Here is a 57,671-nt window from a genome sequence, read left to right as displayed (position 1 = left end):
TGGGCCTGGGTTGGACCACAGTTTGTTCGCTATTTTATTGGCTTCGATTCCACAATTTATTCGTGGGGTATATCTGTCGGTTTACCAAGAACTGCAAAAAGAGTACATCGTAGCGCTCAAACTCGATGGGGCCAATCACTACCGTATTATTCGGTATGGGGTATTCCCCAATATCATTGAAACACTGGTTAACTTACTTACTCGCGCGATCTCATCAGCTATAATTGATATAAGTGCATTAGGATTTTTGGGCTTAGGTGCACAGCGTCCCCTTTCTGAGTGGGGCACGATGTTATCAGGTGCAACCGATCTGGTATTTATTGCACCTTGGACTGTCGTACTACCTGGATTAGCTATTTTAGTGACGATCTTCATTGTTAATATCGTTGGCGAAAGTTTAAGACAATCTGTGATTGCAGGAATTGATTAATGGCACTACTCGATATTCGAAATCTCACCATTGAAATCATCACACCGCAAGGTACTTTAAAAGCGGTTGATAAATTTAATCTAACCCTGAGTGATGGTGAAATACGTGGACTGGTAGGTGAATCAGGTTCCGGAAAAAGTCTTGTTGCAAAAGCAATTATGGGCATTACCAAAGATAACTGGCGTGTTCGAGCAGACCGCTTACGGCTCGGTGATATTGATTTACTTAATTTAACCTCAGTACAACGCCGTAGGGTCATGGGTAAAGAAATAGGCATGATCTTTCAAGATGCAGCCGCACATTTAGACCCATCAGAAAAAGCGGGTCATCAGCTTGCAGAGGCCATTCCGTGTGATCAATTTATCGGCCATTTTTGGCAGCGCTTTAACTGGCGTAAAAAACAAGCCATTGCCCTACTGCATAAAGTCGGTGTAAAAGATCATAAAAAGGTGATGAATAGCTACCCTTTTGAGCTCTCTGAAGGGCTTTGTCAAAAAGTGATGATAGCGATGGCCATTGCGAAAAAACCTCGCCTATTGATTGCTGATGAGCCGACAACAGCAATGGAGCCTAAAACGCAGAATCAAATTTTACGTTTACTCGATAAACTAAATAAGTTATCCCACACCACGATTCTTCTTATTAGCCACGATTTAGAAACAGTGAGTTTATTAGCAGATAATATAACCGTGATGTACTGTGGACAGATGGTTGAAAGTGGCACGATAGAGCAAGTGTTTAATCATACCCACCATCCTTATACTGCGGCATTATTACGGGCTAATCCCGATTTTAGCCAAGTGCCACATAAAGGACGGTTAAATACCTTGGCTGGGCAGGTTCCGCTCTTACATCATTTGCCCATTGGTTGCCGACTGGGGCCTCGCTGTCCTAACGCCCAAAAAAACTGCGTTATCACACCACCAATGCAAAAAATAAAAGGCCATATGTTTAGTTGCCACTTTCCGTTAAATGCAGATGAATTAAAAGGTAAGAAATGTCAGAAAAAATAATCGACATCGCTGCGACAACGCGCGTGCAGCCTTTATTTCGTGTAGAAAAATTGGGCAAGACTTTTATCAATCCAACTGGATTTTTTAAACGCCAAGAAGTCGTTGCGGTCCATGATATTTCATTTAGTTTAAATCGATCAGAAACACTCGCGATCATTGGTGAAACAGGTTCGGGTAAGTCAACTCTGGCACGATTACTTGCCGGTGTTATAAAACCGACAACGGGTAATATGTATATTGATGGCTGTAAACTCGATGACAGTAATACTGATTTACGTTGTCGTTCGATCAGAATGGTGTTTCAAGATCCTGAAACGTCACTCAATCCCCGTACGAGTGTAGGCCAAATTTTGGATGCACCATTGCAATTAAATACCGATATGTCCGTAACCAAACGGGCAGAGAAGATCACCGAAACATTACGTTTGGTTGGCTTGTTACCTGAATATGCGACCTTCTATCCCCCGATGTTATCAAGTGGACAAAAACAACGCATTGCACTGGCCAGAGCCCTTATTTTAAATCCAAAAATTATTATTGCTGATGATACACTATCAACACTGGATATTTCATTGCGCTCACAGATGATTAACTTGATGTTAGATCTACAAAAAACAATTGGTATCTCCTATATCGTTGTTACCCATAATATGGGCTTAGTAAAGCATATAAGTGATAAACTGATTGTTATGCATCAAGGGGAATGTATCGAGCAAGGTCGTACCGAACAGCTATTTTCTCAACCAACAGCGGCATTGTGCGGACAAATATTATCGAATCAATATGCGATGAAAAAACACCGTCGATGATTGTTATTACGCTAAATCATGCTCACCGCTAATCGTTATTAATTTTACTTGTAGCGACTAACCTCACTCTTATCTAGCGCCGCTTTTATGTTTTCCACAGCATCTACGCGTAAGAAAAAACGCCATTTTTGACGTGGCACACGCTGCTTCATCATATTTTCGCTCACCATTAAATATTCAGTCGTTGCCGTATTCGTCGTCACAGTCACTTTTTTACGGGAAATGTCAAAATCAGCGGGCACATGACTACCAGCTTTAAACATACCGAATTCGGTAAAAACTAATCGTTCGGGCTTGGCGTATATTTCATCGGTCGAGACCCATTCACCTAAGATCGGGTTCTCTGTTGGTAACAAAGACCACCCTCCAGCAAGCGAGAGGGTAATAATCATAATAAAGATAAGAATGTATTTGATCATAACCACCACTTCTAATAACAAAAAGTCTCGATGCAATATAAAATCACATCGAGACCCTTTCAAATTACTTAGTGAATGCTCTGGAAGGAACTAAATAAATCACGCTAGTTATGTTTACTCTGCGGCGTCTACTACAGGGTAAGAGACATCAGCAGCTTTGATCAGCGTTTGTATCAACATATCATAGTCTGCTTGAGCATTAATATTTTTTAGTGTATCCGCTAAACGAGCCGCTTCTTCAGCAGTGATTTTAGCATCACGAACAGACGAGAATTTAAGCAATGTCACATCGCCGTTAAGTGATGTTTCAGTTGTGATACTTGCTTGCTCTGTCGCCGGCTTTGGCATTGAGAATAACTTTCTCAATACTTTAAAGTCTGCTTTTGAATAATCAAAGCGACTTAACCATTCTGGTGCAGTAAAGCTTGCATCAACACTTGCTAGTTCAGCAACAACACTTTCACCCGCATTAATTTTCGCTGATACAGAGGTCATGAAGCTTAACGCTTTTTGCTCTGCTTTGGTTGCTGTTAAGCGTGCAACGATTTCATCATTAACCTCTGCTAATGCTTTCGTCGTTTGTGGTTTGTATTCATTAATACGAACCACAATACTTTGCTCATCAGATATGTTAATGATTTCAGAGTTTAGCGCTTCGGCAATAAAGTCTTGATCGAACAATATGGCCGCAACTCTTGGATCATTCAAGGGTGCAGGGATCGCATTCGCATAAAATAGCTCTGTAGACACAATTGTTAAACCTGTTTCTTCCGATGCAACATCCAGTGAATCAGGTACTTCAAATGCTTGCTCTGCTAATGTTTCAGCTAACTCATCAAAATGGAAAACGGCTTGTTCATTCTTCAAACGTGTTTCAATTGTGGTTTTAACGTCTGCAAATGCTTGTACTTTACCCGGTTCAACCGCTAATAGTTTAATAATATGGAAACCAAAATCACTGCGTACTAGTTCAGTCGTTACGTCACCGTTATTGTTCAGTGCGAATGCAGCCGCTTCGAATGCCGGATCCATAATATCTTTTTCTAACCAATCCAGTTCACCGCCATTTTCGCCGCTAAACGTATCATCAGATGATGATTTCGCTAATTCAGCAAAATCTGCGCCGGATTGAATTTGTGCCAATAAGCCTTGTGCTTTTTCTTGTGCAGCAGATTCATCATCATTGAATGCAACAAGGATATGCGCCACTTTACGCTTATCTTCTTGAGCATAAGATGATAAGTGTTCGTTATAGTAATGTTCAGCCGCATCCGCGTCTAATTCAATACCTGCACTGATGTTCTTCATATCAACTAAGATATAGTCCACAGACGCTTGTTGCGGCGTTTGAAAGAAAGCTTTGCTGTCTTCATAGTAGCTATTAACTTCAGCATCCGTTACCACAATATCAGCTGCAAATTTATTTGCTGGGACGATAAGTTGGCTTAGTTCACGTTGTTGATTTTGTAATGCCGCCAATTGCTTCACTTCATTTGGTAAACTAAATTCAGAGTTTACTAATGCATCCGTCAATTGTTGTTGGGCAAAATCAACGCGTAGACGTTCAACAAATTGTGCTGGTGTCATGCTATTTTGGCGTAACAAACTGATGTAACGCTCATCATTAAAAACACCATCCGTTTGAAATTCTTGCATTGCAAAAATATAACCGCGGATCTTCTCATCACCAATGCTTAACGCTAAATCATTTGTCATTTTCTGTAATAAATTTTGCGAAATTAACGTATTTAATGACTGTTGACGTACTTGATTTTGAAATTCTGGTTGTTCCCAACGCACGGCAAATGATTCACCTTGTTGAGCCTCTAAGCGAGAACGATCAGTTCTAACTTGATTTTCAAGTGCTTGTCTTGAAATATCGACGCCATTCACTGTCGCAGCGGATTGATAACCACCACCACCTAGATAACTACTTACACCAGCAAGGGCAAACGTAACGATCACTGCGCCTAAAATAATCTTAGCACCCGGTCCTTGTGAACCTTCGCGAAACTTTTCTAACATAATTGTATTCTCTAAACTGCAATACAGTAAATAACAATAAAAACGCACCTCATGGTGCGCCCTTACTCAAAAATTAAAACCAATAGCTTAAGACTTCAATGCATCTTTTAATAATTTTCCGGCTTTAAATGCTGGAAGCTTAGATGCTGCTATTTGGATTTCTGCGCCGGTTTGTGGATTACGGCCAGTACGTGCCGCACGATCTCGTACACTAAAAGTACCAAAACCCACTAACGTAACAGACTCTTCTGTTACGAGTGTTTCTGTTATAGATTCAATCATTGCATCAATAGCACGGCCAGCAGCGGCTTTAGAAATATCAGCTTTAGCGGCAACACAATCTATCAGTTGAGCTTTATTCACTTTCTTCCCCTAATCTTGGTTATTTATATAAATAATCGAACATAAACAGGACTAACTTCAATTGCGTTTATAACAAGATTAGAGTGACTATTCAAGTCTGGGTAGACACTCTAATCTAAAGCAATCACACTATTTTGTTACTACTTCAAAACCAGCGGGACTATTCTCTAGCGCAAGCTCTAGTACTTCCTCAATCCAACGAACAGGATGAATCTCAAGATCACCAATTACATTGGCAGGGATCTCTTCTAAATCACGTTCATTGTCTTTTGGAATCAAGACACACTTAATCCCACCACGATGTGCAGCGAGTAGTTTCTCTTTCAAGCCGCCAATGGGTAATACTTCACCTCTTAACGTGATCTCACCGGTCATTGCAACGTTGGCACGGACAGGATTACCCGTTAAGCTAGACACCAGCGCTGTGCACATAGCAATACCCGCACTTGGACCATCTTTTGGTGTCGCCCCTTCAGGCACATGCACATGAATGTCACGTTTTTCATAAAAGTCGCCATTGATACGTAACTTATCCGCTCGAGAGCGAACAACCGTCATCGCCGCTTGAATAGATTCTTGCATCACTTCACCTAATGATCCGGTGTAGTTCAGCTTGCCTTTACCTGGAACAGATGTAGTTTCGATAGTCAATAACTCACCACCAACTTCTGTCCACGCCAGACCTGTTACTTGACCGACACGACTTTCACCTTCAGCTTTACCAAAATCAAAGACTTGTACACCTAAATATTCAGATAAATTATCTTGATTGATCGTCACTGACTTAAGTGATTTGTTCAGCAATATTTGCTTCACTGCTTTACGGCATAGTTTTGAAATTTCACGCTCAAGTGAACGCACGCCCGCTTCGCGAGTGTAATAACGGATAATGCCCATTATCGCGCTATCGTCAATGCTAATTTCTTTTTGTTTTAAACCATTACGCTCAATTTGCTTGTCCAGTAAATGCCGTTTAGCAATATTGAGTTTTTCATCTTCGGTATAACCCGATAAACGGATCACTTCCATACGGTCGAGTAGTGGACCTGGAATGTTCATCGAATTAGATGTCGCAACAAACATCACATCAGACAGATCGTAATCAACCTCTAGATAGTGATCATTAAACGTTGTATTTTGTTCTGGATCTAAAACTTCCAATAATGCCGATGCCGGATCACCACGCATATCCGACGCCATCTTGTCGATTTCATCTAACAAGAAGAGTGGATTACGCACTTCAACTTTCGCCATTTTCTGGATGATTTTACCTGGCATAGAGCCAATATAAGTACGGCGATGTCCACGAATTTCCGCTTCATCACGTACGCCACCCAGTGCCATACGCACATATTTACGTCCTGTTGCTTTCGCAATAGACTGACCTAACGAGGTTTTACCCACACCAGGAGGACCAACAAGACAAAGGATTGGACCTTTAAGTTTATTCACTCGGCTTTGCACCGCTAGATATTCTAGAATACGTTCTTTTACTTTATCCAAACCATAATGGTCTGCATCCAGTACTTCTAGAGCCTTCGCAATGTCTTTTTTAACTTTTGAACGTTTCTTCCAAGGAACTGAAATCATCCAATCGATATAACTACGCACTACAGTGGCTTCTGCAGACATAGGTGACATCATTTTTAATTTATTTAACTCAGCGATGGTCTTATTTTTCGGTTCAGCAGGCATGTGTGCTTGCTCAATCTTTTCAGCCAATTGTTCAAATTCATCAACACCATCTTCAGACTCGCCAAGCTCTTTTTGAATCGCTTTCATTTGCTCATTCAAATAGTATTCGCGCTGGCTTTTTTCCATCTGTTTTTTAACACGTGTACGAATTTTCTTTTCTACGTGTAAGAGGTCGATTTCAGATTCCATTTGTGCCATTAGGAACTCAAGACGTTCTGCAACGTTACTCAGTTCTAACACCACTTGCTTGTCTTCTAATTTTAATGGCATATGGGCAGCCATTGTATCTGCAAGACGCGCAGCTTCGTCGATCGCCGCTACTGAGGTTAAAACTTCAGCTGGGATCTTTTTATTTAGTTTTATATAACCTTCAAACTGGCCAATTGCCGATCGAATGAGTACATCTTCTTCTTCATCAGATACTGATTCAGAAATAATATATTCAATCTCTGCTTGAAAATAATCATTGCTATCACTCAAGCTATTTAATTTTGCTCTTTGTGTGCCTTCGACCAATACTTTGACCGTGCCATCAGGCAATTTCAACATTTGTAAAATATTAGCGACTGTACCCACGCTATGTAGATCGTCAACTTGGGGATCATCTTGAGCTGCATCTTTTTGTGCAACTAAAAATATTTGTTTATCTGTATCCATTGCGGCTTCAAGACAACGAATTGACTTTTCTCGGCCAATAAACAAAGGGATTACCATGTGGGGATAAACCACAACATCACGCAATGGCAATACAGGTATATCTACACGTTCCGTACGCTCAAAACTCATCTTGTCCTCACTTATAAAACTGGACTAAGGGCTAATATTGAATATATAGGGATTATTACTCAACAATCAATGCTAAGTGCTTAAAATATCAAAAATAATATAAAAAAAGGGGCATTGCGCCCCTTTTTACTATTAAATGTTTAAAAATCTAACACTAGTCTGCTGATACAGCCTTGTTCTCAGTATTTTCATAAATCAAAATTGGTGTTGATTCAGCATTAATTACCGATTCATCAATCACAACTTTACTCACATTATCAACTGAAGGTAGATCATACATAGTATCCAGTAAGATGGCTTCTACAATTGAACGTAAACCACGTGCGCCGGTATTTCGAGACATCGCTTTTTTTGCAATTGCAGTAAGTGCATCTTCACGGAACTCTAAGTCAACACCTTCTAAATCGAATAGTGCTGAATACTGTTTAGTCAGTGCATTTTTCGGTTCTGTTAAGATCTGAATTAATGCAGTTTCATCAAGTTCTGTTAATGTCGCTGTCACAGGTAAACGACCGATAAACTCAGGGATAAGACCGAATTTAACCAAATCTTGAGGCTCAACTTTAGCGAAGACTTCAGATAAAGTGGCTTTTTCAGCTTCACCTTTAACTTCCGCTGTAAAACCAATACCACTGTTAGTGTTAGTACGCATTTCAATCACTTTGTCCAAGCCAGAAAATGCACCACCACAGATAAATAAGATCTTAGATGTGTCTACTTGTAAAAACTCTTGTTGAGGATGCTTACGACCACCTTGAGGCGGTACTGAAGCAATCGTTCCTTCAATCAGTTTTAATAATGCTTGTTGAACACCTTCACCCGATACGTCTCGAGTAATAGATGGATTATCAGATTTACGCGAAATTTTATCAATTTCATCAATATAGACAATACCACGTTGGGCTTTTTCTACATCATAATCGCATTTTTGCAATAATTTCTGAATAATATTTTCAACATCTTCACCAACATAACCCGCTTCAGTTAATGTTGTTGCATCTGCCATAGTAAAAGGTACATCAAGAATACGTGCTAGTGTTTCAGCTAATAATGTTTTACCACTACCCGTTGGACCAATTAGCAGGATATTACTCTTACCTAATTCTACACCATTTGATGTATCACTATTGCGTAAACGCTTGTAGTGATTGTATACCGCAACAGCTAACACTTTCTTAGCATGGTCTTGACCAATGACGTAATCATCAAGCTTGCCACGAATTTGATGCGGAGTCGGTAATGCATCACCTTCACGTTTTGGTGTAATTTCTTTAATCTCTTCACGAATAATATCGTTACAAAGATCAACACATTCATCACAAATGTAGACAGATGGGCCAGCAATTAACTTACGTACTTCATGTTGGCTTTTGCCACAAAAAGAACAATAAAGTAATTTACCGTTATCCCCATTTTTTGTTTCTGTCATTCGATAACCTCATATTACAGGTGAAAGCCCAGTGCTTAATCTTATTATGGCTAAAAGACAATCGTCCTGTCAAAAATTACTTAATCACGTTTTGTTATTACTGTATCGATAAGACCGTAATCCATCGCTTCAGCTGACGTCATAAAATTATCACGATCGGTGTCTCTAGCAAGACGGTCATACTCTTGACCAGTGTGCTCAGCTAATATTTCATTTAATTTACGCTTAGTTTTAATAATTTCATTCGCGTGAATTTCAATATCAGATGCTTGACCTTGATAACCACCTAAAGGTTGGTGGATCATAATCTTAGCATTAGGCAGTGCGTGACGCTTACCTTTTTCGCCACCAGCAAGAAGGAATGCTCCCATGCTCGCGGCCATGCCCATACAAATAGTAGACACATTAGGCTTGATAAACTGCATGGTGTCATAAATTGACATGCCAGCACTAACAGAACCACCTGGTGAATTGATATAAAGGAAAATATCTTTATCTGGGTTTTCTGATTCTAAGAAAAGTAACTGTGCAACCACAAGATTAGCCATATGGTCTTCAACCTGGCCAGTCAAAAAGATTACACGGTCTTTTAAGAGTCGAGAATAAATGTCATAAGAACGTTCGCCTTTAGCTGTTTGTTCAACAACCATAGGTACTAACGTGTTTGACGGCGACTCTGTGATATTATTAAAGAATTGTGACATATTATCATCCCTAAATAAAAATGGCCCAAGTGAAATACCCCCCACTCGAGCCATTATAGCGCTTAATTACGTATTTTGTTCAATCTAATCAACAATTATGCGTTTTGAGTCGCTTTATTCATTAGTTCTTCAAACGCAACTTCTTTTTCTGTAACATTTGCTTTTTCTAATACTAAATCAATAGCTTGGTCTTCAACAGCTACGTTACGAACGTTTGCTAGTGCTTGCTCGTTATCTTTGTAGTGTGCGATTACTTCAGCTGGATCTTCGTATGCAGAAGCCATAGATGCGATCATGTCTTGAACACGTGCGTCATCTGCAGTGATTTCATTTGCTTTGATGAATTCACCAAGTACTAGACCGATTTTAACACGACGGCTAGCTTGTTCCGTGAATAGTTCATCAGGAAGTTCTGGCGCGTTTTGTGGTGCCATTTGGCCAAAACGTTGCATAGCTTGTTCACGTAATGTAACGATTTCTTGCTTAACTAGTGCAGCAGGAACGTCGATGTCATTTGATTCAACTAGCGCGTCAAGCACTTTAGTTTTTGTGTCAGCTTTGATAGCTTGCTCAAGTTCACGGCTCATGTTTTTGCTAATTTCAGCTTTTAGAGACTCAAGCGTACCGTCTTCAACACCGAATTTACCTACAAATTCAGCATTAATTTCTGGTAATTCTTGCGTTTCAACAGCGTTTAGCGTGATAGCGAAACTTGCCGTTTTACCTTTAAGGTTTTCGGCATGGTATTCTTCAGGGAAAGTTACTTCAACAGTAAACTCTTCGCCTGCAGATTTACCTACAATGCCTTCTTCGAAACCAGGGATCATACGACCTTGGCCCATCGCTAGTGTGAAGTCTTCAGCTTTGCCGCCTTCGAATTCTTCACCATCGATGCTACCGTTGAAGTTAACTTTAACTTGGTCGTTAGCTTCAGCAGCGCGATCAGCAGTAACCCACTCAGCGTGTTGCTTACGTAAAGTTTCGATCATGCCATCAACATCAGCGTCTGTTACTGAAGATACTGATTTTTCGATTTCGATTGCTTCAACACCAGCAACTTCAAATTCTGGGTAAACTTCAAGCGTTGCAGTGAAAGAGAAGTCTTCGCCTTCTTTAACTTTTGCAGGCTCAAGCGTTGGTGCGCCAGCTAGGTTTAATTTTTCAGCTACAATTGCTTCGTAGAAGTTACGTTGCATGATTTCGCCAGCAACTTCTTCCGCTACAGCAGCGCCAAAACGCTTTTTGATTACTTTAGCTGGCACTTTACCTGGACGGAAACCATCGATACGTTGCGTTTTTGCTAAACCACGTAAACGGTTTTCGATTTCTTTGCTAACTGTTGCAGCTGGAACTGTGATAGTTAAGCGGCGCTCTAGGCCTTGGGTCGTTTCTACAGAAACTTGCATTTAGATACCTCTAATTAATTTATAACATTTCCAACTGGAAATTTATGACGCGACATTATAGCTAGCAACAAGAAAAAAATCGAGCATTGCCACTCTAAATAGCACTTTAATATTATATTTGCTTATAATGTATGGATGAAAAGTTAAAATTCAAGAACAAAAATGATATTTATGAGTAAATAAGATAAAAAACAACAAATTTACAGTTTATATCTTAACTTTGGTTAATTACTCACCATCCCACATGAGATCACTAATCCAGCTTACTTACCCAATCTAATGTAGAGTCCAAGTATACCCAAACTACTTCAAGATGCAAAATCAGGGTGCAGGGCGCAGCGTCCGTCTACGCGGTTATAATGAGAATTTACACTATAATAAATTTAGTGTTAGCCAGATTTATTCCATTAAACTTGTTTTAGGAGCTGCTATGACCCTTTTCGAGATTGAACGTGCATTTCTAGACTTTACCAATCAGCTAGAATCACTCAAAGACAAATATCCCAACCCAGAAATGATGCAGCATATTGATAATCTCATGACCGACACACAGATTATCAAATTAAAAGTGATGCGCTTAGATAGTGTAAAAGGACAAGACCAACAACACTTATCGCAATCAGTGGTCTGTCACATTTCTAAGTTACAAACACAAATTACAGCACTAAAACAATCATTTGAAATAATAACCTTTAATGCTTGAGGGAGAATGCAGAAAGTAATTTATCTTCACCACAAAGTAGCACAATTAACATTTCTGTAACTATACTTCTGCAAATAACAGTGGATTGTTAAATGCTGAGAGCAGTAGCAGGGAAGAAACACAATTCACTCATTATCTGATCTATATTTTGCGAGTCATTATGGATAATTTTGAGGGAGGTTATGTGCGCTTATTAAAACCAATTATAACAATAAACACACTTATACTAGGGATGGTTTCCACACCACTTGTTGCGCAGCAGTCAACGCTGAATATGACGGAGGGCGTCACCGGTATCAGTAATACTGTTTACAACTTACACATGACCATTCTTTATATTTGTATTGCGATTGCGGTGATTGTTTTTGGCATTATGTTTTGGTCTTTATATCAACACCGCAAATCTAAAGGCGCGGTCGCGGCCAAATTCCATGAAAGCACGACCGTGGAGATAATTTGGACTGCGATCCCCATCGTGATCTTAATTGGTATGGCTATCCCATCAACGCAAGCGCTAATATTAATGGAAGATACCACAGAAGCTGATATCACCATTCAAATCACCGGTTCGCAATGGAAGTGGCATTATCGTTATTTTGATCATGACCTTGAGTTCTATAGCCGTTTGACCACCAGCCAAGCTGAAATCAACAACGAAATAGAGAAGCAACCGCACTACCTAAAAGAGGTGGATAAACCGCTGGTATTACCGATCAATAAAAAGGTCCGTTTTCTCATCACGGCTGATGATGTCATTCATTCATGGTGGGTGCCTGCATTTGCAGTAAAAAAAGACGCCAACCCCGGTTTTATTAATGAGGCTTGGACCAAAATAGACACTCCCGGAACCTACCGCGGTCAATGTGCAGAGCTATGCGGTAAAGACCATGGTTTTATGCCAATTGTGGTCACGGCATTAGAGCCTGAAGCATTTGATGATTGGCTAGCCCAAGCGCAAGTTACGGCCAAACAACAGTTACAAGCAGAGCAGCAAAGTCTGACACAAACCATGGATATGCCAACCATGATGTCACTCGGTGAAGACGTTTATAATCGCACTTGTTTAGCTTGCCACCAAGCAAGCGGACAAGGTATCCCCGGTGCATTCCCCGCATTAAAAAATAGTCCTGTCGCACTGGGCAATGTCAACAAACACATCAATATTGTCCTACACGGTGTATCAGGCACTGCAATGGCATCATTTGCAAAACAATTAACGAAAAAAGAACTCGCGGCAGTTATCACCTACGAACGTAATGCTTGGGGTAATAATACCGGTGATATTGTACAACCTTCACAAATAGATGCGGCATTAACTGGTAATAACCAGTAATTTAAGGGACTGTCAAATGAGTGAGATAGAATTAAAAGATAATGCTGATCAACCCATCTTGGATGTGCCAGCAATAAAAATACACACAGATCACCACAGCGCGCCACAAGGATATAAACGTTGGTTATTTTCAACCAATCATAAAGACATCGGTAGCTTATATTTATGGTTTAGTTTAACGATGTTCTTTATTGGTGGCGCAATGGCGATGATCATTCGCGCAGAATTATTCCAACCCGGCCTGCAATTAATCGAACCCAACTTCTTCAATCAAATGACCACATCACATGGACTAATTATGGTGTTTGGTGCGGTTATGCCCGCCTTTGTTGGCTTGGCCAACTGGATGTTACCCTTGATGATTGGCGCGCCAGATATGGCGCTACCACGGATGAATAACTGGAGCTTTTGGATCTTGCCCTTTGCATTCTCTTTATTACTCTTATCATTATTCACCGAAGGCGGTGGTCCTAACTTTGGTTGGACCTTCTACCCGCCACTATCCACTCAATACAGCCCTGACAGTACCGCCATGTTTGTATTTTCCATTCACTTGATGGGGATAAGTTCGATCATGGGGGCAATCAATGTCATCGTCACTATTTTCAATATGCGTGCACCGGGCATGACATTAATGAAAATGCCGATGTTTGTGTGGACTTGGTTGATAACCGCCTTTTTATTAATCGCGGTTATGCCAGTGCTTGCTGGTGCTGTGACCATGATCCTGACCGATAAATATTTCGGCACCAGTTTTTTTGATGCCGCAGGTGGGGGTGATCCAGTATTATTCCAACATATATTTTGGTTCTTTGGTCACCCCGAAGTCTATATAATGATCTTGCCATCATTCGGCATCATTTCCGCCATCATTCCAACGTTTGCCCGTAAACAGTTATTCGGCTATCACTCCATGGTATACGCAACAGTTTCTATTGCCATCCTGAGTTTCACAGTATGGGCTCACCATATGTTTACCGTTGGTTTACCGCTGGCCGCTGAACTGTTCTTTATGTATTGCACCATGCTCATCTCCGTGCCAACGGGGGTGAAAATATTTAACTGGATAGCAACCCTGTGGCGTGGTTCGATTACCTTTGAAGTTCCGATGCTATTTTCACTGGCATTTATCGTGCTATTTACCATCGGTGGTTTTTCGGGGTTGATGCTTGCCATTACCCCCGCTGATTTTCAATACCATGATACTTACTTTGTTGTGGCTCACTTTCATTATGTACTGGTGACAGGCGCCGTATTCTCTATTATGGCCGCCGCTTATTACTGGTTACCAAAATGGACCGGGTTCATGTTCAATGAGAAACTTGGTCAGTGGCATTTTTGGTGTTCACTTATCTCCGTCAATCTGTTGTTTTTCCCGATGCATTTCTTAGGGCTTGCAGGCATGCCACGCCGTATTCCCGACTATGCACTACAGTTTGCCGATATTAACAAGATAGTCAGTATTGGTGGTTTCTTGTTTGGTCTTTCTCAGCTGATTTTTGTTGCTGTCGTAATCATGGCGGTTCGCGGCGGTAAAAAAGCCCCGGCCAAACCATGGGAAGGTGCAGAAGGATTAGAATGGACAGTGCCATCCCCTGCCCCTTATCACACCTTTGATACTCCACCGGAGGTAAAATAATGACCACACCAAAAATAAAAAAACATCTACGACTACTCATTTTCAGTGCCGTAGGTATGTTCGGATTCGGTTTTGCGCTCGTGCCTTTATATGATGTATTTTGTGATATTACCGGGCTAAATGGTAAAGATTATAGCCGTGCAACCACAATACCAGCACGTATTGACGAATCGAGGACGGTTAGAGTCGAGTTTGTTACTTACTTAAATAAAAAACTACCTTGGCAATTCACGCCTGAAATTAAGAGTGTTGAGCTACATCCAGGCGAACGCTATCAAGTTCGTTTCGTTGCTATTAATCAAAGCGACCAAGATACATTTGGTCGCGCCGTGCCCTCAATTACCCCAGGTTATGGCGCTCAATATTTAGTGAAAACGGAATGTTTTTGCTTTCAAGAGCAGATGTTAGCGGCAAACGAAGAAGCGATGATGCCACTTATCTTTTATATCGACCCTAACATTCCAGCCGATATATCAACGTTAACCCTCGCCTATACACTGTTTAAAAATGAGCCGACAGAAGTCGCGATGCGCTAGGAGTCCAGTAATGCCAGATAATAATGAATATGCCAACGCCCCAAAACACTACTACGTTCCAGCCAACAGTGTTTGGCCTTTCGCTGGCGCTATCGCGCTCTTTATCATAGCCATAGGGGCGGCAACAACCGTTCAACAGGTGGATAACGACGGGAGTAACAACGGCATTCCGATTTTATTCGCCGGCATCGGCATATTACTGTTTATACTAATAAGTTGGTTTCGGAATATAATCACCGAGTCGATGAATGGGCTATACAATAAGCAACTTGATCGTTCCTTTAGAATGGGTATGTTGTGGTTTATTTTTTCGGAAGTGATGTTTTTTGTGGCACTATTCGGGGTATTATTTTACCTGCGTAATTTATCCATTCCTTGGTTAGGTGGTGAAGGCAATAATGCCATGACCCATGCGGTAATTTGGTCTGACTTCATTCCTCAGTGGCCATTAACCATCACCCCAGACGGACGAGAAACACAAGCGATGCCTTGGTATGGTTTGCCGCTAATCAACACCATTATTCTGATTAGTTCATCAGTCACCTTACATTTTGCCCATCACAATCTGATAGCAACACAGCGTACAAGGTTAGTTATCTGGTTATCCATTACCGTGGCCTTGGGTGTTACCTTCTTATTTTTTCAGGCTGAAGAGTATATTCATGCTTATCATGTATTGTCATTAAAATTTGATTCTGGTGTCTATGGCAACACTTTTTATTTACTCACCGGCTTCCATGGTATGCACGTAACACTCGGAGTCATCATGCTCACCGTCATGCTGTTTCGTATCATCAATGGCCATTTTACGCCGGGTAAACATTTTGCGTTTGAGGCTGCTGCTTGGTATTGGCATTTTGTTGATGTGGTATGGATCATTTTGTTTATCTCTGTCTACATTGTTTAGTGACAACGCCAGTAGCGACTTTTGTCGCTGACTATAAAATATGAGATGATTTCGAAGCCAAACAAGCTAAAATTAACTATATACCCAAGCTACTTCAAGATGCACAATCAGCAAACAGAAAGGAGAGGATGTTCAAGGCATGAAGTCGAGGATTTAGTTATTCTAAATCAAGACTTCATAACGCCGAAGATACCTTCATTCGGTTTGCCCTACGGGAGGCAAGCAGAAATAACAGCACAACGTTGCAATATTTAATAATGGAATAACCATTATCTACATATTGCGCCTTACTCTGATATCCCTGCTCGTCTCTGATATAGCATCTTGAAGTAGCTTGGGTATAAGCTTACTTGGTATCGTCTTTTCTCATCAATTGCTATTAGCTCTTTGACTTCACCAACATTAATCTTTAGAATCTGCGGAAATTAGCGATGGAGAAATCAAATGGAAACTTTAACGATCACCCGCCCAGATGACTGGCACTTGCACCTTCGAGATGGTGATGTTTTAAAACATACTGTTGCTGACATTAGCCGTTACATGGGTCGCGCAATCATTATGCCGAACCTTGTACCACCAGTAACAAATGCTCAGATCGCTCAAGAATACCGCCAACGTATCTTAGCTAACGTACCAGCCGATTCTTCATTTAGTCCATTAATGACTATCTATCTTACCGATCAAACCACTGCTGAAGATATCCGCGTAGCAAAAGCAACCGGTATTGTTTATGCGGCCAAGCTTTATCCGGCTGGCGCAACGACAAATTCATCATCAGGTGTAACATCCATTAAGAATGTTTATCCTGCGCTACAAGCATTACAAGACGCGGGTATGCCTTTACTGTTACACGGTGAAGTAACAGATGCCGATATCGACATTTTTGATCGTGAGAAAGTTTATTTAGATACGGTCTTAACATCCGTTATTGCTGATTTTCCAAATTTAAAGATTGTGCTTGAACACATCACCACTGCGGACGCGGTTGAGTTTGTGAATAATGCCGGCGACAATGTCGCAGCAACAATCACAGCGCATCATTTATTATTCAACCGTAACCACATGTTAGTGGGCGGCATCAAGCCACACTACTACTGTTTACCAATCTTGAAGCGTAATACCCATCAAGCGGCACTTATTAAAGCGGCAACGAGTGGTAGCAACAAGTTTTTCCTTGGTACAGACTCTGCGCCACATGCTGATGATAAAAAAGAATCTGCTTGTGGTTGTGCTGGCGCTTATACCTCTCATGCTGCAATAGAGCTATATGCTGAAGTCTTTGAGCAACAGAATTCCCTTGATAAATTAGAAGCATTTGCCAGCTTCAATGGTCCTGATTTTTATAACTTACCACGCAACGCTGACACTATCACATTAGAAAGAACTGCATGGCAAGTACCGACAACGCTACCTTTTGGTGACGCGAAAATGGTACCAATCAGAACGGGCGAAACTATCGCTTGGCAAGTGAAATAACCGTTGATTAAGTTAACCTTGATCTCGCGTTAATCATCGTAATTCTGCTCGCGCGTCTATCCCAGCGGCCTTCGCTGGGATAATCCTCTGCAAGCCATTAATTAATTTTAATTTTCTACTGTTTTCCTACCGCTTTATAAAAACATCTCTATCCTTAAGTGTATGTTCAAAACGGGCGTTTATAACACTATCCAAGCCGTTATTTTTTAAGGTTAAATATGCAAATTTTATTTAGCTCGATACGATGCTATAAACTCTCCACACGCTTAACCAGCTTTGCTCTGTTTAGCCTGCTCGCGATTGCGGTTTGTTTAAAATTAGGGTTATGGCAACTATCCCGCGCACAAGAGAAGCAAGCGCTATTAGATATCGACCAACCGACACTTACATCACTCACTCAAATAACCGCGAGCAGTTTGCATCGAAAGGTATCTTTATACGGTTATTTTGATAATAAAGCGCCGATATTATTAGATAATCAAACTTACAAGAAACAGTTTGGCTATCATTTATACCTTCCTTTTCACAGCGATAAGCAAACTATTCTTGTTAACCTTGGTTGGTTAGCGGGTTCCGCGACACGCTCATCGTTACCTGATATCCCGCACTTCACAGGGCATTATCAGTTAGACGGAACTTTAAGTGCCCAGCAAGGTTCGCCCTTGCTTCTCGGTGAGAATATCGCACCAACAACACAAGGGCCTTTGGTTATACAGCGTACTGATATACCGCAACTACGGACCACGCTAAACATGCCACTCAATCCACTACTATTACAACTAAATCCAGATTCTCCCATCGGTTTTAGCAAAACCTGGACGATAACGGTAATGCCACCCGCTAAACATACGGCGTATGCAGTCCAATGGTTTGCTTTAGCATTTGCGTTAAGCTTATCGAGTGGCTACTGGTTAATAAAATATCAAACACCATCTAAGCCCATGCAAGATAAGGATTAGTCATGCAGAAAAAGCCATTATTCATCATCCTAGGGTTATTTATAGCGCCTATTTTAATCGCTAAATTAGTGCTCGTTAATGACTGGTATCAAGGGGCTAAAACCAATACTGGAGAACTCATATCCCCACCGCTAACAATGTCACGGCCACCACAAGCATGGTTACTGCTCTATAACCCCAGTGAAAAATGCGCACAACAATGCCAACAAAGTTTATGGCAAATGCAGCAAGTACATACGTTACTGGCCGCGGAAGGAAAGAGAGTACAACGCTATCTCACTCAATACCCAGAAACCGTCATCCGTCCAGAAAGCTTATCTCGCGATCACGTAGAAATATCAACCCTCGCAAGATTGCAATTAAGCCCGGTAAACCAACAGCAATTATCCACGGATACACTATATTTAGTTGATCCATTAGGTAATATTTTCATGCACTATCAATATCCAACAGATAGAGCAGCGGCAATAAAGGTATCCGCGGGGTTATTAAAGGATTTAAGGCGCTTACTTAAAATATCTAAAATAGGGTAAGCATTGCAATAAACAAGGATTGTCTATGTCGAAACTGCTCAACCTGACTCTGAACCTGACAATAGCGCTGGCCTTTTTAGTGATTGCACTCGGGGCTTATACGCGCTTAACCGATGCCGGACTTGGCTGCCCTGACTGGCCCGGCTGTTATGGCTTTAATACGGTTCCAGCTACCGCACAAGACATTGCGTCAGCCCAACAAGCTTATCCAGATCAGCCTTTGCACGCGGAAAAAGCATGGAATGAAATGTTACATCGCTATGTTGCAGGACTATTAGGCACGTTAATTTTACTGATTTTCATTATCTGCGGCAAACGCAAACAACACATTCGATTAGCCACTTTTTTAATTTTATTAGTTTTATTTCAAGCTGCGTTAGGGATGTGGACAGTAACAATGAACTTAAAACCCATTATCGTGATGGGCCACCTGCTCGGTGGGTTTAGTATTTTAGCCTTGCTGGTATTATTGCGATTACGGCTATCTAAAACCACAATGGCAGCAACCCTGTTATCCCCGCCTTTAAATAATATCGGCCATAATATATTACCCATACATAGGCAACGATTAGCCCGCGTTCAATTATATTGTTGCATTGCGCTGCCAATAGTCATAATTCAAATTGCGCTCGGCGGTTGGACAAGTTCAAATTACGCCGCCATAGTCTGTACTGAATTTCCTATTTGTAACGGCGACTGGTTAAGCCGTTTTAATCTCAATGATGTATTTAGTCTCAGTCCAGTCGCTGAGACTTATCAGTATGGTGTGCGAGATACGATTGCCAGAATCAATATCCATGTCGCTCATCGCATCTGGGCAGGTGTAACTATCATTTATTTGTTGCTCACCGCTTATCAATTACTCAAACATCAACCAGAAAGAAAGATACGGTTAACTGCCCAAGCCCTGCTTGTTATTCTTTGCGTACAGGTCAGCTTAGGCATCGCTAACGTTATGTTCCAGCTGCCACTGAGTATCGCAGTGGCACACAACCTGGTTGCGGCGATCTTACTTATAACCTTAGTCACCCTACTTTGGTTCAACCAACAGCAACTGCAAGAGGTGTTATGAATACGCAATCCATTATATTAACGCTTACACCCAACTGGCGCGCTTACTATCAATTAACCAAACCTAAAGTTGTGGCACTATTACTGCTCACGGCATTAGTCGGTATGGTCCTTGCGCTACCCACCTTACCCCCTCTCAGTTTATTAGTACCGGCATTAGTTGGTATTGGCCTGTTATCAGCCGCAGCCGCAGCCTACAACCATATTCTCGACCAACGTATTGATGCCATCATGACCCGAACCCACCAGCGGCCATTAGTACAAAATACCATTAGCACACCAAAAGCATTACTCTTTGCTACTAGCATGGCAATAATAGGTATGGTGACACTTTTTGTGTTTGTAAATGCGTTAACCGCATGGTTAACCTTTGCCAGTCTGATTGGCTATGCGGTGATTTACACCATGTACTTGAAACGTGCAACACCACAAAACATTGCCATCGGGGGACTCGCGGGCGCGACACCGCCACTGCTTGGGTGGACGGCAATGACTGGTGAAGTGACAGGCCAGGCTTTACTGCTGGTGATGATTATTTTCATCTGGACACCGCCACATTTTTGGGCGCTGGCGATCCATAAAGAAAAAGAATATGCCAAGGCTAAGATCCCAATGCTACCTGTGACCCATGGTGCTGAGTATACTAAAACCCTCATACTGCTTTATACGCTATTGCTATTACCGGTCACTTGGTTACCTTGGTTGACTCAACTCAGTGGGTTACTCTATTTAATTGGCTCAACCGTCCTAGGGATCAGCTTTATTTATTACGCTTATCGATTAAAATTCAAGCCCACTCGAAAAACGGCATTTCAAACCTTCAAATTCTCAATCATACATTTAATGGTGTTATTTATATTATTGTTAGTCGATCATTGGCTAATCAATTCTTAATACCAAAACCAAAACCAATCACTAAGCCATTCATTATTAAGCGTAATACCGGCACCTGAAATGGGTGTCTGTATTACCCTCGTATCGTAAATATCTTCAACAAATAAATAAAACAAAGCTTTACACTACAATTTTTAAATAGAATGAATTGTTATATGGGATCCACCTCTAAATAACAGCGTTACCTACTACATTGACAGTTGTTTTTTGGAATTAAATCGCTATCATAGCGACATAAAAGTTGAGGGATTAAAAAAAAGTTTAGCCCCCCATTATTCTGCCTAACCAGAGACGGTTAGCGCGCTAATTAATTATTTAAGCTTATATAACTTAAGCATCTGCTGAGGAATTACTATGATCAGTGTATTCGATATCTACAAAATTGGTATTGGTCCATCTAGTTCTCATACTGTTGGTCCAATGAAAGCTGCCAAACAATTTATCGACGACCTACGAGCGACAGGGAAGATCCGCGACGTCACTCAAATCACAGTGGATGTGCATGGTTCATTATCGTTGACTGGTAAAGGTCACCACACTGATATTGCTATCTTAATGGGTTTAGCAGGTAACTTACCTGAAACTGTTGATATTGATGCAATCCCAGAGTTCATTCACCGTGTTGAAACAACACGTCGTTTACCAATCGGTCTACATTGTCATACTGTTGATTTTCCCGCTTCAGCGATGAACTTTATTGATGAGCCGCTTCCACTACATGAAAACGGTTTGAAAATTCATGCTTACATCGATGGTAAAGTAGTATTTACAAAAACTTACTACTCTACCGGTGGTGGTTTCATCGTTGACGAAGAAAACTTCGGTTTAACCCAAGGTGATACTGCAGATGTTAAATATCCATTTACCAACGCCGCGGAATTAGTCGTACACTGTAACGACAATGCATTATCTATCAGTGCATTAATGTTAGAAAATGAGCGTTCTTTCCGTAGTGAAAATGAAACATACCAATCGTTTTCTAACATTTGGACCGCAATGGCTGAATCTATCGAACGCGGTTGTAAAACAGAAGGTTTACTTGCGGGTCCATTACGTGTACCACGTCGTGCTGCCGCGCTTAAACGTCAGCTAGAAGCTAATGATGGTTTTAACACAGATCCAATGGCTATCATTGATTGGGTTAACATGTTCGCACTTGCAGTGAGTGAAGAGAATGCAGCCGGTGGTCGAGTAGTAACAGCACCAACCAATGGCGCAGCGGGTATCATCCCTGCCGTATTAGCTTATTACAATAAGTTTATTCGTCCGCTAACGCGTGAAGAACAGACTAAATTTTACCTTGCTTCGGGTGCTATCGGTATCCTATACAAAACGAATGCATCTATCTCGGGCGCAGAAGTAGGTTGTCAAGGTGAAGTGGGCGTATCATGCTCAATGGCAGCGGCTGGTCTTGCTGAATTAATGGGTGCGAGTCCTTCACAAGTTTGTATCGCGGCTGAAATCGGCATGGAGCATAACCTAGGTCTAACTTGTGATCCTATCGGTGGTCAAGTTCAAGTACCTTGTATTGAACGTAACGCGATTGCCGCAGTAAAAGCAATCAATGCTTCACGTATGGCAATGCGTCGTACCAGTGAGCCTTGTGTATCGTTGGACAAAGTTATCGAAACGATGTACGCAACAGGTAAAGACATGAATGCTAAATACCGTGAAACGTCACTGGGTGGATTAGCAATTAAAGTACTTAATGTCGGCGATATCAAAAAAGCCCACACCTGTACTTAATCTGACTCAAACCTAAATAAACATACATTATTTAGGTGTAGATCGAAAAAAGCCAGAATGTGCTCGTCACTATTCTGGCTTTTTTTATCCGTAAATCCGCACTTAGACTACCCCATAACAGGTATTGCCCGCCCCTCACCCCTTTGATTACTGATTTATCTAAAGACTCAGTACCCCCTGAGAAAAAACCTCATACTTTCAGGTGTAAATAGCAGTGAATAGGTCAGAGACTAATGACTTTCGCGGCGAATTATTCTTTACTCCTCATTAGGTCACTTATTCTATTTTTATCGCACGACGTAACCAGCTGTCCGCTCTGCAAACATTAGGGGAAAATCAATGAAAGCACTCACTCTACCCGATATGGGGTTCCTATATTGCGAAACGGTATCACGCCCAAACCATGTAGCTGCAATGCAAATTTTCGATATACCAACCGACTACCAAGGCGATTATGGTAAAGATTTGTATCAACAACTGATGCAATTTACACAAATAGAAAAACCGTTTAATTATAAATTACATACCGCTTATTCGGGGATGATGCACTGGCAAGAAGATGATAACGTTGATCTTGATTATCACATTCGCCGCGTGCAATTACCCCAACCAGGAGCTCGAGAGCAACTCATTGAATACGTAGAGCATTCACACTCAAATCTAATGGACCGCAGCCGTCCATTATGGGAAATGCATTTAATTTCAGGGCTTGCTAACAATCAATTCGCCATCTACCTTAAATTGCATCATGCCTTTACTGACGGTGCTAAAGCCAACAGATTAATTCTTAGCTATTTATCGCCACAAGCCGATGGGCAGTTACAAGCATTTTGGAGCATTAAAGGCTTTGAGAGTAAGCAGAGTGATCCTAAAATAAAAACCGGTTTGGTCGATAAATTAAAACAAAACAGTGCCATTATAAGTAAACAAGTACGCGCAATACCGTCAATTATAGGGCTAGGGTCGAAGTTAATCTTACAAGGCGTAAATGTTTATAAAGCCAACTTTCCAACCCCTTTTACATCGCCTAAAACACCATTTTCAGTGAGTCCCAAACGAGCACGCCGAGCGGCAACTAGCCTGCTGCCGCTGGCACGTATAAGGAACATAGGAAAAATAGCGGGAACCACGATAAATGATGTCGTGGTATGTATTTGTGACATAGCTTTACACCGTTATTTAGCTGATCTAGATTATCAGCTAAATCAACCACTCACGGCGCAAATACCGGTGAGCCTACGCGATCCTAACGATATAACATCGAATAATCGTATTGCAATCACTATGGTTGAATTAGGTCATAGCAACGCAACGCCTCTGACCCGTCTGATGGCCATCAAAGATGCTTGTGACAAGTTAAAACAAGAAGCCAGCTTATTATCCGATGAGGCGTTAACAAGCTACACACTCGCCAGCCAAGGTCTCGCAGTCATAAGTGAATTACTGAAACTCGACGATGTGTTACCACCGGTCGGAAATGTACTTATCTCTAATGTGCCCGGTCCACGTAAGCCTATGTATATGATGGGAGCAAAAATGCTGGAGTGTTTCCCGCTGTCGGCACTGCCACCGGGAATGTCACTGAATATAACCTTATACAGTTATATGGATCATCTCAATGTCGGCTTAATTGCCTGTCGCACAAACCTACCCGATCTGACGAAAATATCGAGTTACATCGAAGATGCATTTTCCGAATTAGAACAAGCAGTAATGAATAGTGCAATCGATATTGTCAGTGAACAAATAGCACGGCTTACCCAGGATGATGGATTATCAAATAGTATGCAGGAATTGATAGGTGTCATTAACGATAATGCTTGTTCAACCGTCATATCGAACACACCGGCACCAGTGCAGAAAGACAATCAGAACAGTATAAAAAAGCAGGCAGTTAAAGTAGCAGAGCAGGCTGGAGGTATTCTCGACTAAACTCAAGGTATTCTCGGCTAAACACAAAGAGTTAGCCGAGTGAATACAATCTCGTTACCTTGTTGGTAGCGGGATCTCTTTAAACATCTCATCAATCTCTTCTGCTGTTTTCAGCATAATCGCTTTATCAACAACATCTCGCGTTAAATGAGGGGCAAAGCGTTCCATAAAATCATACATGTAAGTACGTAAAAAGGTGCCTTTACGGAAACCAATTTTAGTCGTACTCGACGTAAATAAGTGACTTGCATCAATGCGCACTAAATCATCATCGGTTGCATCGTCAAATGCCATAGTGGCTAAAACACCCACACCAATACCTAATTTCACGTAGGTTTTGATCACATCGGCATCCGTTGCGGTAAACACAATTTTAGGCTCTAGTCCGGCTGCATCAAACGCACAATCTAATTCTGAACGGCCAGTAAAACCAAATACGTAAGTAACCAGCGAGTATTTGGCAATATCTTCAACCGTGATCTTACCCACTTTCGTTAATGGGTGACCCGGTTTGACGATAATAGAACGATTCCAGTGATAACAAGGTAACATCACCAAGTCACTGTATAAATGTAATGCTTCAGTCGCAATCGCGAAATCAGCAGTCCCCTTAGAAACCGAATCACTGATCTGTGCTGGCGTACCTTGGTGCATGTTGAGTGACACATCAGGATAACGTTCAATAAAACCTTTAATCACTTTCGGCAGAGCATAGCGCGCTTGAGTATGCGTTGTCGAAATATTTAACGTGCCTTTAGAAGGATGGGTGTGCTGACTCGCCACCGCTTTAATACTTTCAACCTTGCCTAGAATATCAGCAGCAATACGAATAATATCTTTACCAGCTGGTGTCACTTTCGTGAGATGTTTACCACTACGCTCAAAGATCTGCACACCAAGTTCATCTTCTAACATACGCACTTGCTTACTGATGCCTGGCTGCGAAGTATAAAGACTTTCTGCTGTCGCTGACACATTCAAATTGTGATTGAGGACTTCGACTATGTATCTAAATTGCTGTAACTTCATTCGTGATATGCTCTATATTCCAAATAATTAATTGTATTCTAACAAAACAATAGCAGAATACTGTTATTTCTTATTAATAAGATATCCTAAGGACCATTACTTTTATGCAGGTCAAAAATATGATAACACCTTTAGACGATAACATTAAACCCAGCAAAGACACAGTTGATTATGCGTTAATCCTAACATCTGCGGTACATGATATGAAAAATTCATTGTGCTTGTTATTGCAATCGATTGAATCTATGTCTGCAGATATTAATCCCTCGCAAGATGACCATAAACACGGCGCTAAACTCGCGGATTTACACTATGAAGTATTGCGACTAAACAGTGGTTTAATTCAAGTGCTGTCTCTCTATCGTGATGACAAAGATCAGCTGCCATTAAATATTTCTGAATGTTTTATTGCTGATTACTTCACTGAATTTTGCGTTAAAAGTCAGCTGTACAGCGACAGCAACAACATAGAGATTAACATTAACATTGACACCGACCTAGCTTGGTACTGCGATCACAATTTAATTAGCTACTTATTATCTGACGTGTTCATCAATGCCCTCCGTTATAGCAAAGGTAAGATCCTTGTTACCGCAAACATCGTTAATAATCAGCTGGTAATAGAGATTGCTGACAACGGTGCAGGCTACCCAGATAGCATGTTACAAGCTCAGCACAACTCAATGGCTGAGTTAAGCAGTAAGCAGGGACGCACTGGATTAGGTTTATATTTTGCTCGATTAATTGCTAACGCACATATAATAAAAAGGAAAACAGGCCATATATCACTAAGTAATGGGGGCGAACTTGGTGGGGGAATCTTCACCTTAATACTACCTTAAGTAAGGTATTTATAGTAATATCTTACTACCGCAGCAAAATTAGGTTTATTATACAATGAAGCTCACTCTTATGATCATCGCGATTGCTGTCCTACTGTTTTTGGTGATCGGCTATAATATAATCTTACAGTACAAACGTAAAGCTGAAACAGAAAAGCGACAGATAATCATAAAGCACAGGCAAGTAATTGAAGATACAGAAGAATTACTACTGAACACGACATCATTACCTTATAGTCAAGTGCTCACACTAGTCTTACACAGTCGTATGCATGACTCACTCACCGCTATATTACAAAAGGATCCAAGCCTGCCCCAAGTACGTCAGCGCTTAACCAATGTAAAAGCCCAAATGGCACAATTAAAAGATATTCCGGCACAGACAGAAGGTAGCATGTTCCGTTCTCCGAACTCAGATCGAGAAGCGATTGTATTACTTCAACAAATTAAAAAAATTCGTGCGGTGCTACGTGCAGAGCATGCAAAAAGTAAAGTAAATACTCAAACTTTTGTGATTGAAGATCGTAAACTTGAGCTAATGCAACTCAATGTCAATATCGATAATTTACTGAAACGCGCTTATGAAGCACGTGCAACAAGTCAGTTCGGTTCTTGTAAGCAATTGCTGCGTAAGGGCATTGATACCTTAAATAATATTAATGATAAAAATGAATCCCTCGTCACTAAACAGCAAACGCTAGTGTCTTTACTTAATGAAGTGAATGAGCAACTCACCCAAGCGTCATCAGATGACTTAAAAGATCGCCAAGAAAAAGAAAACGAAAAAAATGAATTAGACCTACTGTTTCAACCAAAACAGAAATGGTAACAAGAAGAGAATAAAGAGTAGTATAAAAAACACGTTGAGATTGCTTAATCGATGTTGCTATCACAACGCTATTACAGTACGAAAAAGACTAGTCCTTCACATTATCTTGTTCAGTTCGACGCTCTATCGAACTGAATTCTGCCGCTAAATTAAGTCCCAGTAACTCTCTTCTTAACATATCTAGCGCAACATATAACGCAACAGCTCTGATCCCCTGTCGACTCCATCTCGGGATAAATAACAATTGACTGTAAGTGTGTGTCTTGCTCGCCAGAGCAAACGCAACCGTGCCGACCGGTTTTTCTTCGCTACCGCCACCAGGACCTGCGATTCCAGACACTGCAATACCAAAATCAACACCCGCATTAAACCTCGCGCCTTCAGCCATCTCGGCAGCAACCTCTATTGAAACAGCCCCGTGATTAGCTATCGTCATTTTATCAACATTGACTAAACGACTCTTAGATTCATTACTATAAGTAACATGACTCGAATCGAGATAACCAGAACTCCCCGCCACAGCAATTAATTCACTCGCGATAAGTCCACCAGTACAGGATTCCGCAAGTGATAATGTTTGCCCTTTTTCGAGTATTATAGTTTGCAAGTACTGTGCAAACGAATAGTCCCCTTCAAACAGCACAAACTCACCAAGCTCTGCAAGTACTCGTTCTCTGGCCTTCGCTAAATCAGCTTGGACTATTGATAATAATTTCACTTCAACAGTAGGAAAATCAACACGAAATCCCAACGTAATTGACGGCGGAAGTGACAATGCAGCTAAGCGCTCATTCAACACCGATTCCGAGATGCCAAAGGTTTTAATCTTGATTAAAGTAGGTATTGTTATTGGCGTAAAACGTTGTTGAATATCTGGTAGTATTTGCTCGGTAACCATGTGTTTAAATTCACTTGGTACCCCTGGAGTAAAGTAAAAACGCGCGCGATTAAATTGGAAACTAAACCCACAGGCAGTGCCTACCGGGTTATCAACAACGTCACTACCTTGTGGCAACCAAGCTTGTTTTTCATCACTCTCAGATAAAGTACGATTGGATTTGGCATATTTAGTCACTAAATGGTCATACCATTCTTGCGATAGGCTTAATGGCACGCCCATCGCTTTCGCCGCTGCTTCAGCACTTAAATCATCCGATGTTGGTCCTAACCCACCATTCATGATCACGACGTCAGCTCGGTGACTGGTTTCGGTAATAATATCGATAAGCGAGTCTAAATCATCAGCGATAGTATGACGACGGGTGAATTGACGACCTTGATGAAAAAAGTGTTGTGATATCCATGCCGCATTGGTATCGACAATTTGCCCTGATAGTACCTCATCACCCGTACTGATAAATTCAATTCGCATTAACTGCCCTTATTCACTCTGTCCGTAAATATAAAATAGCGGAGAAAAGATAATATTCCACAATCGCATATATCCATGAGCATATCTTTATTGCCAGGTTGCCGACATATCGGTTTTATCGGCCTCAAACAGCTCTTTGCTATACTTAACTTTGGTCTCTTGAAGGTAGTTAACAAAAATAGCAATACCTTGCTGATAATAGGCTAATCCCTGCTCTGCACTAGCTGGTAACAATAACAACTTAATTATTGAGGCATGACAATGTTGCAAGGTGCCCCGCAACATATCTGCTAAAAAGGCATCTTTCGTTTCATATTTACTGTGCAATAAAATAAATTGTTGTTGTAACTGCTCTAAAGCCGCATATCTATCTGCGACAGACGGCTGTAATAATACCAGCATCTCGTCGACAAATTCAGAAAATAGATTCTGATGTAATATATGACTGTATTGCTTCGCCAATACTCGAGTATCAACAGCATAATGCGTCAGCATCTGCTCCACAAACAACGCTTTATCTAGCGTACTGTCAGGTAAACATATATCCGTTTGATACATTGGAATAGTATTATCAATTTTAATGCCCTGACCAAGATTATAGCAATTAACCTCGGGGTTTAAGCGTAATAACTCTGTCAGGCCAGCTGCCGACATCTGAAAGATCATGGTTGTTTCAACTTGGTCAACATGGTTACCCGGTGCGACTAAATTTGCCAACGCCTTTTTATTAAACAATTGCTTATCTTGGCCTGATTGATCGTAATAGATACTTTTTTTACTGTGGTGAGCATCACCGCTAAAACCAAGATCAACGCCAAATAAATAAATGTTTTTGAACCCCATCCGGGTGAAAAAAGACAAGGCTAAATTAGCGACTGTGGGGTTGCAATACATCAGCTGGGTTAAGTTATCATTATCGCAACCCAGTGCTGGATTCATAATAATTTCCGTGGATGCTTCTACCATTTTTAACGCCATCAACTGGCGATCAAACAGATCCAGTACATCCGGGGAAATGGTATTTAAGGTTAATAACGGGATAGATCTAAGATAGGCCTCATCCCCCACTGACTGTAACACACTGTGTGTGATCCGGGTGCGCTCCATCTCTAAATGAAAATCAGGTTTAATTCCATATTGATGCAAAGCACGTATGGTGGTACCACAACTGACAAGGAGCACTTTATCACGGTTCGCAATAATGTAATCAATATGCTCATCAAGAGAGGGGCCATTAGCTAGGATAAAGACCGGTAATGTGGCGCATTCAGGGAGTGGTTCGGCCTTGGCTAACAGTGGCACATGTTTATTCAAATTATGATATTGATGCGCCAAAGCCAATAATGAATCATCAAAAAAACCAAAACCAAAAGCGACCTGAAAAGCTTGGTTATTAAATTTCTCTAAGGCTTTATCCATCTGCTCAGTCGCATAATGCTTATAACAGAAACTGAAGGTCGAATCATAACGCCCTTTGGAAATAAGCTCACTCGATATATCAGCAAAAAAATCGTCTTCGTTCGCGCCTAAGCATAAATGCAAGCTACTATTATTGGCATCTAATTGCTGTAATATTCCCGCCCAATCAAGTGTAAACAAACTCGCATAGAAAAAATCATGCTCAGGTTCATAAATATATAGGCGTTTAACTTGGTGTTTACTTAACATCAGCGGTAAGTAATAACCCAAACCTAACCCAAAACAAACCATCATATTAACGGCTTCTGGTAATATCAGTTCTTGCTTATGCTGCTTATTAACCTGACTCACTAAATTAGTTAACTGATTGATATATTTAACATGCACAAAATTAATTGGATTATCAATTTCATCAGAAAAATCGACGCGGGTTAATTGTGGATTAAAACGGTATTTTTCAAAATCAATCAAGCCGTCACGATAATAATTCTCACCCAATACAATATTGTCCTCAACGTCCACCAGATGTAATTTACCATCGCGTTGAGCCAATTCAAATTTGGTTGGTTGATAATCGATAAATGACGCATGGATATCGGGAATATACTGCTTGAAAGCAGCCATATTTGCAGCATAGAGAGCCGTCGGGTCAACGATAGGTAGCTGTGCATCTTGATAGATAGCATCGATTTCCTGAGCAAGGCCTAAGTTCTTCTTATGCTGTTGTTGTAAACCTTCTAAAGCGGCAATCTGAGAATTAATATCGTGACTTAAATTTTCCATAAGAACAACCTAAAATTGTTTAATAGCAAGATAACGATTAATTGATTTGGCACGGTGCTTGGTGGTCATCTGCTGCGATTCAAGTTCCAACTTCGCAGTCGTTAGTTTGTTTATTTCACCCGTATCATCAGTGATAATCTGCGTCAAATACGCGGCGGTGTCTGCCGCCAAAGGCGACGTTAAATTAACCAGTTGCTCAATAAATTCCTGACGCTGCTGTAATAAAATATTACAGTTATCAAAATCTTCAGTAAGCAAAGCGACTTGCGCCTGTTCAGATAACGCAGTAATGTCCACCATTAATGCCGCTTTCAAGTCAATCATGATTAAGCACCACGGATTTGTTCACGCATGGCCTCAACTTTCATTTTTTCCGCTTGTGGAATATTTAACCAGGCATCTTTAATTGGTGTAACCAATGTCGTGATCTCATCCAACGGCTCTACAGAACGTTCTAACGTAGCATCATTCAACCGTAATTGAATATAACGGTACAATGCATCAAAATTCTCACCAATTTCTGGATATACTTTATGATTAATACCATCAATCAATCCCGAAGTAATATTAATAGATTTATTAATCGCTTTAGCTTTGCCTTCGATATCATTACGTAGGATACAACCTTTAGCAACAGCAACAGAATCAAGCAGCCCCTGTAACAACATAAAGATCACTTGATGATTATCCGCAGAAGTAATTCCACTTTCACGACTAACTTGCTGATAACGTCTGATATTCGCTCTCATATTTTTACCTAATTATTATTTATATTTATGTTTAATGTTGTACATACCCGAGTAACTGCATTTTAACCAGTCCGGGATTATTCGTTATATTATCGACTATCCCAAGACATTACGAATATAGTCACCGGTGGCATTATAGCGCGACACGGTACTATCCATCGCTGTATATTTTTTCCGTAATGTATCTTCATAAGAGGATATGTAGCGATCTAATTTATCCCGATCGTCCTCAAGACTACGTAAATTAGTATTGAGCAGTGACTGGCGCTGAGTGATCGTGCCTTTATTATTTAAACTGTTATCAAGTACCGCATTAATTTGTGCTGCGACCCCGTTTTTACCGGAAAATAGTTTGCCAAGATCATCCAGCGCATTATTAACAGCGTCATCTAAACGTTGGGCGCCAGATTTACTACCATTGCTACCAAACGGATTGATCGCCAGAACCCCGCCCTCTTCTAAGGAGACACCAGCTGCATATAATGTATTTAGCTTACTACTAGCCCCATTTACAACCCCCCCGGTAATCGACTGCATCTGTTGCTTAACACTGCGGGCTGTTGAATCAAATTTGAGGGAGCCCGTTTCAGGATCCGTCAGAGTATTGATAGTACTGATTAAACGATTATAACCATCAATAAATTCATGCACGAGATCGCTTACCGCAGCATGGTCAGTGGCAGTGGAAAAATTGACCACGTCATTATTTTCAGTCAAACTATTGGCAGTGATCGTAACCCCTGAAACCGCGTGAGTAAAAGTATTACTCTCTTGGGTAATAATATTGCCGTCGATTGCAATAATGGCATCGCTAGCCGCCTTTCCAACCATCTTCGAGGAGATCATCGCTAAGCTTGAATCAGAGGTAAATACCGTTAAATCATTAGCCACACCGGTTTTATCTGAGGTGTAAACTATTTTCGCGCCAAGATCTGAATTAATAATGTTAGCGCCGATACCGTAGTTATTGGGGGCTTCATTAATTTTTTTCTGAATATCTTGTAACGTATCAGTCACATTGACATCAACTTCAAAACTCTCTTTACCGGCATCAAAATACATGATCCCCTGACCTAATTTCACCGTACGGTCTGGCATGAAATCAGACTCTAAACGAGCGCCCTGAGCCAACTGAGTCACCTTAACATCAAACGAGCCTTTCGGTACTACGCCTTTAGTTTCAATGGTGATCGGCAATATTGCGTTACTTTCACCGGGCTGGCGGACGGCACTAGAATCTACTGAGCGACCCTGATAGTGAATATTAGTTTTACTTTGATAAAAGGTATCAGTATTACCTAATTTATTGGTAATACTTTTAAAATCAGCCAGTGCCGCACGTAAGGTTCCGACCCCTGATAACTCAGTTGTAATGCTGATTTCTTTATTATTTAACCGCGCTTCTTTCGGCGATTTTTCAGCTGCTACAAATGTTTTAATGATCGACTCAAGGTCTATTCCAGAACCCATGCCCGCCATAGTCATACCAGCCATATATATCCTTACGTTTTACCAATTATTGATACCAGAGGCAAATGATTACCGCTGATCCATTATCAAACCATTTCATCCAATAACAGACCAGTGCTACTGAATATATCTTCCTGAAACTGTTTAATGTCATCCGCCATTTTCAGGACTGCTTCAGAAGGTAGCTCTTTAAGTATTTCGCCACTATCGGGGTCGATAATTTTCACTATCATCCGGCCAGAATCATCATGCACACTAAAGTCTAACTTCTTATTATTCACATCAAAATGTGTTTGCAGTATTTCTGTTGCTTCATGCAATTTCTGCTCCAACTCTTTGTCTTTACGAAGAGTTGCAGGCTTTTTATCTGTTTCAGTCGTTTTATTAGGTAACTTTAACTCGGATTCAGGTTCGATTATAGCAGACAACGAAGGTACATTGGTTGTGTCGACAGGAGCAACATATAAATTCGTGATCTTATTCTCTGCCGTATTAATTGTGGACATCATCACCTCCGAAGACAAAAAAGCCCCACTATGAGCGGGGCAATAATTTATTTATTCAATTAAAGTAGAGAAAGAGCTACTTGTGAGGTTTGGTTCGCTTGACTCAACATTGAACTTGCCGCCTGCTGCTGTACTTGAACACGCGCTAGATTTGCCGATTCAGCAGCAAAATCAGTATCTACGATACGAGATTTAGATGCAGATACATTTTCTGAAATATTAGTTAAATTACGAATAGTCGATGAAAATCGATTTTGTTTCGCACCGAGATCCGCACGCGTATTAGTGACTGAAGCAATCGCTGAATCTAGGTTCATAATTGCGGTCTGAGCGCCAGCAGCAGTATTGATGTTATCAGCTGTCACGCCTAAACCACCGGTACCCATACTGGTAGCAATGTTTAATTTGATAGTTTGATTGGCATCGGCACCGACTTGAATATCAGCATCGTAAGTACCATCAAGTAAATTCTCACCACCAAACGTGGTGTCTTTAGCAATACGGTTGATTTCTTCTTTTAATTGACCAAATTCGAGTTGCAATGCATCACGATCCGCTCCGCTATTAGAACCATTGGCAGATTGAATTGACAGTACTCGCATACGTTGCAGCATGTTCGTTGTTTCGTCTAATGCACCCTCTGCAGTTTGTGCTAAAGAAATACCGTCATTAGCATTTCGTGAAGCCTGGTTTAAACCATTAACCTGAGATTCTAAACGCGCACCGATCTGCAAACCAGCAGCATCATCAGCCGCACTGTTGATACGTTTTCCTGAAGATAAACGTTCGAACGATTTACCTATTTCATTGGATGCATTACTCAATTGACGCTGTGCATTTAAAGATGAAACATTAGTATTTACATAAACAGCCATATTCGTCTCCTAAAAGAAATCCTGTGAAGGACTGCTGTTTATTGGGAATACAGCCCTTGCTCTTAATTAGTTATTTGTATTGTCATAAAAGTTATCGACACCAAAAATACATTCTTTAGAGTTATTTTGATTTTTCTCTGTTTATTTTCCAACCGACATGAGAAATTAAAATTAAATTCATTAATTTCAACTGCTTATAGTTTATCGTTAATTCTAAATCGAGTTGATTATATTAATGATAAGCATAGAAAATACACCAGAAGAAGAAGTGTTAAATCAAAAATAGGCTGCGTTAATACGAAACAACCAATTAATAAGGTTCAAAAAGGTAAGAATAAACAAGAGGTAACTAAGAAAGGCGGGATTCTATTCTGGCCCTTTCGAGCCAAAATAAACATTCGATTAACCTAGCCGTTATTAACCTTGTAATAGCGACATCGCAACTTGAGATTGCTGATTCGCTTGACTAAGCATAGTACTTGCGGCTTGTTGCGATACTTGGTTCTGCGCCAGTTTTGCAGATTCAGCGGCAAAATCAGCATCCATAATACGTGATTTAGACGCCGATACGTTTTCAGAAATATTGGTTAAATTTCGGATCGTAGATGAAAAACGGTTTTGTTTAGCACCCAGATCTGCACGGACATTGGTTACTGCCGCGATGGCACTATCGATGTTAACAATCGCGATTTGAGCCTGAGCCATCGTTAACAAATTATTCGTTGCAGAACCAACACCCAGCCCCGCTGCGTCCATATCCAGAGATATTTTTACATTAATGATTTGATTAGCATCGGCACCGATCTGGAAATTTTGATCAAAGGTCGAATCAAGTAAGCTCATGCCACCGAATGTAGTATCATCAGAGATGCGATTAATTTCTATCTGCAATTCTTTAAACTCAGTATCTAAAGCTTTGCGGTCAGCAACTGAATTCGAGCCATTCGCCGACTGAATCGACAGCACTCGCATACGTTGCAGTAAGTTCGTACTTTCATCTAATGCCCCTTCTGCCGTTTGCGCGAGGGAAATACCATCATTAGCATTTCGAGCTGCCTGATTGAGGCCGTTAACCTGTGCTTCTAAGCGCGAACCGATCTGTAACCCGGCAGCATCATCTGCCGCTGAGTTGATACGTTTACCAGAAGATAAGCGCTCAAATGATGTTTGCAACGCATTAGTAGCCGTCGTCAAATTACGTTGTGAATTTAAAGATGCTATATTGGTGTTTACATATATGGCCACGTTATCATTCCTTCTGAAACTAACTTACATAGAATTTTAATTTATATACTCAAACATAAAGCAAACTATGTGCCAAATAATTAAAAATCAATAATATATAGTTAAAGCTATGTTTTAAAACAAAAATATTATTTATTATATTATTTTAAATTATAATGTTGTCGCCATTTTATTTATAAGCCAAATTATTGCCGCATTAATGCGGCAGCATAATATGGACATAACACACCATAAGACGGCATTAATTATACGATGGAATGAGACTAAGAATAGAAGTAGTAGCTATATCAAGGATAGTATTGAAGGCAGGAAGAATACTTTTACCTATACGCTTACATCAATAAAGATATAGGTAAAAGCAATTAATTAGGCGGCCCAAAAGGGCCCAGAGGGCGAGACCCTCTTAGCCTAATAGCGACATAGCAACTTGAGATTGTTGATTCGCTTGACTTAACATCGTACTTGCGGCTTGTTGAGAAACCTGATTTTGCGCGAGTTTTGCTGATTCAGCAGCAAAGTCGGTATCCAAAATACGTGATTTAGATGCAGATACATTTTCAGAAATATTCGTTAAATTACGAATAGTTGAAGAAAATCGATTTTGTTTAGCACCCAGATCAGCACGGACATTGGTCACCGAAGCAATCGCACTGTCTAAATTGGTGATCGCGGTTTGAGCTCCTGCCGCAGTGGTCAGCGTATCGGCAGCTAAACCTAGACCAGCCGAATCCATATCCATGGTTATCTTCACATTAATCGTTTGATTCGCATCAGCACCAACTTGAAAATCGGTATTAAAACTTGCATCCAACAACTTCATGCCACCAAAAGTAGTATCTGTTGATACCCGATCTATTTCATTCTTTAACTCACCAAATTCTTTATCCAGCGCTTCTCGATCCGCAGTACTATTTGAACCATTGGCAGATTGAATCGAAAGCACACGCATACGTTGCAACATATTAGTGGTTTCATCCAATGCTCCCTCAGCCGTTTGCGCTAACGATATACCATCATTAGCATTTCGAGATGCCTGGTTTAAACCACTAACTTGCGATTCTAAACGCGAGCTAATTTGCAGACCAGCGGCATCATCTGCGGCAGAATTGATCCGTTTACCCGATGACAAACGTTCAAAAGAAGTCTGCAGTGCATTGGTTGAATTCGTTAAGTTCCGTTGTGAGTTTAACGACGCAACGTTAGTGTTTACATATATAGCCATAATACTTCCCTCTGTATATCAAAATAAATTATGGCAATACACCACAATTCGTTATTATCAATTTCTGCTTAAACCCGCTCTTCTATGAGCAATCAATCACTCATTAATAATAGCAACTTACATGCCAACTTTTACATTGCATTAAACAGGCTTAAATTGTTGATTTTATTGAATGTTTTATAACTCGTTTCGAGAATGTTTTGCTCTTTCGTTAAATCTGTCATTGCCGCGGCAAGATCTGTCTCGGTAAGAATTGCCATTGCCTCTTGATTAATCAATTTGAATGATTCATTTGATTGCGTGATACGCTCAATGGCATTATTCCGCCCACCAATACTGGAAATAACTGACATTACCGCATGTTTCGCATTACCAATGCCGAGTTGCGCATCCGCGATACCATCTTGAAACTCAGACTTAGTTATTGAGGTATCAGTCAGAACTTGTTTGAATGCCTCAAGGGTGTTCAAAATATTTTCATTTATCGATGGCGCCAAAATAATATCGACACTACCCGGGGATGTTCCTGTTGCAGACATAGCCATACCACCAAACCGGATAATATTATCTGACATAAAATTGCCGCTTTGTTGCACATTATTGCCACTGTCTGTAATTGTATAAATATCGCTATTACCAGGAATGGTTGGCGGACTAATCGTGATCTTGAAAATATTATTTGCCGGCATTGCATAGTCATAATTATCACGATGAAAATTATCATATTCGCCCTGATCAACAATACGAACCTCTGCGGCAGAGACATTACCGACAAGATTATCGGACAGAGCAATCAACCGCGCAGGGGCAGATTCAAATACTTCACGACCGTTATCAGCATTACGAATAAATACATTACTTGCGATTTGGATCTTGTTATCTTGTTCATTACCCTGAAAATTATACTGCGCCTTATCTGCATCCCAGGTATAGGATTGCACTTCAGATGCCGAACCAGAGAAAATATGATCACCGTTCGCATTTTTGGTATTGACCAGGTTGAAAATTTCTTTTTGTACTTCGTCGATCTCAATCGCAATAGCGTTGAGATCCAACTCACCCACGCTACCATTGAGCGCCCGGATAGTCAGGACTCGACCTCGCTCCATCGCTGTATGTATGTTGCTTAATGTGGCTTCTTCCAAACCTAGGGTACTTTTTAACATCAGACTATTTTTTTGATATTGAGTATTTTTATTGATCTCATCATGCAAATAAGTCGACTTAGAAACGTCAGCAGGTGAATCAGCCGATGTTTTATATTTATTCAGGGATGTAATCTGGGTATGCGCAGTATTCAGCCGTTGCTGCGCTTTCGACATATCCTGCATAGAACGAGTAAAGATTTGATTATTGGTTAATCGCATTGTGGTTACCTCGCCGCATTCAGGATAGTGTCGAATATTTCTTTGGAAATGCTCACTACCCGAGCAGAAGCATTATACGCCTGTTCATAACGCACCATATTCGCCGCCTCTTCATCCAGGTTTACCCCAGAGACACTCTCGACCCAGTTTTGGCTCTGAGTTAATTTAGATTCACTTGCCGACTGATCAACACGCGCAGCCCTAGTTTTATTACCAATACCAGCAATAAGGGCAGAAATACCTTCCGAAATGGTCATTTGATTACCACCACTGGTCACCTTATTTTGTCTTAAGGTGTTTTCACTTTCCAAACCTGCGAGCTTTAAACCATTCGTGTTATCCCCCGCCGAGTTAGTGTTGTAGTGTAAGCTGAAGCTTTCTCCAGAATTGGGGTTGCCGCTGATGTTAATCTCATAACCAGCTTGAGGATTTAACGGCGGGACTGAATTAGCCAATAAATCTAATCCCAATAGCGCGCCAGAACTCGTCGCTAACAATGTGCCATTGCCATCAAAAATATCAAAATCACCGCTGTTATTAACCGTCACACGTTGTGGAGCAGCCATGTTTAAAGCATTATTTGAAAACGATAAACTAGAATCAAATATGCTACTGACAATCAGTTGGCTATCTGTAATATTATTGGTATTACGGCTCGAACGCAGCGCCGAAGACAGAGCTATGTCTTCGGGCCGAGAAGCGATAACTTGGTAGTCGTCAAAATTAAATAAAGTTGGCGACAAAATGAATTTATCACCACTTTTGAATCCCCCTGTAGCGGCAGAAAAATCAATATCAAAACCATGTTCATCGACGGTAACAGGACCAGGATAAGCACCAGAGATAGGCAAAGGATTCGTACTTTGTACGCCATTTTTGATCTCATAAACGTCAAAAGTAAGTGGACTTGTCATCGTGACTTGATACTGATTAACCGTCAACGCGCCGCCTTCAGTAGGCCTTATAGTCGAGGTTACCATATGCTCAGAATTGGAGTTGTCATGATAACCCTGGGCCATAGTGCCTGGCATTCCGTAAATGTCTTTACCTAACTGACCATTTAAATCTAGTCCCATTCTATTTTGACTGTTGATCGCAGAACCAATACCTAACGCTAACTGACCTATTTCTCGTAACGCCGGAGATACCGCTTCATCACGGAAGGAAAATAACGCCCCAACCGTACCACCCAGCTCAATTTCTTGCAGTAAGATTTGATTACTGTCAATGTTCAAGGCTAATTCATTAATTGATGTATCTGGATTATTGGTTACCACGGTAAATTGACTCACACTACTTTGCATGACTAAAGGTTGTCCACTGATCAAATTTATCGAAATACTTTTGTTGTCATTAGCAATCGTGGATATATCAATCTCACTTGCGAGAGCTTTAATCGACTCATCACGCTTATCCAGTAATGTACCCGATACACCTTGCGACGTATTATTGGCAATCATCACCTGCTGATTTAATCCATGTATCTCTTTAATCAAGGCGTTGAGTAAATCCGGTTTTGCGGTGATCTCATTATTCGCCGTTTTCACCTGTGACTGTAGCTGTTTACCAACACTACTAAAACTGGATACGAGAGATTTGGCATCGGAGAGCGCTAACTCCCGAGTCGATAATGATGTGGGATCGTCATTGAGCGTATGAAAAGATTCAAACAATGTTGAGACCCCGCTACCGAGATTATTCGAGCTATCAGACAATACCTGATCGGTTCGGGTTATTTCTGTTAAAAATTTGTCTCGATTATTAAATTTACTGGTATCAAGTAAGACTTCAGCCTGTGCAAACTGGTTAATTTCTCGACCAGTATCAGAGCGAGCAAGGCCCATGTTGTCAATTTGCGAATTATGCTGGGTACGCTGACGGCTATACCCCTCGGTATTAACATTCGAGATGTTATTACCTGTGGTATTAAGCATTTGCTGGTGACCTAAAACACCAGATGTGCCGATTTGTAATAAATTAACCATCAGATTACGACTCCAACCATCAGAACATCACTCCGAAATAAGACTATTCATTCATTTACTGTTTGCGACTGATCTACTAATAACGTTATTTAAATGCATCATGCTTCATGACGTTTTGTATTTTCGCTGCATAGTTAGGATCTGTTGCATAACCCGCGTCCTGTAAACTATTCAAGAATTGTGCCGAGTCTGCAGAGTTACGTAATGCATCACTATAACGATCGCCGGATTGCAAGAAGTCAGCAAAATCATTAAAGCTAGATTGGAAGTCTTCGTAGCTTCTAAATTGATGTTTTTCACGTTTGGCTACACCATCGGAAAACTCTAAGGTATCGACACTGGTCGTCGCACCTTCCCAGCGTTTATCCGCTTTGATATTGAATAAATTATGCGAGCTACCACCGTTGTTATCCGTTGATACTTTCTTACCCCAACCCGTTTCTAATGCGGCTTGAGCGAGCAACACATCAGGCGAGACATTCAAGCGTTTCGCCACTAAATCAGCAAAAGGGGCTAATGATGCGACAAACTCTGCAGGGCTATTGAATTGCATCGGACGGGCTGCATCTGCCATCGAAAATCCGGCATTTACTTGCTTACCATCATCAATAGAGTTCCCTTCCTCATCAACAGCGGGAGCTGTTGTAGCCTCTTTATCTTCCGGTAATGCTTTGTCTACAGCTGTCGCATTATTTACGGCTTGAATATTCTGCAATGGGTTAGTATCCCCTTGTAATGACGAGGCTGGCATATAATTGCCGCCATCATTCGACAACTGCCTAACAATTATATCTGCTAACCCCATACTGCCTGACTGGCTCATATCAGCCGCCATTTGCTTGTCTTGCATATCACGATAAAACTGGGTGTAGTTGTTATTCATTGGACTTTCCGATTCAAATGCAGCATTCGCGTCACGCATGCTTTTCATCAACATATTGGTAAACAAAGATTCAAACTGCTTCGCGACCTCTTTCAATGCCGTTTCATCATTATTCAGCGCACGTTTACGCAAAGAATCCAGATTATGTGTATCTAAGACGTTACTGCTTACATTGGTTTTAAATGAATTATCCATACCCAGCCCGTTACTATTTTCGACAATTATTATTTTCAATAGTTATTATTTTTCAGTCCGTTATTCGTATTACTTAATAATTGAACGCTACCGCCATTTACCCGTCACTAATAAAACAATTATAATCAACAACTTAAAACAAAACAGCGTATTAACCTCAACCTTTACATATAACAATGCAATTCTTAAACCAACTCTGGCAATGTCATGAAATAGATACAAAAAAGCGCCATACCCAATCACGGGGTATAGCGCTCATAAAAATAAGTCATTACAGTGCTTAAGTAGCTTAACGCCATTAAATAATAATAAGCTGTCCGTCTAATGCGCCCGCATCTTTAAGCGCTTCTAAAATTGACATTAAATCACCCGGCGCAATACCAACCTGATTAACGGCGCGGATCAAATCATCGAGGGTCGCACCCGCATCAAGTTTAAACATACGCGCATCTTCTTGCGTTACATTAATGGTCGATTTATTGGTGACCACAGTTTCACCGTTAGCAAACGCGTTGGGCTGTGACACTTCTTGGGTCTCGTTAATGGTGACAGTTAAACCGCCGTGTGTGATCGCCGCAGGTTTTAATCTCACATTTTGGCCAATCACAATCGTGCCGGTACGTGAATTAACAATAATTTTTGCGGATTCGTCTGCCATTTTCAGTTCAAGATTTTCTAATGTCGACAAATAAGCCACACGTTGAGAAATATCACGAGGTGCCAGTACCCGCACAGATGTCGAATCCATTGGATATGCAGTATTAGGACCAACCAGATTATTAATTGAATCCGCAAGTCGTTTCGCGTTGGTAAAATCGCCACGGTGTAAATTAAATGTCAGGTAATCACCATCGCCAAACGGATTGGCAACTTCTTTCTCAACAATCGCACCACTGCTGATACGGCCGACGGTAGGGGTATTAATGATCACCTTTGAACCATCTTTACCTTCAACGCCGAGGCCACCGACAACCAAGCTACCCTGTGCTAACGCATAGACTTGTCCATCAGCACCTTTAAGAAAGGTTTGTAGTAATAAACCACCACGTAAGCTCTTTGCTTCACCGATAGCAGCAACCGTTACATCAATGGTTTGACCTGGTTTCATGAATGCGGGTAATATCGCACTCACTGCAACAGGCGCGACATTTTTAATTTTGACTTTCGCGCCGTCTGGCATAGTAATACCAAAATTATTTAGCATGGTTTTAAAACTTTGCGCTGAGAACGCATTACTTTTTTCACCGGTGCCGGGTAAACCAACCACTAAACCATAACCGATTAATTGGTTATCACGGACCCCTTGCACCGAGCTGATATCTTTAATGCGTGCAGCATGTGCAGAATTGATGCTGACAACAAAAAAGCTTAACAAGATAATACTCATACCAAGTAATACGTTTTGTTGTAATGTAATCCGAGTTAATAATTTCATCTAAATAACCTGTGGTATAGGGTTGTCATTATTCTGGTTAAGCCTTTCAGCACTGCCAACATTATGACAACTGCGAATAATGGCCGTTATATTGCTAGATTGCAATTGTCATACCAAGATGGTATTTACACATAGGTTGAGATTAGAAAGGCCATTTACTGCTGTTCAGGAATTTAGTTGCCCAGCCTTGTACCTGCGCTTCGCCCAAATCATCAATTGCGCCATATTGAATACGCGCATTCGCGATCAAAGAAGAATCGACTTTATTATCAGCATCCACATCTTGTGGACGTAATAAACCAGTAAGGCGAATATACTCACTCCCATTATTTAGCATCAGCCACTTTTCACCACGAATGACTAAGTTATTATTCGGTAACACACGCACGACAGTAACAGAGATATTACCTTTTAAACTGTTACTCTGATCGGCAGAACCATTGCCAGAAAAAGAACTCTTTTGATTTAAACTACCTTCAATCGTATAACCGCCAATAACCACATCTTCACCACCGAGATTGACCGGATCTAATTCAAATGAATTATCTTTACCCAGATTCGAGCTGGCTTGCTTTTTAGCACTGGTTGATTCTGTTAATATCACCGTAATAATGTCACCGACTCGACGTGCTTTAATGTCCGAGAAAATATTATTATTATATTGTGGGTTAAATAACGATCCCGTTACTTTCGCTTGTACTGGATTATCATCGGGTACAATCGGTGCATAATCAGGCGAATCTTGCTGTGGTGTTTCAGCCACATCAGCTGGTTCTTGCGCATCCTCTGTTTTAGTCGGGTCTTCATGTTTAGCGACCACATTTTCTTTTACTTTAACTAACGATGCACAACCTACTAGCTGCATAAAAACAAAAAGAGCAAAGATAAAATTACGCATTATAATTCTCGATGTTATTAATTAATGTTTAACGCTTAGCCGTTAAACTATAGCTGTTGATTGATGTAACTTAACATTTCATCAACCGCTGAAATTACTTTAGAATTCATTTCAAATACCCGCTGGCTTTCAATCAGATTTACTAATTCTTCCGTCACGTTTACATTCGATGTTTCAATCGCACCTTGCACTAATTTACCTAGGCCTTCATTACTTGGAAGACCTTGTACCGGATCACCACTGGCACCCGTTTGAATATACATGTTCTGTCCAATTGGCTGTAAACCACCTGGGTTAACAAAGTCTGAAATATTAATCTGACCAACGGTTTGATTATTTGTCTGGCCCGGTAAACTTACCGAGACTTCACCATCTTCCGAGACGGTAATGGTTTGTGCATCAGCAGGTATTTGGATCTGCGGCTGCAATGGATAACCCGAACCTGGGGTCACGATAATCCCTTCATCATTTAAGGTGAATTGACCGTTACGGGTATATGACGTAGTGCCATCCGGCATTTCAATTTCGAAAAAACCACGGCCACTGACCATTAAATCCAGTGAGTTATCAGTGGTTAACATGTTGCCTTGAGAATGATCTTTTTGGGTCGCGACAACCCGCGCACCCGAACCAACCATTAACCCAGACGGTAATTTGGTATTTTGCGATGATTGACCACCCGGCTGATTTATCGCTTGATACAATAAATCTTCAAAAATAGCGCGCTCTTTCTTAAAACCAACGGTACTGGCATTTGCCAAGTTATTTGAAATCGTTGAAATATTTGCTTGCTGTGCTTCTAAGCCAGTTTTACTGATCCATAATGCCGGATTCATAATGCTTTCCTCGTCTAATTTATACTATTGGGGACTCATCAATGAAAAGTTAATTGATTTGTAATAACGTATCAGATGCTTTGTCATTTTCTTCTGCTGTTTTCATCATTTTTATCTGCATTTCGAATTGACGTTGCAAATTAATCATTCCGGTGAGTTCACCAACAGCACTAACATTACTGGTTTCTAGTGCACCACCAGCAACTTGGACATTAGGGTCGACAACGGCTGGTGTACCATCTGCCAGCCGAAACATACCATCATAGCCTTTAACTAAATTTCGAACATCGGGGTTAACCAGTTTTAATTGGTCGACTTCTTCCAATGCATTTGCCGGTGCTCCCTGAGGACGAACCTCGATACGGCCATCGGCATGGATTTTTATTTGTTCAACGGGTACAGGGATCACGATAGGACCGTTTGCACCAAGTACAGAACGGCCTGAAGATGTCAATAACTCGCCAGTCGGACTCATGTGCAAACTACCGCTACGGGTATAACTTTCCTTGTTCTTATCATCCAGCACACTTAACCAACCATCACCTTGGATCGCAACATCGAGTGCATTACCCGTTTGTTGTAACCCACCACCCGTAAAGTCTTGTCCTGGACTTTCGGTCATAGCAAATACACGGGTTGGTAGACCTTCACCAAAAGCTTGCATTGAACGCGCTTGCTCAAAATCAGCTTTAAAACCATGCGTATTCGCATTGGCCAGATTATTGGCACGAACAGCCAATGCATTCATATTTTCTTTAGCACCCGACATCGAGATATAAAGCATCTTGTCCATTCGTCAATCCTCTGTCACTTTTCGTTGAAATCGTTCATTACCTATCTAATACCAGAGATAAAGCAATTAAAGTGCCAAAATGAAAAAGCCACCCTAAATAGGATGGCTTTTTATCAAAAAATGGGTCTCTGCGGTGAATTACATGTCGAATAATGCTACTTGCTACATGGCTTACTCGCCCGTTACATTAACGGATCTGTAATACCGTATCTTGTAATTTCGAGTTAACCTCTAACGTTCTTGAGTTAGCTTGATAATTACGTTGTGCCGTAATTAAGTTAACCAGTTCACTGGTCAAGTTAACATTTGATTGCTCGAGTGCTGATGAATTAATTTTACCAAAGGTACCGGAGTTGGCTTCGCCAGCAATCGCTGCGCCCGAAAGTTGTGATGCACGCCAGCCCGTATCGCCGGTTTGACTCAAGCCTTGTTCATTGGCGAACTTAGCCATCGCAATCATCCCCAGTTTGTCGTTACGACCATTACTGTAACTCGCCGCGACCATACCATCCGGACCAATATCAATCCCCGTTAGTCGACCCACTGTCGCCCCATCTTGCTCAAGCTTTGAAACTTCAAATGAAGACGCAAACTGAGTCGGGTTATTAATATTAACTTTAATCGTCTGAGTCGTATCCGCACCATTGGTTAAGATAGCCCCCAGTGGCACGGTTTCTGCGATCACAGGAAGTTGTTGCTGCAATAAACCTGATGAATCAAACGTCAATCGCAGGGCGGCCGGTTTCACCGGTGTTCCCGGAGAGGATGCCACAGCCTGACCGCCAACAATATCAACGGGTTGGTCGTCAACATAGTTAAATTCCAACCAGGAATTAGCAGGCGCACCCGCGGTACCATCTTTCACATAATAAGTTGATAAAGTATGTGATTCACCTAATGAATCGTAGATAGAAACAGAGGTAGCCGCGGTATAAGTGCCACTATCAATAGGATCAAATTTAGTGGGGTCTAATAGCGGTGATGTCGCCGGTAAATTCATTGTCATATCAACGTTACCCGTTGATTCTGGCACACCTGCAGTATCAGGTATTTGTAGCGGTTTTGTTGACGCCATACTCACCGCTTTTGGTGAACCGTCATCATTAACATCATAAACTTGCAGATAGTTGCCGGCCGAATTAATGACAAAACTATTCGCATCCAGTTTAAATGCCCCGGCACGTGTATAGTTACGATCCATAGACTCCATACCATCAGACATAACAAAGAAACCATTACCGTTGATCGCCAGATCTAATGAATTTTCGGTAAAATTTAAACTACCTTGCTGGAACTGTTGCGCAATATGGGATGTCGCCACACCGTTACCAACAGAGGTTTTTGCATTTGAGAAAATCGATGTTGCATAAACATCGCCAAACTCAGCGCGAGACTCTTTAAAACCAGTGGTATTAACGTTAGCAATGTTATTTGCCGTGGTATTAAGGTCTTTCTGAGCAGCGTTGATCCCACTCAAGGCGATGTTAAATGACATAAGACTTCCTTATTCAATAAATTTAGTAAGTTTAGTAAGTTTTAGTACCAGCAATTTCGGTTGCTTGACTCAGTGGCAGACTGCCCATTCCTTTCAAGTTCAGAATAATACCGCCGCCGGTATTACCAATGTTGACACTTTCAACATGCTGGAAACTTGAGACCTTAAGATCTTGTGCATTGCCGTCTATCGACGCCGATGCTTTTAAGCGGTAATTTCCTTCCGCCACTTTATTGCCGTTCATGTCTGTGCCGTCCCACTCAAAAGCCACATCCCCCCCTTTTTGCTCACCCAAATTAATAACGTTAATCACCTCACCGACGGGATTGGTAATTTGCAAGCGTAAATTAGGCGCGCTCTGGGGTAACTCAATACGCCCTGACACGTTTTCACCGGCCGATAAAAATGCCGACGATGCCGGCGCTAATACCTTAGTACCCACAAGACTAGAGGCTTGTAACGCTTGGTTTGAGCTCATAATTGTAGTTAACTGCTCAAACTTACTGCCCATGTTAGCAATACCATCAGCGGTAGTGAATGACGCCATCTGCGCCACCATCTCTGAGTTTTCTACCGGTTTGAACGGGTCTTGATAAGCCAGTTCTTGTGTTAGCAAAGAAAAAAAGTCTTCTTGGCCAAGCTCTTTGCGGGTAGTTTCTGCCGCTTGCTCTGCCGCATCCCTTTTTTCAGTTTTAAACTGACTGCTAAAATCAGCTACATTATTACTATTATTAATTGTCGTCACAACCAAATACCCTCTATGAACCCTGACCTAACGCCAATGTCTTATTTAACATTTTCTTAGCTGCATCAGCTATTTGCACGTTAGTCTGGTATGAACGAGATGCGCTAATCATGTTTGCCATCTCTTCCATTATGTTTACATTCGGACGATATACATAACCATTTTCGTCAGCTAATGGATGGTTTGGATTAAATTCATTAACTAATGGTGCATCACTCTCTACAATCCCTGCAACATTCACGCCAACAGCTTCATTTTGCGAAAAATTAGCTTGATCTAATTGCGCTTGGAAAATAGGATAGCGTGCTTTATAGGTCTCACCAGCGCTACTACTCACACTATTTGCATTAGCAAGGTTACTCGCGGTGGTATTTAAACGCACCGATTGTGCACTCATTGCCGACCCGGCAATATCAAAGACTCGAAATAAACTCATAATTATTGTCCTTTAATTGCCTTACGCATAGTTTGAATTTTACTGCTTAAAAATGACAGTGATGCCTGATATTCCATACTATTTTGCATAAAGCTAGTACGTTCAGTTTGCACATCAACGTTATTTCCATCACCAGTATCGGGTTGATTTGGGATTCTATATTGAAGATCAAGCGCCATGCTTCTACCGCCTGATATATGACGTTCACTGGTTTTTGATAAATTAAAACTACTGCCCTGGGTTGCACTAGCAAGGGCATCTTTAAAACTAAAGTCTCTTGCTTTAAAACCTGGCGTGTCGGCATTAGCAATATTACTGGCTAATACCTCTGCACGACGCTCTCTTACGCCAACAGAATATTGGTGTATACCCAATGCATTATCAAAATTAATAGCCATGAACGTCTCCTCTACATTTATATCGTAATCAATCGTATGATAATTACGATGATACAAATTATAAAAGCAACATATGTGCCAAAAGGATGAACAACCGGGTAGTTTTATTTAATTTAGGGTAATTACAGAAAAAACAATGACTTACATTATAACGAAGAATATATATATATTTTGGAAAAGTGTATTATGAGTAGCGGTCGTAAAATGAAACGACAAAAACAGTTTTTTGACGCTGTATGAGGATCAGACACCGACAATAAATGAACATCCATGTTCATACGCTAACTTGCTGTAAGATACGCTATTTAAGTCTATATACGATACCAGGATTACAACGGATCATTTCGAACTTATCCGTCAGTCCAGTCAGGGATTCTGATGCGCCCAAAAATAAGTAACCGCCGGGCTTTAATGCACCGGCAAATTGATTCAGAATCTGACTTTTAATTTTTGGTGAAAAGTAAATAAGGACATTACGGCAAAAAATGATGTCAAATTTTCCCAACAAAGCATAACTTTCTAACAAATTGATTTCACGAAACGATGTTAATTGCTGAACGTCTCGATTCACCTGCATTTTGTCATCAGGTAATATCGTAAAGAACTGACGTTTACGTTCAGCAGATAAACCACGGCCAAGTGCCAAACGATCATAAATACCTGCTTTACAGTGCTTAATCATGGTCGGTGAAATATCAGTACCGACAATCTGTACATTAGGCTTCACTAAACGCTTGAGCTTTTCCTGCGTTTCAATCGCTGACATCGCAATTGAAAACGGTTCTTGCCCAGACGACGATGCCGCTGACCATATTTTTACTGGCAGACCTTTATTGATAAACTCAGGTAAGAGCTTAGCTTGTAAATATTCAAACGGATACACATCGCGAAACCATAACGTTTCATTCGTGGTCATCGCATCAATAACATCATTACGTAAATCCCGCGCTAACATAGTCATCGATTTTTGTACTAGTTCAGTTAAACTTGCCATATTATGTTTTGCCAATAGCGGCAATAAACGACTTTTAACTAAATATTGTTTATTTTGTCCTAATACAATACCGCACTGAATCTCAAGGAATTCACTAAAACGGGTATAAACTTCATTTGACAATGTTTGCACTATTTTTTACTCACTTTCTATATAAAAATATATGTATTCAATATTGCAGGACACCTAGCTAGGGTCAACTGCTTTTAACGCTTTTAATACCGCACCAGCAAGTTCATCAGGGTTAAATTTAGCAATAAAGTCGTTCGCCCCTACTTTTGCCACCATCGCCTGATTAAATACACCACTGAGAGACGTATGCAAAATAACGTACAAATCATTTAATTTCGGATCATTTCTCACTTCCGCAGTCAGGGTATAACCATCCATTACCGGCATTTCGATATCCGAAATCATTAAAGCAACCTGCTCGGAGATAGGTCCCTCTAATGCTATTTCCCGTAATTTATTTAACCCATCACGGCCATCTTTGGCTAATACGATCTTAAAGCCAAGATCAGAAACGGCTTTTTTAATCTGGTTACGCGCCACACTTGAATCATCCACAACCAGGATCACTTTTTCTATTGCTCTCTTATCGATGTCCGTGGCAGTTGCTAATATATCCGCACTGACATCCATTTTAACGGGAGCTACTTCATGCAGGATTTTTTCCACATCAAGTATTTCGACTAACTCTTTATCGACCTCGGTGACGGCCGTTAAATAACTTAATTTACCTGTACCTTTTGGTGGAGGTAAAATGGCTTCCCAGTTAATATTAATAATACGTTCAACACTACCGACTAAAAAACCCTGTATTGAACGATTATATTCAGAAATAATAATAAACGCTTTGCTTAAATCCTCAATAGGACGACCACCCGTCGCTAAGCTTAAGTCAATCACGGAAATAGTTTTACCACGAATATGGGCAACACCGCGCACAACGCTATTCAGCTTAGGTAAAATTGTCAGTGGTGGACATTGCAGTACTTCTTTTACTTTAAATACATTGATACCAAAACGCTGACGCCCGTTTAAGCGGAACATAAGTAATTCTAGACGGTTTTGTCCGACCAACTGTGTGCGTTGATTGACCGTATCGAGTAATCCTGCCATTATCCATCCTCAGGTAAATTTAGCTTGTTATCAACGTGGCTTAAATATTGCTTACCACTGTATTATTCATTTTAATTGATAGTCTACGCGTTAAAGTAGTCAAAAACTTGACTCTTAAATAACTTTATACGTAATCTTTAATCTTATATCGGCTTAGAAACCAAAATGCTTAAATATATTTTCTCGTTGCTGCTTTTCTATTGCTTCAGTGTAGTCAGTTATAGTTCGCTTGCACACGCAACTACGGATAAACATCAAGCAATTGAGAAGTTTGCGGAATCTTTTATCAAAGCGCAATTATTTACCTCTCAGAATGAAAAACTAAGCATAGAAGTAGCTAAAATTGACCGCAGAATAACAGTTACACAGTGTGAAGGTAATATGTCAGCAGAGTTAGTCGGCAATAAAAGCTTACAACGCTCCGCGACAGTAAGAATACGTTGTGATAATGCTGATAACTGGCAACTTCACGTAATTGTGAAGATTATTCGACTGGTACCTGTAGTGGTCAGTAACCGACCTTTATCAAAAGGGAGTCTTTTAACTCAAAACAATACTAAAATAGAATATATGAACCGAGTATTATTACGGTCAGGCTATATTTCTGATTTAGCATTTGTAAATAAAGCGCGCCTTAAAAGGCAACTGTCGGGTAACCAAATGATCTCAACACGGGATATTTGTCTTGTGTGTAAAGGTGAAAACGTTACAATTACCAGTTCAGTGGGAAATTTGACCGTAAAAACGGATGGTGTAGCGTTAGCTAACGGTATTCTGGGTGAAAAAATCAAGGTGCGTAACAATAAATCGAAACGAATTGTTTCAGGTATTGTCCAAGCAGCAGGTATCATCCAAATAAACTATTAAATTATGCTAAAGTTTTATTGTCATGAGTCGATAATATTATTAGTACACCTGTTTACTATTCAATAGGTACAGAAAAATGGCCATAAATTTAACCAATTTAAATAATCGTAGTCTCCAGCTTGATCAAGCGAGAAGTACGCAGCAGAAAGCCAACGTTAGCGCTGGTAATTCTACTCAAGCTTCACCGCAACGAATAGCACAAAGTGACTCGGTTAACATTACATCACAAGCCAAAAGTTTGACCGCTATGGAACATGATTTAGCTCAAGGTACACCCGTTAACGAGTCGAAAGTGGAAAGTTTGAAAAAAGCCATTGCTGATGGTAGCTATCAAATAGATGCGAATAAATTAGCAAAGAACATGTCTAACTTCGAAGCTTTACTCGCATAACCAGTGCACTGTAAATACTGATGACAATGACAACATTACCTGAATTACTTGGTTTACAAGTATCATATGTAGAACAGTTACTGGCTCTATTAACCGCTGAAAAATCAGCGCTAGAGTCACGCGATGTCACAGCTTTAGAAAAGCTCAGTCCAGAAAAACAGCAGCAGATAACCCAAATTGCTGAACTCGATGTAAAAATAAGTCAGCATGCGGACGCTGCAGTATTACTGACTACCTATCTTGCTCAAAAACAACAAATTGAAACCGAACTCTCTCGATGCCAAGAATTGAATGACGTTAATGGTAAACTTATTGAGCTTAATCTACGTAATACCAAACGACTAACCGATACCATTATCCGTAGTCGCTCACGTAACAATATTACCTATGACAAGTTAGGCCGTACTCGCGGATCCTTCTCAACACTTGGCATGAAGTTCAAAACGTAACACATCCAGAAATTAGTACTCTCGATCAACATACTCTATTCCCCCTCCCCTTTAATTAACAAACCGTTACATTAATCGCTAAACCGCCTTTCGATGTCTCTTTATACTTATTTTTCATATCATCTCCTGTGGCTTTCATAGTTTTAATCACTTGATCAAGCGACACTTTATGATCTCCAGACCCCATACGCGCCATACGCGACGCATTAATTGCTTTCACTGCACCAATGGCATTACGTTCAATACACGGGATCTGCACCAAACCCGCAACAGGATCACAAGTCAATCCCAAATTATGTTCCATGCCGATCTCGGCAGCATGTTCAACTTGCTCTAGTGTCCCACCTCTTATGGCAGTCAAACCCGCGGCGGCCATAGAGCAAGCAACCCCGACTTCCCCCTGACAACCCACTTCGGCACCAGAAATAGACGCATTCTTCTTATATAAGGTGCCAATAGCCGCACAGGTAAGCAGATAGGTCTTAATTTTTTCTTCCGTTAGTGGACTAACAAATTGATCATAAAAATACATTACCGCAGGAATAATCCCCGCAGCACCATTGGTCGGCGCAGTCACGACTCGTCCACCTGCGGCATTCTCTTCATTTACCGCCATCGCATACATATTAACGAAATCCATGCCGTGGAAAGTATCATCCTTGGCATCTGGTGCTTGTAACTTTTCAAATAGTTCAGGTGCCCGGCGTCGTACCTTTAAGCCACCAGGTAAAATACCTTTATTACGGCAACCACGATGAATACAGTCCACCATTATGCTATGTAGCTGTAATATTTTTTCATTAATGACATCATCGGTATTTAATTGCCGCTCATTTTCGTACATGAGTTTAGCGATAGATAATCCGTGTAAGCGACAAGTAGCGAGGAGTTCATCGGCACTATCAAATTTATATTTTGGCGGGATCTCTGCATTGACTTCCAAAGGGTTATCAATATGCTCATGGTCAAGAATAAAACCACCACCAATCGAATAATAAGTTTTAGTTAACACGATGCTATCTTTACTTAGTGCAACTATCGTCATCGCATTGCTGTGATAAGACAACCTTTTACGCTGATGCAATATAATACTTTCGGCACGATTAAAAGGGATAAAACCAATGCCACTCATACTGATACCTTGTTGCTCATCTATCTCCTTCAATATTGACGCAACTTGTTCCGAGTCTATTTTATCCGGCTCATAACCCGCTAAACCTAAGATCACCGCAATATCACTGCCATGACCAATCCCGGTTTGCCCTAACGAACCAAATAGTTCTGCATTTACACCGACTATCGACTCGCGGTTATCCAATGCTTTGAGGTGTTGTAAAAAATCAAATGCAGCGCGCATAGGACCAACGGTATGTGAACTAGATGGCCCAATACCGATACTAAACATATCAAAGGTACTGATCATAAAATACTGCCTGATTAATGAATATTGCATACTGTAGGTATAGCACATCATCGTTCATGCAATTTTATTACTATTTTGAAAAAACATTACGACTATAATTAGTTATAAACATACATACATTTTGCCTGTAAAGTCGGCATTAACACTACATTCATGCTGTTTAAGCCATTTTAACCGTAATAAAGTCACAAACATCAATGAGTCGATGCTAAACATAAGTAAAAAATGTAATAATAGTTCGACTTACTTCATATTTTTTACATAATTGCCGTAATAAATATCCAACAAGGTTTATAATGCGCTATAGATTCATATTTACCTTACATTACATTACATTATCATGCGCCCATTGCGGAGCTTGCCAGGGAAATATCATGAGTATGCTCGAAAAAATCATCCAAAATTTAGAAATATTCAGTAAGTCTGAAAAAAAGGTTGCTGATGTTATTCTAGAATCTCCGCAATCTGCTATTCATTCAAGTATTGCGACACTTGCCAAAGTGGCAAATGTAAGTGAGCCGACAGTTAACCGTTTTTGCCGCCGTTTAGACACCAAAGGTTACCCGGATTTTAAATTGCATTTAGCACAAAGCTTGGCTAACGGTACGCCATACGTAAACAGAAACGTAGAAGCCAATGATGGTCCAGAAGTTTATACCAACAAGATCTTTGAATCGACCATCGCTCATTTAGACTCAGCAAAAAACAGTTTAGATCCAGAACTCGTTAACAAAGCAGTTGATCTTCTGATCCAAGCCAAACAGATCTCTTTCTTTGGTTTAGGCGCTTCAGCTTCTGTAGCGCGTGATGCTGAAAATAAATTTTTCCGCTTTAACGTACCCGTCATTTGCTTTGATGACATCATGATGCAACGTATGAGCGTAATTAACAGTACCGAGGATTCGGTGGTGGTTTTATTCTCACATACGGGTCGAACTAAAAGTATGGTTGATGTGGCGAAACTAGCCCGTGAAAATGATGCTATCGTGATTGGCATCACCGCAGAAAAATCTCCATTGGCAGAATATTGCAACTTGGTTATTTCACTCGATGTGTTAGAGGACACAGATGTTTATATGCCAATGGCATCACGTGTCGCGCAGTTAGTACTGGTAGACGTACTCGCCACAGGCTTCACATTACGTCGCGGTGATAAATTCCGCGAGAACTTGAAGAAAGTTAAGTCTGCGATTAGAGATTCGCGCTTTAACAAAATAGATTAATAAAAAATGGCCACATTAAGTGGTCATTTTTTTACCTGTCACTTTTTTACATATTCTTGTCACCAAACGGTAATCAAACCTCGACATACTAATGCTGTTTTAGATCACCACTTGTCTGACAGAGTAGATTAACTAAAATCATCTCATAAATCATTTGGAGTTATCATGTTACGTCGTACTAAAATTGTAACCACCCTAGGTCCAGCAACAGATCGTGATAATAATTTAGAAAAAATAATTCTTGCCGGTGCCAATATGGTTCGCATGAACTTTTCTCACGGCAACGCCGAAGACCACATCAAGCGTGCCAAAGACGTTCGTGCTATAGCTAAAAAGCACAATAAACACGTGGCTATTTTAGGTGACTTACAAGGTCCTAAGATCCGTGTATCTAAATTCACAGACGGGAAGATCCAATTAAACCTTGGTGACAAATTCTGTCTAGATGCAGACTTTGATAAAACGGCGGGTAACCAAGAGCGCGTTAGTATCGATTACCCTGAATTATCAAAAGATGTATTCGCGGGTGATGTACTACTGCTTGACGATGGCCGCGTGCAATTAAAAGTAATCGAAATTAAAGGCCAACAGATCCACACTGAAGTAACAGTAGCGGGCCCGTTATCCAATAACAAAGGTATCAACAAGCAAGGCGGTGGTTTATCTGCTGACGCGTTGACCGACAAAGATAAAGCAGACATTATTACTGCGGCTAAAATTGACGTAGACTTTATTGCAGTTTCTTTCCCGCGTAACGGCAATGATATCAATTATGCCCGTGAACTTGTTCGTGCTGCGGGCTCTAATGCAAAAATTTGTGCCAAAGTAGAGCGTGCAGAGACGGTAGCGTCAAAAGAAAGCATGATAGATATTATCCTAGCATCTGATGCAATTATGGTGGCACGTGGCGATCTAGGCGTTGAGATTGGCGATGCGGCACTTGTGGGTGTACAGAAATCTCTCATCAATTTATCGCGTAAATATAACCGTGTTGTGATCACTGCAACACAAATGATGGAATCAATGATCACCAGCCCAATGCCAACACGTGCAGAAGTGATGGACGTAGCGAATGCGGTACTTGATGGTACAGATGCTGTCATGTTGTCTGCAGAGACTGCGGCGGGAGATTTCCCCGTCGAAACAGTGAAAGCGATGGCAGAAGTATGCTTAGGCGCAGAAACACACCCAAGCATCAATGTATCAAATCACCGTATTGACTATACATTCGACTCAATTGAAGAAACAATTGCCATGTCGACTATGTATGCTGCGAACCACCTAAAAGGTGTAAAAGCGATTGTGGCATTAAGTGAATCCGGTACTACGCCATTATTGATGTCACGCATCAGTTCGGGGTTACCTATCTTCTGCTTATCTCCACATCAGAAAACATTGAATGCGACAGCGCTTTACCGTGGTGTAACCCCCTTACAGTTTTGCACTGAAGGTTTATCGCAGAAACAGATCGTCGAAGGTACTTACGCGGTACTGAAAGAAACTGGCCAAGTTAAAGCCGGCGACATCATCTTACTCACGTTAGGCGATAAAATGGATACTGTTGGTTCAACAAACACTTGCAAGATCCTAACAATAAAATAAGTATTTTTTTATTCAGACATAAAAAAACCGAGGCTACTATATAAGATAGCAGTCTCGGTTTTTTTATTATTCTTTATTAAAAATCTAACCCGTAGGCTAGATTTTAATTCGTCGCTCAGTTAAAACTTAAGCTACTTTATCGTTTTTTGTTACTTTAGAAATACCCGCAAACTCTTCTGGAGTGAATGAGTCAACGCTAATCGCAGCAAAACGTAGTTCATCAGCAGCTAATAATTCATCTGCTTCAACTTGGGTAATGATACCTTTTTCAACAGCAAGTGGCGCAGCAACTTTCGCCGCTAACTTACGTGGAATAGTACCTTTCGATGCTGCAATCGCAATTTTCTTCTCGATTGGCTCCACTTTATACATAGCTTGGAACGCAGATTCCATATCAAACATCGTCGTGTTTGCATCGTTGGCGTCACCAACATAACAAAGGTGTGTCAGACGGTCACGTGCTTCGCTTGGTTTAAGCAGCACTTTACAAATTGCTTTTGCTGTATCATCAGCAGGCATTTTATAGCTGATGCCGAATGGGAATACCACAACTTTAAGCGTATTAGCAATTGCTTTGTTACCGAAGTTTTGGAAGAAACCAGAAAATGCTTTACCAATTTCAAACAAGTTACGTTCGATAGCCCAAGACAACATAGGTAGATCTTCAGCTTGACGACCTTGCTCTTCAAAATGTTTCAACGTTGCAGACGCAAGGTACAAGTTACTTAGTACATCACCTAAACGTGCAGAAATCATTTCACGACGTTTCAAGTCACCACCAAGCACAAGCATAGATACGTCAGCACACAATGCTAATGCTTTACTCATACGCGTAAGTTGCTTGTAGTATTTCTTGGTAGGACCCGATACTGGCGCAGAATTTAATAAACCACCAGTTAGACCTTGACCTAATGCACCAAAGAAGTTTTTCGTACCAAAGGCAATATGCTTAAACAATAATTCGTCAAATTGCTCTAAACCTTCT

The 57,671-nt window shown here is 40.8% G+C and carries 54 protein-coding genes (1 of these 54 running past the window's edge); 22 read left to right on the top strand and 32 right to left on the bottom strand.

Annotation, left to right across the window (positions count from 1 at the left end; genetic code table 11):
• The 3 genes in view from HRT96_RS02085 to HRT96_RS02075 are tightly spaced (each overlapping or abutting the next) and all read left to right on the top strand, a layout consistent with a single transcriptional unit that may run on beyond the window.
• On the top strand, positions 1-430 hold the 3' portion of the coding sequence (locus HRT96_RS02085) for an ABC transporter permease subunit (RefSeq protein ID WP_293132525.1). 461 nt of this gene lie to the left of the window's left edge; the window shows 430 of its 891 coding nt (coding positions 462-891); its start codon lies off the left edge, out of view; its stop codon occupies positions 428-430.
• Positions 430-1,443, top strand: a complete 1,014-nt coding sequence (locus HRT96_RS02080; protein ID WP_293151527.1) for an oligopeptide/dipeptide ABC transporter ATP-binding protein — start codon at positions 430-432, stop codon at positions 1,441-1,443. Before HRT96_RS02085 ends, HRT96_RS02080 begins: the two co-directional genes overlap by 1 nt.
• Positions 1,428-2,252 (top strand): ATP-binding cassette domain-containing protein, encoded by an 825-nt coding sequence (locus HRT96_RS02075; RefSeq protein WP_293132522.1) that lies wholly within the window; start codon positions 1,428-1,430, stop codon positions 2,250-2,252. Before HRT96_RS02080 ends, HRT96_RS02075 begins: the two co-directional genes overlap by 16 nt.
• Before the next feature lie 44 nt (positions 2,253-2,296).
• Here the strand turns inward: HRT96_RS02075 and HRT96_RS02070 are convergent, their stop codons facing one another.
• From HRT96_RS02070 to tig, 7 genes are all read right to left on the bottom strand, one after another.
• Complete coding sequence (locus HRT96_RS02070) at positions 2,297-2,671, bottom strand: DUF2850 domain-containing protein (RefSeq protein ID WP_293151524.1); 375 nt, start codon at positions 2,669-2,671, stop codon at positions 2,297-2,299.
• 114 nt (positions 2,672-2,785) lie between these two features.
• Positions 2,786-4,696, bottom strand: a complete 1,911-nt coding sequence (locus HRT96_RS02065) for a SurA N-terminal domain-containing protein (protein ID WP_293151521.1) — start codon at positions 4,694-4,696, stop codon at positions 2,786-2,788.
• Positions 4,697-4,783: 87 nt separating this feature from the next.
• The gene (locus HRT96_RS02060) at positions 4,784-5,059 is read right to left on the bottom strand and encodes an HU family DNA-binding protein (protein WP_293132513.1); all 276 of its coding nucleotides are present in this window, start codon (positions 5,057-5,059) and stop codon (positions 4,784-4,786) included.
• A gap of 129 nt (positions 5,060-5,188) precedes the next feature.
• Positions 5,189-7,540 carry an endopeptidase La gene (lon, locus tag HRT96_RS02055; RefSeq protein WP_293151518.1) on the bottom strand — a complete coding sequence of 784 codons (2,352 nt, stop codon included), beginning with the start codon at positions 7,538-7,540 and terminating at the stop codon, positions 5,189-5,191.
• Between the two features lie 154 nt (positions 7,541-7,694).
• Entirely contained in the window at positions 7,695-8,969 is a 1,275-nt protein-coding gene (clpX, locus tag HRT96_RS02050; RefSeq protein WP_293151515.1) for an ATP-dependent protease ATP-binding subunit ClpX, read from the bottom strand.
• Between the two features lie 80 nt (positions 8,970-9,049).
• A complete protein-coding gene (gene clpP / locus HRT96_RS02045; protein ID WP_006034095.1) occupies positions 9,050-9,673 on the bottom strand; it encodes an ATP-dependent Clp endopeptidase proteolytic subunit ClpP in 624 nt (207 codons plus the stop codon).
• A 95-nt stretch (positions 9,674-9,768) separates the two neighbouring features.
• Positions 9,769-11,079, bottom strand: a complete 1,311-nt coding sequence (gene tig / locus HRT96_RS02040) for a trigger factor (protein WP_293151512.1) — start codon at positions 11,077-11,079, stop codon at positions 9,769-9,771.
• Between the two features lie 430 nt (positions 11,080-11,509).
• Between tig and HRT96_RS02035 the strand changes: the two genes are divergently transcribed.
• From HRT96_RS02035 to HRT96_RS01980, 12 genes are all read left to right on the top strand, one after another.
• Complete coding sequence (locus HRT96_RS02035) at positions 11,510-11,782, top strand: hypothetical protein (protein WP_293151509.1); 273 nt, start codon at positions 11,510-11,512, stop codon at positions 11,780-11,782.
• Positions 11,783-11,942: 160 nt separating this feature from the next.
• Positions 11,943-13,115: a cytochrome c oxidase subunit II gene (gene coxB, locus HRT96_RS02030; RefSeq protein ID WP_293151506.1), complete on the top strand. Its 1,173-nt coding sequence runs from the start codon at positions 11,943-11,945 to the stop codon at positions 13,113-13,115.
• A gap of 16 nt (positions 13,116-13,131) precedes the next feature.
• Positions 13,132-14,754 (top strand): cytochrome c oxidase subunit I, encoded by a 1,623-nt coding sequence (ctaD, locus tag HRT96_RS02025; protein WP_293151504.1) that lies wholly within the window; start codon positions 13,132-13,134, stop codon positions 14,752-14,754.
• Positions 14,754-15,290, top strand: coding sequence for a cytochrome c oxidase assembly protein (locus tag HRT96_RS02020; RefSeq protein ID WP_293151502.1), 537 nt, complete (start codon positions 14,754-14,756; stop codon positions 15,288-15,290). Before ctaD ends, HRT96_RS02020 begins: the two co-directional genes overlap by 1 nt.
• Before the next feature lie 10 nt (positions 15,291-15,300).
• Positions 15,301-16,197, top strand: coding sequence for a cytochrome c oxidase subunit 3 (locus tag HRT96_RS02015; RefSeq protein WP_293151499.1), 897 nt, complete (start codon positions 15,301-15,303; stop codon positions 16,195-16,197).
• Positions 16,198-16,641: 444 nt separating this feature from the next.
• Positions 16,642-17,673: a dihydroorotase gene (gene pyrC / locus HRT96_RS02010; protein ID WP_293151496.1), complete on the top strand. Its 1,032-nt coding sequence runs from the start codon at positions 16,642-16,644 to the stop codon at positions 17,671-17,673.
• A 218-nt stretch (positions 17,674-17,891) separates the two neighbouring features.
• Positions 17,892-18,632: an SURF1 family protein gene (locus HRT96_RS02005; RefSeq protein WP_293151493.1), complete on the top strand. Its 741-nt coding sequence runs from the start codon at positions 17,892-17,894 to the stop codon at positions 18,630-18,632.
• A 2-nt stretch (positions 18,633-18,634) separates the two neighbouring features.
• Positions 18,635-19,165 carry a hypothetical protein gene (locus tag HRT96_RS02000; protein ID WP_293151490.1) on the top strand — a complete coding sequence of 177 codons (531 nt, stop codon included), beginning with the start codon at positions 18,635-18,637 and terminating at the stop codon, positions 19,163-19,165.
• A 25-nt stretch (positions 19,166-19,190) separates the two neighbouring features.
• Entirely contained in the window at positions 19,191-20,237 is a 1,047-nt protein-coding gene (locus HRT96_RS01995) for a heme A synthase (protein ID WP_293151487.1), read from the top strand.
• Positions 20,234-21,130 carry a heme o synthase gene (gene cyoE / locus HRT96_RS01990; RefSeq protein WP_293151484.1) on the top strand — a complete coding sequence of 299 codons (897 nt, stop codon included), beginning with the start codon at positions 20,234-20,236 and terminating at the stop codon, positions 21,128-21,130. The genes HRT96_RS01995 and cyoE overlap by 4 nt, the downstream gene beginning before the upstream one ends.
• Positions 21,131-21,484: 354 nt before the next feature.
• A complete protein-coding gene (locus HRT96_RS01985; protein WP_293151481.1) occupies positions 21,485-22,876 on the top strand; it encodes an L-serine ammonia-lyase in 1,392 nt (463 codons plus the stop codon).
• 339 nt (positions 22,877-23,215) lie between these two features.
• A complete protein-coding gene (locus HRT96_RS01980) occupies positions 23,216-24,808 on the top strand; it encodes a wax ester/triacylglycerol synthase family O-acyltransferase (RefSeq protein ID WP_293151478.1) in 1,593 nt (530 codons plus the stop codon).
• A gap of 54 nt (positions 24,809-24,862) precedes the next feature.
• Here the strand turns inward: HRT96_RS01980 and cysB are convergent, their stop codons facing one another.
• The gene (gene cysB / locus HRT96_RS01975; RefSeq protein WP_293131254.1) at positions 24,863-25,837 is read right to left on the bottom strand and encodes an HTH-type transcriptional regulator CysB; all 975 of its coding nucleotides are present in this window, start codon (positions 25,835-25,837) and stop codon (positions 24,863-24,865) included.
• A 104-nt stretch (positions 25,838-25,941) separates the two neighbouring features.
• Between cysB and HRT96_RS01970 the strand changes: the two genes are divergently transcribed.
• Positions 25,942-26,679 carry an ATP-binding protein gene (locus HRT96_RS01970; protein WP_293151475.1) on the top strand — a complete coding sequence of 246 codons (738 nt, stop codon included), beginning with the start codon at positions 25,942-25,944 and terminating at the stop codon, positions 26,677-26,679.
• Positions 26,680-26,734: 55 nt separating this feature from the next.
• On the top strand, positions 26,735-27,508 hold the full coding sequence (locus HRT96_RS01965; protein WP_293151472.1) for a DNA repair protein: 774 nt from the start codon (positions 26,735-26,737) through the stop codon (positions 27,506-27,508).
• Between the two features lie 88 nt (positions 27,509-27,596).
• On the opposite strand, the gene HRT96_RS01960 is transcribed toward HRT96_RS01965, so the two are convergent.
• From HRT96_RS01960 to HRT96_RS01855, 22 genes are all read right to left on the bottom strand, one after another.
• Entirely contained in the window at positions 27,597-28,880 is a 1,284-nt protein-coding gene (locus HRT96_RS01960; protein ID WP_293151469.1) for a CinA family nicotinamide mononucleotide deamidase-related protein, read from the bottom strand.
• 87 nt (positions 28,881-28,967) lie between these two features.
• On the bottom strand, positions 28,968-31,082 hold the full coding sequence (locus HRT96_RS01955) for a 6-hydroxymethylpterin diphosphokinase MptE-like protein (RefSeq protein ID WP_293151466.1): 2,115 nt from the start codon (positions 31,080-31,082) through the stop codon (positions 28,968-28,970).
• Between the two features lie 9 nt (positions 31,083-31,091).
• Positions 31,092-31,406: a hypothetical protein gene (locus tag HRT96_RS01950; RefSeq protein ID WP_293151463.1), complete on the bottom strand. Its 315-nt coding sequence runs from the start codon at positions 31,404-31,406 to the stop codon at positions 31,092-31,094.
• A gap of 2 nt (positions 31,407-31,408) precedes the next feature.
• Entirely contained in the window at positions 31,409-31,831 is a 423-nt protein-coding gene (fliS, locus tag HRT96_RS01945; RefSeq protein WP_293131272.1) for a flagellar export chaperone FliS, read from the bottom strand.
• 96 nt (positions 31,832-31,927) lie between these two features.
• Positions 31,928-33,325 carry a flagellar filament capping protein FliD gene (gene fliD, locus HRT96_RS01940; protein WP_293151460.1) on the bottom strand — a complete coding sequence of 466 codons (1,398 nt, stop codon included), beginning with the start codon at positions 33,323-33,325 and terminating at the stop codon, positions 31,928-31,930.
• Between the two features lie 62 nt (positions 33,326-33,387).
• Positions 33,388-33,807, bottom strand: a complete 420-nt coding sequence (locus HRT96_RS01935; protein WP_293151457.1) for a flagellar protein FlaG — start codon at positions 33,805-33,807, stop codon at positions 33,388-33,390.
• Between the two features lie 59 nt (positions 33,808-33,866).
• Positions 33,867-34,682, bottom strand: coding sequence for a flagellin (locus HRT96_RS01930; RefSeq protein WP_293151454.1), 816 nt, complete (start codon positions 34,680-34,682; stop codon positions 33,867-33,869).
• A 417-nt stretch (positions 34,683-35,099) separates the two neighbouring features.
• Positions 35,100-35,927 (bottom strand): flagellin, encoded by an 828-nt coding sequence (locus HRT96_RS01925; RefSeq protein ID WP_293151451.1) that lies wholly within the window; start codon positions 35,925-35,927, stop codon positions 35,100-35,102.
• Positions 35,928-36,330: 403 nt separating this feature from the next.
• The gene (locus tag HRT96_RS01920; RefSeq protein ID WP_293131287.1) at positions 36,331-37,149 is read right to left on the bottom strand and encodes a flagellin; all 819 of its coding nucleotides are present in this window, start codon (positions 37,147-37,149) and stop codon (positions 36,331-36,333) included.
• A 131-nt stretch (positions 37,150-37,280) separates the two neighbouring features.
• A complete protein-coding gene (flgL, locus tag HRT96_RS01915; protein ID WP_293151448.1) occupies positions 37,281-38,516 on the bottom strand; it encodes a flagellar hook-associated protein FlgL in 1,236 nt (411 codons plus the stop codon).
• A gap of 5 nt (positions 38,517-38,521) precedes the next feature.
• A complete protein-coding gene (locus tag HRT96_RS01910) occupies positions 38,522-40,501 on the bottom strand; it encodes a flagellar basal body rod C-terminal domain-containing protein (protein ID WP_293151445.1) in 1,980 nt (659 codons plus the stop codon).
• Between the two features lie 85 nt (positions 40,502-40,586).
• The gene (gene flgJ / locus HRT96_RS01905) at positions 40,587-41,579 is read right to left on the bottom strand and encodes a flagellar assembly peptidoglycan hydrolase FlgJ (protein WP_293151442.1); all 993 of its coding nucleotides are present in this window, start codon (positions 41,577-41,579) and stop codon (positions 40,587-40,589) included.
• A gap of 298 nt (positions 41,580-41,877) precedes the next feature.
• A complete protein-coding gene (locus HRT96_RS01900; protein ID WP_293131299.1) occupies positions 41,878-43,014 on the bottom strand; it encodes a flagellar basal body P-ring protein FlgI in 1,137 nt (378 codons plus the stop codon).
• 142 nt (positions 43,015-43,156) lie between these two features.
• A complete protein-coding gene (locus HRT96_RS01895) occupies positions 43,157-43,912 on the bottom strand; it encodes a flagellar basal body L-ring protein FlgH (RefSeq protein WP_293131302.1) in 756 nt (251 codons plus the stop codon).
• Positions 43,913-43,959: 47 nt separating this feature from the next.
• Positions 43,960-44,748 carry a flagellar basal-body rod protein FlgG gene (gene flgG / locus HRT96_RS01890; protein WP_293151439.1) on the bottom strand — a complete coding sequence of 263 codons (789 nt, stop codon included), beginning with the start codon at positions 44,746-44,748 and terminating at the stop codon, positions 43,960-43,962.
• A 49-nt stretch (positions 44,749-44,797) separates the two neighbouring features.
• Positions 44,798-45,541, bottom strand: a complete 744-nt coding sequence (gene flgF / locus HRT96_RS01885) for a flagellar basal-body rod protein FlgF (protein WP_293151437.1) — start codon at positions 45,539-45,541, stop codon at positions 44,798-44,800.
• Positions 45,542-45,728: 187 nt separating this feature from the next.
• Complete coding sequence (flgE, locus tag HRT96_RS01880) at positions 45,729-47,036, bottom strand: flagellar hook protein FlgE (RefSeq protein WP_293151434.1); 1,308 nt, start codon at positions 47,034-47,036, stop codon at positions 45,729-45,731.
• Between the two features lie 31 nt (positions 47,037-47,067).
• A complete protein-coding gene (locus HRT96_RS01875) occupies positions 47,068-47,781 on the bottom strand; it encodes a flagellar hook assembly protein FlgD (protein ID WP_293151431.1) in 714 nt (237 codons plus the stop codon).
• Positions 47,782-47,794: 13 nt separating this feature from the next.
• Positions 47,795-48,217: a flagellar basal body rod protein FlgC gene (gene flgC, locus HRT96_RS01870; protein ID WP_006033999.1), complete on the bottom strand. Its 423-nt coding sequence runs from the start codon at positions 48,215-48,217 to the stop codon at positions 47,795-47,797.
• Positions 48,218-48,219: 2 nt separating this feature from the next.
• A complete protein-coding gene (flgB, locus tag HRT96_RS01865; RefSeq protein WP_293151428.1) occupies positions 48,220-48,615 on the bottom strand; it encodes a flagellar basal body rod protein FlgB in 396 nt (131 codons plus the stop codon).
• 301 nt (positions 48,616-48,916) lie between these two features.
• Positions 48,917-49,741: a protein-glutamate O-methyltransferase CheR gene (locus HRT96_RS01860; RefSeq protein WP_293151425.1), complete on the bottom strand. Its 825-nt coding sequence runs from the start codon at positions 49,739-49,741 to the stop codon at positions 48,917-48,919.
• 54 nt (positions 49,742-49,795) lie between these two features.
• On the bottom strand, positions 49,796-50,731 hold the full coding sequence (locus HRT96_RS01855; RefSeq protein WP_293151423.1) for a chemotaxis protein CheV: 936 nt from the start codon (positions 50,729-50,731) through the stop codon (positions 49,796-49,798).
• A 165-nt stretch (positions 50,732-50,896) separates the two neighbouring features.
• Between HRT96_RS01855 and flgA the strand changes: the two genes are divergently transcribed.
• From flgA to HRT96_RS01840, 3 genes are all read left to right on the top strand, one after another.
• A complete protein-coding gene (gene flgA, locus HRT96_RS01850) occupies positions 50,897-51,598 on the top strand; it encodes a flagellar basal body P-ring formation chaperone FlgA (protein WP_293151420.1) in 702 nt (233 codons plus the stop codon).
• Between the two features lie 76 nt (positions 51,599-51,674).
• The gene (gene flgM, locus HRT96_RS01845) at positions 51,675-51,989 is read left to right on the top strand and encodes a flagellar biosynthesis anti-sigma factor FlgM (RefSeq protein ID WP_293151417.1); all 315 of its coding nucleotides are present in this window, start codon (positions 51,675-51,677) and stop codon (positions 51,987-51,989) included.
• Between the two features lie 20 nt (positions 51,990-52,009).
• Positions 52,010-52,438: a flagella synthesis protein FlgN gene (locus HRT96_RS01840; RefSeq protein ID WP_293151414.1), complete on the top strand. Its 429-nt coding sequence runs from the start codon at positions 52,010-52,012 to the stop codon at positions 52,436-52,438.
• 55 nt (positions 52,439-52,493) lie between these two features.
• Here HRT96_RS01840 and HRT96_RS01835 read toward each other — a convergent pair whose 3' ends face one another.
• Positions 52,494-53,861: an L-serine ammonia-lyase gene (locus HRT96_RS01835; protein WP_293151411.1), complete on the bottom strand. Its 1,368-nt coding sequence runs from the start codon at positions 53,859-53,861 to the stop codon at positions 52,494-52,496.
• A 374-nt stretch (positions 53,862-54,235) separates the two neighbouring features.
• Here HRT96_RS01835 and HRT96_RS01830 point away from each other — a divergent pair, with 374 nt between their 5' ends.
• Both HRT96_RS01830 and pyk read left to right on the top strand, forming a co-directional pair.
• Positions 54,236-55,084: a MurR/RpiR family transcriptional regulator gene (locus tag HRT96_RS01830; RefSeq protein ID WP_293151408.1), complete on the top strand. Its 849-nt coding sequence runs from the start codon at positions 54,236-54,238 to the stop codon at positions 55,082-55,084.
• Between the two features lie 165 nt (positions 55,085-55,249).
• A complete protein-coding gene (gene pyk, locus HRT96_RS01825) occupies positions 55,250-56,686 on the top strand; it encodes a pyruvate kinase (RefSeq protein WP_293151405.1) in 1,437 nt (478 codons plus the stop codon).
• A 126-nt stretch (positions 56,687-56,812) separates the two neighbouring features.
• Here pyk and HRT96_RS01820 read toward each other — a convergent pair.
• On the bottom strand, positions 56,813-57,671 hold an 859-nt coding region (locus tag HRT96_RS01820; RefSeq protein ID WP_293151402.1), incomplete at its 5' end, for an acyl-CoA dehydrogenase domain-containing protein.

This window comes from Moritella sp. (genome assembly GCF_013215705.1).
In the GTDB taxonomy this organism is placed as follows: Bacteria; Pseudomonadota; Gammaproteobacteria; order Enterobacterales; family Moritellaceae; genus Moritella.
This window is presented reverse-complemented; position numbering and strand designations above follow the sequence as displayed.

Coding starts and splice junctions, on each gene's coding strand:
- HRT96_RS02080 (WP_293151527.1), top strand. CDS start 430: ATGGCACTACTCGATATTCGAAATCTCACCATTGAAATCATCACACCG.
- HRT96_RS02075 (WP_293132522.1), top strand. CDS start 1,428: ATGTCAGAAAAAATAATCGACATCGCTGCGACAACGCGCGTGCAGCCT.
- HRT96_RS02070 (WP_293151524.1), bottom strand. CDS start 2,671: ATGATCAAATACATTCTTATCTTTATTATGATTATTACCCTCTCGCTT.
- HRT96_RS02065 (WP_293151521.1), bottom strand. CDS start 4,696: ATGTTAGAAAAGTTTCGCGAAGGTTCACAAGGACCGGGTGCTAAGATT.
- lon (WP_293151518.1), bottom strand. CDS start 7,540: ATGAGTTTTGAGCGTACGGAACGTGTAGATATACCTGTATTGCCATTG.
- clpX (WP_293151515.1), bottom strand. CDS start 8,969: ATGACAGAAACAAAAAATGGGGATAACGGTAAATTACTTTATTGTTCT.
- clpP (WP_006034095.1), bottom strand. CDS start 9,673: ATGTCACAATTCTTTAATAATATCACAGAGTCGCCGTCAAACACGTTA.
- tig (WP_293151512.1), bottom strand. CDS start 11,079: ATGCAAGTTTCTGTAGAAACGACCCAAGGCCTAGAGCGCCGCTTAACT.
- HRT96_RS02035 (WP_293151509.1), top strand. CDS start 11,510: ATGACCCTTTTCGAGATTGAACGTGCATTTCTAGACTTTACCAATCAG.
- coxB (WP_293151506.1), top strand. CDS start 11,943: ATGGATAATTTTGAGGGAGGTTATGTGCGCTTATTAAAACCAATTATA.
- ctaD (WP_293151504.1), top strand. CDS start 13,132: ATGAGTGAGATAGAATTAAAAGATAATGCTGATCAACCCATCTTGGAT.
- HRT96_RS02020 (WP_293151502.1), top strand. CDS start 14,754: ATGACCACACCAAAAATAAAAAAACATCTACGACTACTCATTTTCAGT.
- HRT96_RS02015 (WP_293151499.1), top strand. CDS start 15,301: ATGCCAGATAATAATGAATATGCCAACGCCCCAAAACACTACTACGTT.
- pyrC (WP_293151496.1), top strand. CDS start 16,642: ATGGAAACTTTAACGATCACCCGCCCAGATGACTGGCACTTGCACCTT.
- HRT96_RS02005 (WP_293151493.1), top strand. CDS start 17,892: ATGCAAATTTTATTTAGCTCGATACGATGCTATAAACTCTCCACACGC.
- HRT96_RS02000 (WP_293151490.1), top strand. CDS start 18,635: ATGCAGAAAAAGCCATTATTCATCATCCTAGGGTTATTTATAGCGCCT.
- HRT96_RS01995 (WP_293151487.1), top strand. CDS start 19,191: ATGTCGAAACTGCTCAACCTGACTCTGAACCTGACAATAGCGCTGGCC.
- cyoE (WP_293151484.1), top strand. CDS start 20,234: ATGAATACGCAATCCATTATATTAACGCTTACACCCAACTGGCGCGCT.
- HRT96_RS01985 (WP_293151481.1), top strand. CDS start 21,485: ATGATCAGTGTATTCGATATCTACAAAATTGGTATTGGTCCATCTAGT.
- HRT96_RS01980 (WP_293151478.1), top strand. CDS start 23,216: ATGAAAGCACTCACTCTACCCGATATGGGGTTCCTATATTGCGAAACG.
- cysB (WP_293131254.1), bottom strand. CDS start 25,837: ATGAAGTTACAGCAATTTAGATACATAGTCGAAGTCCTCAATCACAAT.
- HRT96_RS01970 (WP_293151475.1), top strand. CDS start 25,942: ATGCAGGTCAAAAATATGATAACACCTTTAGACGATAACATTAAACCC.
- HRT96_RS01965 (WP_293151472.1), top strand. CDS start 26,735: ATGAAGCTCACTCTTATGATCATCGCGATTGCTGTCCTACTGTTTTTG.
- HRT96_RS01960 (WP_293151469.1), bottom strand. CDS start 28,880: ATGCGAATTGAATTTATCAGTACGGGTGATGAGGTACTATCAGGGCAA.
- HRT96_RS01955 (WP_293151466.1), bottom strand. CDS start 31,082: ATGGAAAATTTAAGTCACGATATTAATTCTCAGATTGCCGCTTTAGAA.
- HRT96_RS01950 (WP_293151463.1), bottom strand. CDS start 31,406: ATGATTGACTTGAAAGCGGCATTAATGGTGGACATTACTGCGTTATCT.
- fliS (WP_293131272.1), bottom strand. CDS start 31,831: ATGAGAGCGAATATCAGACGTTATCAGCAAGTTAGTCGTGAAAGTGGA.
- fliD (WP_293151460.1), bottom strand. CDS start 33,325: ATGGCTGGTATGACTATGGCGGGCATGGGTTCTGGAATAGACCTTGAG.
- HRT96_RS01935 (WP_293151457.1), bottom strand. CDS start 33,807: ATGTCCACAATTAATACGGCAGAGAATAAGATCACGAATTTATATGTT.
- HRT96_RS01930 (WP_293151454.1), bottom strand. CDS start 34,682: ATGGCTGTTTATGTAAATACTAATGTTTCATCTTTAAATGCACAGCGT.
- HRT96_RS01920 (WP_293131287.1), bottom strand. CDS start 37,149: ATGGCTATATATGTAAACACTAACGTTGCGTCGTTAAACTCACAACGG.
- flgL (WP_293151448.1), bottom strand. CDS start 38,516: ATGCGATTAACCAATAATCAAATCTTTACTCGTTCTATGCAGGATATG.
- HRT96_RS01910 (WP_293151445.1), bottom strand. CDS start 40,501: ATGGTTAATTTATTACAAATCGGCACATCTGGTGTTTTAGGTCACCAG.
- flgJ (WP_293151442.1), bottom strand. CDS start 41,579: ATGGATAATTCATTTAAAACCAATGTAAGCAGTAACGTCTTAGATACA.
- HRT96_RS01900 (WP_293131299.1), bottom strand. CDS start 43,014: ATGAAATTATTAACTCGGATTACATTACAACAAAACGTATTACTTGGT.
- HRT96_RS01895 (WP_293131302.1), bottom strand. CDS start 43,912: ATGCGTAATTTTATCTTTGCTCTTTTTGTTTTTATGCAGCTAGTAGGT.
- flgG (WP_293151439.1), bottom strand. CDS start 44,748: ATGAATCCGGCATTATGGATCAGTAAAACTGGCTTAGAAGCACAGCAA.
- flgF (WP_293151437.1), bottom strand. CDS start 45,541: ATGGACAAGATGCTTTATATCTCGATGTCGGGTGCTAAAGAAAATATG.
- flgE (WP_293151434.1), bottom strand. CDS start 47,036: ATGTCATTTAACATCGCCTTGAGTGGGATCAACGCTGCTCAGAAAGAC.
- flgC (WP_006033999.1), bottom strand. CDS start 48,217: ATGAGTTTATTTCGAGTCTTTGATATTGCCGGGTCGGCAATGAGTGCA.
- flgB (WP_293151428.1), bottom strand. CDS start 48,615: ATGGCTATTAATTTTGATAATGCATTGGGTATACACCAATATTCTGTT.
- HRT96_RS01855 (WP_293151423.1), bottom strand. CDS start 50,731: ATGGCAGGATTACTCGATACGGTCAATCAACGCACACAGTTGGTCGGA.
- flgA (WP_293151420.1), top strand. CDS start 50,897: ATGCTTAAATATATTTTCTCGTTGCTGCTTTTCTATTGCTTCAGTGTA.
- flgM (WP_293151417.1), top strand. CDS start 51,675: ATGGCCATAAATTTAACCAATTTAAATAATCGTAGTCTCCAGCTTGAT.
- HRT96_RS01840 (WP_293151414.1), top strand. CDS start 52,010: ATGACAATGACAACATTACCTGAATTACTTGGTTTACAAGTATCATAT.
- HRT96_RS01835 (WP_293151411.1), bottom strand. CDS start 53,861: ATGATCAGTACCTTTGATATGTTTAGTATCGGTATTGGGCCATCTAGT.
- HRT96_RS01830 (WP_293151408.1), top strand. CDS start 54,236: ATGAGTATGCTCGAAAAAATCATCCAAAATTTAGAAATATTCAGTAAG.
- pyk (WP_293151405.1), top strand. CDS start 55,250: ATGTTACGTCGTACTAAAATTGTAACCACCCTAGGTCCAGCAACAGAT.